Source organism: Stenotrophomonas humi (assembly GCF_001431415.1).
In the GTDB taxonomy this organism is placed as follows: domain Bacteria; phylum Pseudomonadota; class Gammaproteobacteria; order Xanthomonadales; family Xanthomonadaceae; genus Stenotrophomonas; species Stenotrophomonas humi.
The window spans coordinates 169554-227224 of record NZ_LDJI01000004.1 but is presented as its reverse complement, the minus strand read 5'-3'; the positions used below and the strand labels follow the sequence as shown (position 1 = coordinate 227224).

Below are 57671 nucleotides of genomic sequence, written 5' to 3'. Positions count from 1 at the left end.
TGCTGCACGCCCTTTGTCGGCGATACCTGCATTGCGCGCCACGCGGCCTTCGCCATAGTGATGACCGGCTTCGGCATCGGCCCCCGGATCGAGTTCCAGAAACAGGATTTCCTCGCGACGTGCGCGGAACAATGCCAGCAGACGGTGCGACGGAATCTTCGCCAGCGATTCGGCATGGTCGAAGTAGTCGCGATACTTGGCCCCTTCGTTCTCCTTGCCTTCGGCGACGCGGGCACGGATGACGCCTACCTCGTTCAGCCACCGGCGAAGCTCGCCGACCAGCGCGGCATCTTCACCCCAGCGCTCCATCAGGATGGCGCGTGCGCCTTCGAGTGCCCCCTTGCTGTCGGCCACGCCTTTCTCCGCATCCACGAAGCCTGCGGCAAAGGACTGTGGATCAAGGGTCGGGGCAGCCAGCAGACCATCGGCCAAAGGCTCCAGACCTGCTTCGCGAGCAATCTGCGCCTTGGTGCGGCGTTTCGGCTTGTACGGCAGATACAGATCTTCAAGACGGCTCTTGGTATCGGCACCAAGAATCTCGCTACGTAACACGTCAGTGAGCTTGCCCTGCTCTTCAATGCTCGCCAGCACCGAGCTGCGGCGATCCTCAAGCTCGCGCAGATAGGTCAAGCGCGTTTCGAGATTACGCAGCTGCGTGTCGTCCAGTCCGCCGGTGACTTCCTTGCGGTAGCGTGCAATGAACGGGACGCTGGCACCTTCATCCAACAATGCGATCGCAGCGTTGGCCTGGGCAGTCTGGGCGCCGATTTCGGCGGCGATGGTCTGCGCAATCTGCTGCGCGAGCTTGGTGTCTTGCATTGCCTGCTGCGGAACCCACGGGGACGGTAGTCTGCATTCTGGCAACGCAGCGCCGTGGGCGAAAGCCATTGACAGCACGCGCCGGACCTGTCGCCCGGCGCGCCGGGGCCATTACCCCAGATGCTGGCTCAAGCGTTGGGAGGCGATGTCGTCGCGCAGATCTTCCAGCACCATGACACGCATGCGGGCGCGGCCACTGATTTCCATCATCCGCTCCACATAGAACTCCGGACCATTCTCCGTGTCCGCGCGGGTCTTGCTGAAGCCATAGGGCACGACGCCCTTGTCACCATCCTTGCTGCCACCGATGTAAAGAACGATTGCCATGGTGGTAAGTACTCCTGTCAGTTCTGCAACGCCGCCACCATACGTGGCGGGGTGTTACCAGGATGTACAAAAAAAGTTTGCGGCCCATGACCGCAGCATTTCCATATGACGACAACGCATGAATGCTGGTTCAGTTCCACCACGGCCACCAACCACGGCCGTGCATTGCATAGCGATCCGCCGCACGCTCGAACGGGTTGCGCACACTCACGCCACCACACAAAAGATAGAGCGGCAGAAACAACGGGCCAAGCAGCAGGTACTGGAATACATGCGCGCGCTCGTGATCGCCAAGCCGCACGCGCGGATGCTGGCAACGTCCGGCGCGGTGCTCATAGGTAAGGCACAGCCCATCCATATCATCGCCGGTGTGCAGGATCACCGTTCCCAACGTGATCGCACCACCCGGACCCCATGGCCAACGCCGGAACACCAACGCGCATTCGCGGCGGCTCCAGTACACGCGTGCGCCCGCAGTCATGCCGACAAGGCCCGCAAGCAGGCCGATCACTGTATTGGGCAATGTCCAGAGCACACCCAGCCCCTGCAGCACACGCAGGCACGCCCGGTGGAGCGAACCATCTGCCGCCGGAGGCAGCGGATCAGCCACGCGCGCTCACGATACTCACGCGCCAGCCCGGCGCAGGCGCTGCAACTGCTGCTGGAACCAGGTTGCTGCATCCTGCTCCGCCGCTCCCGGGCATGCCACACGGTACGGCTTGCCACTGATGCTGCTGCGGCTGGCGGCACGGTCGATGAACTGCTCGGCGGTATCGGTCAGATTGCGCTTGAGCAGGTAGTCGTACTTGCGCTGCAGGTGGCTGCGCGCCTCGGCCGATTCGTGCCAGCTTCCGTTGCGCTGGAAGCGGCAGCCCGACGTTTCCAACGCCTGCATCAAACCGGTGATCTCGCGTTGCGCGGTGGCGCTTGGCGCGGCACTGCCGACGGATGCAAAGGCAGCAAGCACGATGCCGGCGGAAAATCTGAGACGATGACTCATATGCGTTTACTCAACCAATCATGGATGGCGCCCGGCACTTCCCGCTGCGCACGTCCGGAAACATAGATGCCGATATGGCCGCCACGGAAACCCACTTCCGTATAGTCATCAGCGCCGATCTGCGCCTGCATGGCCTTGGAGGCCGAAGGCGGCACCAGGTGATCCTGCTCGGCGTAGATGTTGAGCACTGGCATGGTCAGTGCCTTCAGGTCGACCGGCTCTTCACCGATGACGATGCTGCCGTTCATCAGCCCATTGGCTTGGTAGAACTGTTTGACGAACTGACGGAAGGTCTCGCCGGCAAGATCAGGGGAATCGAAGATCCACTTCTCCATGCGCAGGAAATCTTCCAGCGCCTGCTTGTCGTCCAGGATGTCCATCAGGCCTACGTACTTCTGCACGTTCAAGCGGAATGGCTTGAGCATCAGGTAACTGGCGTTCATCAGATCGGCAGGGATGTTTCCCAGCGTATCCACGAACAGATCCACATCCACCTGCCGTGCCCAATGCGACAGCATGTTGTCCGAAGTATGGAAGTCAACCGGCGTCACCATCGTGATCAGGTTACGCACCTTGTGCGGGCGCAAGGCGGCGTAGCACAGTGAAAACACGCCGCCCTGGCAGATGCCAAGCAGGTTTACCGGCTCGCCATCGCGCTGCGCACGCAGGTGATCCACCGCGCCGTCGATGTAACGCAGCAGGTAGTCCTCCAGCGTGAGGTAGCGCTCGGAGCGATCGGGGTAGCCCCAATCCAGCACATACACGTCCTGCCCCAGCGCCAGCAGTTTCTGTACCAGCGAACGGCCGTCCTGCAGGTCCACCATGTAAGGCCGGTTGACCAGTGCATAGACAATCAACAACGGTGGCTGCCCGTTGCCGGGCTGGTTGCCGATGAAGCGGTAGAGCTTGACCTTGCCGTCGCTCCGCACCTCTTCACGCTCGGTGACGCCGTAGCCCACGTCTTCGACACCGGGCAGCAGCTTCAGGCCATCCAGCAGTTTGCGCTGCCATTGCAGCGTTTCCTGCAGCAGGTCATCACCCCCGAAACCAAGCGGACCTTTCATGCCTTAGCCCTGCCGGAGGTGATCTTGCCGCCGGTCGATCTGGTGGCCGCTTTTTTCGGCTTTTCCTTCGCTTGTGGCTTTGCCTTTGCTTGTGGCTTTGGCTTTGCCTTCGTTTCCGGCTTGGCCTTCGGCTTCGCGGACGACTTCGTTCTCGACTCCGCCTTCGGCTTCGCCGCAGCAGCCGCGCGCCTGCTGGAAGCCGGCGCAGCATGCTCCGGGGCTTGCTGGAAAGAAGGCGCGGAAGCAACCGCAATCAAACGTCGAACCTGACGCTCCAACTCGGTGATGCGCCGATGCGCAGCATCCATCTCGGTGCGGGTGGGCATCCCCATCGTCTCGCAGGCACGCTCCAACTCCTGTTGCGAGGCTGCGCGCAGGCGCATCTGCGCATTGGCCAGGTCGGCATAGATGCGCTGGAAATCTTCGGACATCGCGACCTTGGCGTATGCCTCTTCAGCAGCATCAATCCACAGATCAAACATGGCGCGGGCGCTGGTGAGTTGACTGCCCGGCACTTCATGTTCGGCCAGTTTTGCCTCGAAGCGCTTGAAGGCGTCGTCCAGAACGTTGCGAATGGTTTCGACATAGACGTCAGCGCGCCCTTGATACTCGCGCTGCATCTTCAACAATGCCTGCCACCGTGCCTGATGCTCACGCGCAGGGCCGAATGCGGGTGCCTGCAACCATTCGCCACCACCAAAGCCAGCTTGCACGGTGCGCGCAAATTCACGCATCCAGGGCTGGTCGTTGAGCGCGTTGCCGCCACGCGCTGCGCCCAGCATCCAACGCAACAAACCTTCGCCCTGCCCTTGCACCGCTTCGCGCCACGCGCCGGCCACTTCGGCCGCACTGGTGTCCTGTCCGGCGAAACGGGCCGCCACCTGTTGCATCAAGCTGAACCAGTCGCCCGCCTGATGCTGGAAACGCGCCCCCAGGTCCTGCACGTCCGCCGGTGCGTCGGTGGTGACCAATCGGGTCCACTGCTCGATGCTCTCACGCCAGGGGAATTCACCCGCCGCAGCCTCGGCATGCGTCTGTGAGGCCTGCGCCCACGCCTGCCAATGACGGCGCATGTCCGCTTCAAAGCCCTCGTTTCCGTTGTTGCCTGACCCACTCATTGCATGATTTCCTGATTGCCTGGCGATGATAGCAATGACACTGGGAACCCGATTCAGGGTTTGGGAATACGCAACGTCTTGCTGATCATCAACGAGCCAGACAGTGCGAACAGCAGCACCAACGGGTGCAGCTGCCATGGCCCCAGCTGCCAACTACCGCCCCACAGCGCCGATCCAATGGCGTTGAAGTGCGCCGCCAGTGCCAACACGATCACCAAGGCCAAGCTGGTCGGGATGGGGGTGCCTTCAAAGTAAGGCACCTTGTCCGAATCACCGGAGATCGCCTCGGCGGTGACGTTGTAGCGCGCCAGGCGGCTGACGCCACAGCAGACGAAGTAACTCAGCACCAGCCAGTCCCAGCCGCCCTGCATGCCGCAGGCATAGGCCAGTGCGGCCGGGGCGACGCCAAAGGAAATGATGTCGGCCAGCGAGTCCAGCTCGCGCCCGAGCGTGGACGAAGACTGCCGCCAACGCGCCACCCGGCCGTCCAACGCGTCGAAAATGAAGGCCAGGGGGATCAGCGCCATGCCGAACATCAGGTAGCCGCGCTGGCCGTCCTGCAGGAAGCGCATCGCGGCAAACACCGCTCCGGTACCGCAGAAGGCATTGCCGAGCGTGAACCAGTCCGCAAGCTGAAACTCGCGAAGCATCGAGAAGTGACGTTTCATGGGGACTCACAAGGCATGGACGCCCACAGATTACCGCGAGCGCCGGTGTAGGTAACAGCACGCCGTGGCGCCGGTTCAGCCGCCCTGCGCGGCGGCGCTGTCCTGCCTGCAAAGCACTCCTGCCGGCAAACTGCGCCACGCAGCCGCGCTGTCACAGCCGGGTGAAACCCCAGGACTGCATCCGGCCGTCTCGATAAGGCATCACGCCGTGAAACGGCCGGGGGTCGGCGTCGAACACCAGCGGCAGGAAATGGCGATCCCCCTCCCACAGCGGCAGCGACTCCAGCTGATCCACCGCCACCCACTCCAACGTACCTTCCGGGTTGGATTCCAACGGCGTGCCGGTGTAATCGTCAATGACGAAGATGAAGGCAAACCAGTCCTCGCCGTTCTTGCCGAAGCCAGGCCAGCTGATGGTGCCGCGCATGCGGGTGGTGCCGCATTCGATGCCGGCTTCCTCGCGGATTTCCCGATGCATGCAGGCCAGGATGTCCTCGTCCGGCTCCATCTTGCCGCCGAGCCCGTTGTACTTGCCCAGGTGGATATCGCCGGGGCGGGTATTGCGATGGATCATCAAGGCCTGCGTACCGTCGGCAGAAAGCACGTAACCAAGCGTGGCCAGAATCGGGGTGTACGGCATCTGCGGCAACCACAAAACAAGGGGCCCGCATTATGGCCGATTGAGGCTGCGCCTCAGTGTTCCAGCGCGGAAGAACGTCGACGTACCACCGCGGCATCGGTGTCGATGCGACGCAGCGTGGCCACGCCATGGCCGCGCTCGGCCAGGTATTCCAGCCACTTGCCGAGGAACGTGTTCATGCGCATGCGGTGGCTGATCAATTCATCCGCCGGGGGGTACATCCCGACCACGTCCTGCCAGCGCCGCCCCACATAACAGTGGGTGGCTTCAGCCTGCCGCGCATCTCCGTACAGGCGCACATAGGCGGAGGGATCCGGCTCACCCGTGACGGGATCACAGAGGTCATAGGTCATGCGCAATTCGACCGTGTAGCGATGGCATTCGATGACATCCAAACGCAGGTCCAGACCATCGCCAATGCGGGAAGAATAGGTGCCCGCCTGCAGTTCCTGCGGCGCGAACAATCGCACCAAATGCCCGTAGTTCTCCGCATACAAGCCCATCAACCAGCTGAGGCGGCTCAGCCGGGGGATGCGATCAATGCGGGAAAGTGCCTGTGACATGGGCTGATCGTACACGCCACGTCGTGTCTGGTGCAGCCTTGTAGATCAGCCGAATACAGGCGCAGACTGGGTAGCGCCGAGCCATCCCCGGTAGCTGCATCCCGGGAATCTTCGCAAAGCATGGCTCCGCGCTACCGCGGCCGGGACTACACCGTCGCGCACTGTCGGCGCTTCTGCGCCAGCCAACTTGACCAGACTGCGCCGCCGAGAGCCCCCCCTTGCCGCGACAAGGGGGCAGAGTGTGGCCTCAGTACATTTCGCGCTGCAGTCCCAGCGTCCCCAGCACCTTGCTGGAAATTTCCTCGATCGAGGTATGCGTGGTGCTCAGGGTCGGGATGCGCTCCATGCGGAACATGGTCTCGGCTGCCGAAACCTCGCGCCTGCACACCTCGGCGCTGGCGTAACGGGAGTTCGGCCGACGTTCCTGGCGGATCTGCTGCAGGCGTTCCGGGTCGATGGTCAGCCCGAACAACTTGTTGCGATAAGGGCGCAGGCGCGGCGGCAGACGATCATGCTCCAGGTCTTCCTCGGTCAACGGATAGTTGGCCGCGCGGATGCCGTAATGCATCGCCAGATAGATGCAGGTCGGGGTCTTGCCGGCCCGCGATACCGCCACCAGCACCACGTCGGCCTCGTCGTAGTTCACTGCGATGCCGTCGTCATGACTGAGTGCGAAGTTCATCGCATTGATGCGCCGATGGTAGGTATCGAAATCGACCATGCCGTGGGCCTGGCCCACCTTGGAGTGCCGGGCCGCGTTCAGTTCACTTTCCAACGGCCCGATGAACGGCGCAAACACGTCCAGCACCAGCGCCCCGCTTTCCTCCAGGATCCCGCCAAGGCTCGAATCCACGCAGGAGCTGATGACGATCGGCCGCACCTGGTAGCGCTCACCGGCAGCCCGAATGCGCGCCGCCGCCTCCTGGGCTTTGTCGACATCATCCACGAACGACATGCGATCAGTAACGAAACTGAAGCCATTGAACTGGGTCAACAAACTGTGGCCGATGGTTTCGGCAGTGATGCCGGTACCGTCGGAGACGTAGAAAACCGGCCGAATTGCCGTCATGCGCGCTCCCTTGAAGTGATGATCCTGACGCGGGTCAGGGTGTCTGGCCGTACCCTGTCCCGGGAAAGACAAGCACAAGACAAAGTATTGTCACAAGCTTGTGCCGCTTGGGTGTGCACTGCATCATATTGGCTTCTTCCTACGGACGTGGCCATCCCAAGCCCGCCTCGGGCGATGGCCAAACGGAGCATCGCGCTTGAACGAGAATATCCTGTGGTTGCATGAGCTGCGCTTGGCCGATCTGGCCCGCGTAGGTGGCAAGAATTCCTCGCTCGGCGAGATGATCGGCAATCTTGCCGGCTTGGGTGTGTCGGTGCCTGGCGGCTATGCCACCACCTCCGAGGCATTCAAGGACTTCATTGCCCATAACGACCTGTCCAAGCGCATCTTCGACAAGCTGGCCACGCTGGACGTGGAAGATGTCGCGGCCCTGACCGTCGCCGGCAAGGAAATCCGCAACTGGGTCATCGATGCCCCGCTGCAGCCGGAGCTGGACCAGCACATCCGCGAGGCCTACGCCAAGCTCAGCGCCGACAACGGCGGCGGCGACGTAGCCGTTGCGGTGCGCTCCTCGGCCACCGCCGAAGATCTGCCCGATGCGTCCTTCGCCGGTCAGCAGGAAACCTTCCTCAACGTGACCGGCGCCGACGATGTCGTGCACAAGGTCAAGGAAGTGTTCGCCTCGCTGTACAACGACCGCGCCATCGCCTACCGCGTGCACCACGGCTTCAAGCACGAGGACGTGTTCCTGTCCGCCGGCGTGCAGCTGATGGTCCGCTCGGGCGTGGGCTCGTCCGGCGTGCTGTTCACCCTGGACACCGAATCCGGCTTCCGCGACGTGGTGTTCGTCACTTCGTCGTTCGGCCTGGGCGAAATGGTCGTGCAGGGTGCGGTCAACCCGGACGAATTCTACGTCTACAAGCCCACCTTGAACGCTGGCAAGCCGGCGATCCTGCGCCGCTCGCTGGGTTCCAAGGCGATCCGCATGGTCTATTCGGATGTGCCGGGTGAGCGCGTCAAGATCGAGGACACCCCGGTCGAGATCCGCAACACCTTCTCCATCAGCGACGAGGACGTGCAGGAACTGTCCAAGCAGGCGCTGGTCATCGAAAAGCATTACGGCCGCCCGATGGACATCGAGTGGGCCAAGGACGGCGTCAGCGGCAAGCTGTTCATCGTGCAGGCCCGCCCGGAAACCGTGAAGTCGCGCGCCAAGGCCACCCAGATGGAGCGCTACGCGCTGCAGGGCAAGGGTGAAGTGATTGCCGAAGGCCGCGCGGTCGGCGCCAAGATCGGTGCCGGTACCGCACGCGTGGTGAAGTCGCTGGAAGACATGGCCCGCGTGCAGCCCGGCGACGTGCTGATCGCCGACATGACCGACCCCGATTGGGAGCCGGTGATGAAGCGCGCTTCGGCCATCGTCACCAACCGTGGCGGCCGCACCTGCCACGCCGCGATCATCGCGCGCGAGCTGGGCGTGCCGGCCGTGGTCGGCTCGGGCAACGCCACCCAGCTGATCAAGGATGGCCAGGAAGTGACCGTCAGCTGCGCTGAAGGCGACACCGGCTTCATCTACGACGGCAAGCTGGCGTTCGAGCGCACCACCACCGACCTTGAGAACATGCCGCCGGCACCGCTCAAGATCATGATGAACGTGGCCAACCCGGAACGTGCCTTCGACTTCGGCCAGCTGCCGAACGCCGGCATTGGCCTGGCCCGCCTGGAAATGATCATCGCCAGCCACATCGGCATCCACCCGAATGCGCTGCTGGAATACGACCGCCAGGATGCGGCCACCAAGAAGAAGATCGACGAGAAGATTGCCGGCTACAAGGATCCGGTCAGCTTCTACGTGGATCGTCTGGCTGAAGGCATCGCCACCCTGACCGCCTCGGTCGCGCCGAACCCGGTGATCGTGCGCCTGTCGGACTTCAAGTCCAACGAGTACGCCAACCTGATCGGCGGCAGCAACTACGAGCCGCACGAAGAGAACCCGATGATCGGCTTCCGCGGCGCCAGCCGTTACGTCGACCCGTCCTTCTCCAAGGCGTTTGCACTGGAATGCCAGGCCGTATTGCGCGTGCGCAATGAAATGGGCCTGGAGAACCTGTGGGTGATGATCCCGTTCGTGCGCACCCTGGAAGAAGGCCGCAAGGTCGTCGAGGTGCTGGCTGCCAACGGCCTGAAGCAGGGCGAGAACGGCCTGAAGATCATCATGATGTGCGAAGTGCCGTCCAACGCACTGCTGGCCGATGAGTTCCTGGAGATCTTCGACGGCTTCTCGATCGGCTCCAACGACCTGACCCAGCTCACCCTGGGCCTGGACCGCGATTCCTCGATCGTCGCGCACCTGTTCGACGAGCGGAACCCAGCGGTGAAGAAGCTGCTGTCGATGGCGATCAAGTCCGCACGCGCCAAGGGCAAGTACGTCGGCATCTGCGGCCAGGGCCCGTCCGACCATCCGGATCTGGCCGAATGGCTGATGCAGGAAGGCATCGAGTCGGTGTCGCTGAACCCGGATACCGTGGTCGACACCTGGCTGCGCCTGGCCAAGCTCAAGGCCAACAGCTGATCACGCTTGTGTAAATCAAAAACCCCGCTTCGGCGGGGTTTTTGTTTGCGCGTGTTGTGGGCCCTGCCCCATTCGCATCGCCGAACGCGCTGCGATTGCCTGGGTTGTGCCGCTACGAAATGCGTCCGGCCAGACTGCCGTAGACCAAGCGCACCGGTTCGAAGCCGTACTTGCGCTCCAGTCGCTTGACGATGAAATGCCCGCGCGCCATGTCCTGGTAGTAGCCGATGAAAATCGTGTTCAACGTGGCCCCTGCCACCGCACCAATCACCGGCACCGCCTGCGCGGCAAACTTCTCCGACACCACCACCCCGAAGCGCACCGCGACTTTCTCGACGATTTTGGCCAACCACTGGCCAGCCTCTTTCGGCCCCAGCCCCAACAACATGCCAGGACCACCGGTCGCAACGCCGCCGGCCAGCTCGGCCGACAGGTGGCGCATCACTTCGGTGGTGAAGCCGCGTGCGAGGTAATAACCGGTTTCGCTGGCGTCATCCTTGCCGCTGTTGCCGCCAAGTGCAAAAACCTCCAGGCAGGCCTGGCGGGTGGCCAGGTCATTCAGGTCGAAACCTTCACTGCGGGCGATGTCGGCCACCGCGCGCATGATGATGGTGGTGGACAGCGGCAGCTCGATGGCCAGCGCCGGCAATCCACCCGCACCGCCCAGCGCGCCCGAGGCAGCAGCAGCGAGCTTGTGCAGGCGCGGCGACGCCGACTTGCCCTGCTGCTTGCCATCCATGCTCCATAGCGCTGTCTGCGCCGCCTTGTAGAGCGCAGCCTCGGTAACGCTCTGGATGCGCGAGGAAACCGCACTGGGCAGCTTGCGCACCACGAATTCCAGCGGCGAACCGATCAGGTTGGCCATCTTCGCGGTAAGCGTGGGCGCTTCCAGCAGCGCCACCGCACGCTGCAGATCGGCCATGTCCTGATCATGGCTACGGATATCGCTCGGCGTCACGATCAGATCATTCATGCTGCCGATCATAGCGACCGAGGGTTGAATGGAAAGTAGTGGCAGTGGCGCGTGGTTGTGGGCTGCTGGCCCGGCCTGAAGGGAGCTGCCGAGCGTGGCTCGGCGCTACCCATCGCATGCCTTATGCCTGGGCCAGCCCGGCAAGCGCACCCATGAACTGCCGGTAGTGGCGCAGTTCGGCGATGGAGTCCTGCACGTCGCTCAACGCGGTATGGCTGGAGGTCTTGGACACCCCGGCTGCAACGGCCGGTGCCCAGCGCTTGGCCAGCTCCTTGACCGTGGATACGTCCAGGTTGCGATAGTGGAAATACTTCTCCAGGCGCGGCATTTCGCGGTGCAGGAAACGACGGTCCTGGCAGATCGAGTTGCCGCACATCGGTGAGGCGCCGGCCTTGATCCACTCCTGCAGGAACACGATGGTCTGCGCTTCGGCCTGGCCCAGGGTGACGGTACTGTCGAGCACGCGCTGCCACAGGCCCGAACGCTGGTGCTGGTTGCGGTTCCATTCGTCCATCGCTTCCAGCGTGGCCAATGGATGGGAGATGGCGAACTCCGGTCCTTCCGCCAGCACATTGAGCTGTGCATCGGTAACGATCGTGGCGATCTCGATGATCGAATCGTTGTCCGTATCGAGCCCGGTCATCTCCAGGTCGATCCAGATCAACCGGTCATTGCCTGCCTTGTTCTCCGCCATGTCCTGCCTCGTGCTGTGGGCTGGCGGAACAACACCGCCAGCCGGAATATCGAAGCGCGCATGATACGCCGGCCCTATGGATAGAGCGCGTCAAAGATCGCCGGGCGTCAGCAGTGGCCGGCCACGCTTGGCACGGAAGTAGTTGGTCAACCGCAGGCTGGCATCCTGCGCCAGCAGCCCGCCGAGCACCTCGACACGATGGTTGTGCCGCGGGTCGCCGACAAGATCGAACACACTGCCACAGGCCCCGGTCTTGGGATCGGCCGCCGCAAATACCAGCCGCGCGATACGTGCATGCACCAGTGCCATCGCGCACATCGCACACGGCTCCAGGGTCACGTACAAGGTGGCGCCGATCAACCGGTGGTTGCCCAGCCGCTTGCCCGCCTCGCGCATTGCCACGATCTCGGCATGCGCACTGGGATCATGGTTGGCGATGTTGAGGTTCCAGCCCTCTCCCAACAGTTCGCCATCGGCCCCCACCAGCACCGCCCCGACCGGGATTTCGTCGAACTCATGCTGTGCACGGTCGGCAAGCGCCAACGCATGGCGCATCCAATGCAGATCGGTGTCGCTGCCTGCGCCCAGCGGCGCTTCATCGCCCACGGCAATCCCCCTTCGGCCGCGCACAGGCCAACGCACGAACGGAAGGCGCGCGGGTGGACAGCTGCGGAAATCTGGAGGAACGGGCAACCATGCGGCGGGCTCCGGCAACAACGCATCGCATCAATGCGCCTGCATTCTAGGGAACAACGCGGCGGGATTCAGCAACAGCACTACCATCAGCCGGTCAAACTGCGCCCACATGTTCAACGATCAACTGGATCGCCTCGCCGCCACGATAGTCATCACTGACCAGGCGATAGGCGACATGGACCTGCTGAGCCGGTGCACTGCCCTTCCAGCCGCTGAAATGGATCGCGTTGAGGCGCGCGCTACCGCCGGACTGGCGCAGCACCAGCTTCAGGTGGCGCTCTTTGAGCACGCGCCATTCCAGCACTTCGAACATCCCATCGAACAACGGTTCGGCGAACCCCTGCCCCCACGGACCGGCCAGACGCAGCGCCTCGGCATGCTGGAAATCCAGTTCGGCGCTGGAAAGCTCACCGTCACTGAGCAGTTGCTGCTGCAGCAGCGCCGGCTCCATCGTTGCCAGCACCTGCGCCTGGAAAGCCGACTTGAATGCTTCAAGCTGTTGCAGCGGCAGGCTCAATCCCGCCGCCATGGCATGGCCGCCGAATTTCTCCATCAACCCAGGATGGCTGGCGTGGACCGCAGCCAGCGCATCACGAATATGAAAACCTGAAATCGAACGTGCCGAGCCGCGCAGCGACGTACCGCCCGGCTCTGCGGGCGCAAAAGCGATCACTGGCCGATGCAGGCGATCCTTCATTTTCGAAGCGACCAGCCCGACCACACCCGGATGCCATTGTTCGTCGAAGAGGCAGGCCGCGACCGGGCGTTGCCCGTCGTCGTTGATCAGTACCCGCGAGACCGCCAACTCCGCATCGTCGGTCATGATCTGCTGCACCGCGCGGCGCTCGCTGTTGATCTCCTCCAGCAGCGCGGCGATCTCGCGCGCCTGCGTGGCATCTTCAGTGAGCAGCAACTCGATACCGAGCGCCATGTCCTCCAGCCGCCCTGCCGCGTTCAAGCGCGGCCCCAGCGCGAAGCCGATGTCACTGGCACTCAGGCGACGCACATCACGGCCGCTGGCTTCGATCAGGGCGCGCAGACCGACGCATCCCTTGCCCGAACGCAGCCGACGCAATCCTGCCGACACGAGCGCGCGGTTGTTCTCGTCCAACGCCACCAGGTCGGCCACCGTACCTACGGCCACCAGATCCAGCAGGGTCAACAGATCCGGCTCCGGCTGGCTGGCAAAAGCACCCTGCTCGCGAAGATGGCGACGCAGGGCCATCAGCACGTAGAAGATCACACCCACGCCCGCGAGCGCCTTGCTCGGAAACGCATCACCCGCCACGTTCGGATCAACGATGGCATCGGCCGGCGGCAGTCGTTCGCCAGGGAGATGGTGGTCGGTGATCAACACCTGCCAACCCAGCGCCTTGGCTGCGTTGACACCGGCATGGCAGGCGATGCCATGGTCAACGGTCACCAGCAGATCCGGTTTCAGCGCAGCCAGCTCTTCAACCAGTGCGGGTGACAGACCATAGCCGTGCACCATGCGGTTCGGCACCGCGTGCACCACGTCGCGCGCACCCAGCATGCGCAGCCCGCGCACGCCAACCGCACACGCAGTAGCGCCGTCGCAGTCAAAATCACCGACGATCAGAATCCGCTTGTCCGCAGCGATGGCGGCAGCCAACAACGCGACAGCCGACGGCATGCCGCCGAGCAGCTCCGGCGCATGCAGTTGGGCCAGCCGTGGTTGCGCCTGCCCAGGTGACAACGCCCCCCGCGCCGCATAGATACGCTGCAGCAACGGCAAGGTCCCGTCATCCCATTGCCCGCCATCGACGCTGTCGCGGCGGACGATCTTCAACGACTCAACCATCAGTGAGCGTCGGTAGCGGTTTCTTCCAGAACCGCCAGCGTTGCCCCCGGTGAATGCGGTAATGCACGCCATCCTCGAAATCCAAGCGCAGCTCTTCCAGTTCACCACGCGCAATCGCATCGAGCAGCGGCGTGATCGCATCCCGTGTGAGCTGGTCCAGCGAGCGCAGCTGACGCAGGTCCACCAAGGCATCCACGGTCTGCTCACCGCCTATGCGCACGCCGGCCATTTTTGCCAGCCCCTGCAACAAGGCATCACGGCTGCGTACCTGTGCATGCACGGTGCGCACCGATGCCGGCAGCGTGCCTGCTCCCCAGAACCACAACGAATTGACCGCGCGCTTGCCGTCGGCAACACGACGTTCATTCCACGGATGCTGGTGCAGCACCACCTGCGCCTCGGTCAACAAGGCGCGCCACTGGCGGCCGTTGTCACCATCGGGAAGATGCTCGAACAGGTCATCGCCCAGCACCACCTCAGGCTCGACGAACACCGGCAACGGCGTTGCTTCGGGCAGGCGCAGGTACCAGCGCGAAGGTGTCGGGGCGTCCAGTTGATAACCGAAGCCGGCGAACAGGGACTGCAGCTCGGGCACCAGCGCGTCGACGTCGGCCTGTTCCAGGCGCAACGTCTCGGCCGAAGCCATCAGCCGGGCACCCTGCATGTCAGGCACCACATTGGCCGGATCGGCGCGCAACCAAAGGCTGCCATCGGCATCACCGGCATCGGCATGGCGGCTGAGGGCAGCCGCCGACCAACTTACCGGTTCAATGGTGAAATGCCGGCGCAACTGCGCCGACTCACCAGCTTCGGCGAGCCCATGTTCGGCCCGCCCCAGCGCGGCGGCCACCTGTGCCGGCAGTGCGCCCGCCGGGAAACGGCTGCGCGCAGGCAGCAGCAGCGTGGCCTTGGCCATCGTCAGTCGAGGTATTCGACGCTGATGATTTCGTATTCGCGCTGGCCGGCCGGCGCGTCGATGACGATGGAATCGCCTTCGTTCTTGCCGATCATTGCGCGCGCCACCGGCGAGGAAATGGCGATCAAGCCCAGCTTGATGTCCGCTTCCAGGTCACCGACGATCTGGTAACGCTTCTCTTCGTCGCTTTCCACATCCGCCAGCGTAACCGTTGCGCCGAACACCACCTTGCTGCCGGCGTTGAGCTTGCTGATGTCGATGACTTCGGCGTGCGAAAGCTCACCTTCCAGCTGCTTGATGCGGCCTTCGATGAAGCCCTGTTCCTCGCGCGCGGCGTGATACTCGGCGTTCTCCTTCAGGTCGCCGTGCTCGCGTGCTTCTGCGATGGCGGCGATGACCTTCGGGCGCTTTTCCGACTTCAGGTGGTCAAGTTCCTCACGCAGGCGCTTTGCGCCCTTCATCGTGATGGGAGCTCTCATGCATTCAACTCCTTGTGCAGTTCCTGCAGCGACAGTACAGGGCCGGTGCCACGGAATTCCAGCGACTGCACCAGCGCCTTGGCGCCGGCGACCGTGGTCGAGTACGTGACGCGGTGCTGCAGCGCTTCACGACGGATCGAGAACGAATCGTTGATCGCTGCGCGACCTTCGGTCGTGTTGACGATGTAGACGATCTCGCCATTCTTGATGCGGTCCACGATGTGCGGACGGCCTTCCACCACCTTGTTGACCACTTCACAGGTGTAACCCTGCTGCTGCAGCCAGGCGGCGGTGCCGCGGGTGGCGACCAGCGAGTAGCCGCGCTCGACCAGACCCTGTACCGCCGGCATCACGCGCTGCTTGTCGGCATCGCGCACCGAGATGAACGCCTTGCCCAGTGGCGGGGTCTTGATGCTGCCCGCTTCCTGCGCACGTGCGAAGGCGGCGCTGAAGCTGCGGCCGACGCCCATGACTTCGCCGGTGGAACGCATTTCCGGCCCGAGGATCGGGTCGACGCCCTGGAACTTGGCGAACGGGAAGATCGCTTCCTTCACCGAGTAGTAGCCCGGCACCACTTCCTCGGTGACGCCCTGCTCGGCCAGGGTCATGCCAGCCATGCAGCGCGCAGCGATCTTGGCCAGCGGTACGCCGGTGGCCTTGGACACGAACGGCACGGTACGCGAGGCACGCGGGTTCACTTCCAGCAGGAAGATCACATCGTTGCCGTCGGCATCGGGCTGGATGGCGAACTGGGTGTTCATCAGGCCAACCACGTTCAGCCCCTTGGCCAACTCGCGCACCTGGCGACGCAGTTCATCCTGCGTGGCCTGCGACAGCGAATACGGCGGCAGCGAGCAGGACGAATCGCCCGAATGCACGCCGGCTTCTTCGATGTGCTCCATCACGCCGCCGATCAGCACGTTGCCGTCCTTGTCGCAGATGATGTCCACGTCGGCTTCGACAGCAGCGTCCAGGAAGTGGTCCAGCAGCACCGGCGAATCGTTGGACACCTTGACCGCATCGCGCACATAGCGCGCCAGGTCGGACTCGCCGTAGACGATTTCCATCGCACGGCCGCCCAGCACGTAGCTCGGGCGCACCACCAGCGGGTAACCGATCTCGCGGGCCAGCAGCAGCGCTTCCTGGTCATTGCGGGCAATGCGGTTCGGCGGCTGCTTCAGGCCCAGCTTGTCGACCAGCTGCTGGAAACGCTCGCGGTCTTCGGCCAGGTCGATCGAGTCCGGCGAGGTACCGATCACCGGCACGCCGTTGGCTTCCAGCGCACGCGCCAGCTTCAGCGGGGTCTGGCCGCCGTACTGCACGATCACGCCCTTGGGCTGTTCCAGCTCGACGATTTCCAGCACGTCTTCCAGCGTCAGCGGCTCGAAGTACAGACGGTCGGAGGTGTCGTAATCGGTCGAAACGGTTTCCGGGTTGCAGTTGACCATGATGGTTTCATAGCCATCCTCGCGCAGGGCGAGTGCCGCATGCACGCAGCAGTAGTCGAACTCGATGCCCTGACCGATGCGGTTCGGGCCACCGCCCAGAATCATGATCTTGTCGCGGTTGGTCGGGTTGGCTTCGCACTCGTCCTCATAGGTCGAGTACAGGTACGCGGTGCTGGTGGCGAATTCGGCAGCGCAGGAATCCACGCGCTTGTACACCGGGCGCACCTTGTGGGCACGACGCAGCGCACGGATGGCCGCTTCGTTGGTGCCGGTCAGCTGTGCCAGGCGCGCATCGGAGAAACCGGCACGCTTGAGCTTGCGCAGGCGTGCGGCGTCGAGCGCGTCGATGCCCTCGGCATGCACCTGGGTTTCGTCGGCGATGATTTCCTCGATCTGATCGAGGAACCACGGGTCGATATGCGACAGACCGAAGATGTCTTCGACACTCAGGCCAGCGCGGAAGGCATCACCCACGAAGAACAGACGCTCCGGGCCCGGGGCCTTGAGCTCGCGCTTCATCGTGGCGATGTCGTCTTCGTTGCCCAGGTCCAGGCCGGTCGGATCGAGGCCGATCTTGCCGGTTTCCAGGCCACGCAGCGCCTTCTGCAACGATTCCTTGAAGGTACGGCCCATGGCCATCACTTCGCCCACCGACTTCATCTGGGTGGTCAGGCGTGCATCGGCCGCCGGGAACTTCTCGAACGCAAAGCGCGGAATCTTGGTGACGACGTAGTCGATGGACGGCTCGAACGATGCCGGGGTCAGGCCGCCGGTGATTTCGTTCTTCAATTCGTCCAGCGTGTAGCCCACGGCCAGCTTGGCGGCGACCTTTGCGATCGGGAAGCCGGTGGCCTTGGAGGCCAGCGCCGAGGAACGCGACACGCGCGGGTTCATTTCGATCACGACCACGCGGCCGGTGGTCGGGCTGATGCCGAACTGCACGTTCGAGCCGCCGGTATCCACGCCGATCTTGCGCAGCACGGCGATGGAGGCATCGCGCAGGCGCTGGTATTCCTTGTCGGTCAGGGTCTGTGCCGGGGCCACGGTGATCGAGTCACCGGTATGCACACCCATCGGGTCCAGATTCTCGATCGAGCAGACGATGATGCAGTTGTCCGCGGTGTCGCGAACCACTTCCATCTCGAATTCCTTCCAGCCCAGCACCGACTCTTCCACCAGCACTTCGCTGGTCGGCGACAGCTCCAGGCCACGACCGACAATTTCGATCAGCTCTTCGCGGTTGTAAGCGATGCCGCCGCCACTGCCGCCCAGGGTGAAGGACGGACGGATGATGGTCGGGTAGCCAACGCGGGTCTGGATTTCCAGCGCCTCTTCCAGCGTGTGCGCCACGGCTGCGGTCGGGCATTCCAGACCGATCTCGCCCATTGCCACGCGGAACAGCTCGCGGTCTTCGGCCATGCGGATGGCTTCGCGCTTGGCGCCGATCAGTTCGACGTTGTACTTCTCCAGCACACCGTTGTCGGCCAGGTCCAGCGCGCAGTTCAGCGCGGTCTGGCCGCCCATGGTCGGCAGCAGCGCATCCGGGCGCTCCTTGGCGATGATCTTCTCGACGGTCTGCCAGTTGATCGGCTCGATGTAGACGGCGTCGGCCATCTCCGGGTCGGTCATGATCGTGGCCGGGTTCGAGTTGACCAGCACCACGCGGTAGCCTTCGTCACGCAGCGCCTTGCATGCCTGCGCGCCGGAGTAATCGAACTCACAGGCCTGGCCGATGACGATCGGGCCAGCGCCGATGATCAGGATGGTCTTTAGGTCGGAACGCTTTGGCATTGTCTTCTCTAAGTCAGTACAGCGTGTCTGGGGGAAGTGATCGCACGCTGTCGATCAGGAAATCTGTTCCGGGTCCAGCGCGATGCGGCATTCGCGCTGCAGTACATCCACCAGACGCTGGCCGATGTCCGCAGGCAACTGGCTCTCGCTGCCAAACCCGTCAATGAATCGCTGGAACGCCGGGGTCGCCATGAAGCGCGATATCTCGGCCTTCCGGTCTTCGTCCAGCCCGGCATCGAAATCGGCATCGCCGCTGGCGATGGCCGCTGCCGTGGCCTGGAACGTACGCGCCATGTCGCTGCCCGAGTCCGTGGCAAGGAAGGTCTTCCATTCCTTGACCAGTGAGGTGCCATCGGCCCCCATGCTGTCCACGATGCCCTGCTGGACCTGCACGTCCAGCATCGCTGAAACCTGCTGCGTCGCACAGGCCTTGCCTGCCGCATCCTGCATCTGCAACGCCGGGAAATTCTCGATCAGACCCGTGGCCGAATCCGCCCCCAGCCTACCCATGCCCAACTGCTGCATGATCTGGCCGATATCGGCACGGTCGGCCGGGGCTGCCGATGCACCTCCGGCCATCAACAAACCCGTCAGCAGCGCGATGGCGCGCATCAGGCCTTGGCCCCTTCCATCATCGTGATGAAGCGGTCGAACAGCGGTGCCACGTCGTGCGGGCCGGGCGACGCTTCCGGGTGTCCCTGGAAGGAGAACGCCGGTGCATCGGTCAGCTCGACGCCCTGGATGGTCTGGTCGAACAGCGAACGGTGGGTGACGCGGATGTTGGCCGGCAGCGAGCTTTCGTCGATGGCGAAGCCGTGGTTCTGCGAGGTGATCATCACCCGGCCACTGTCGATGTCCTGCACCGGGTGATTGGCGCCATGGTGGCCATGGCCCATCTTCATGGTGCGCGCGCCAGAGGCCAGGCCCAGCAGCTGGTGGCCCAGGCAGATACCGAAGGTCGGCACCTTCTTTGCCACGAATTCCTTGATGGCGGCGATGGCGTAGTCGCACGGCTCCGGATCACCCGGGCCGTTGGACAGGAACACACCGTCCGGATTCATCGCCAACACCTCGGCGGCGGGGGTCTGTGCCGGCACCACGGTCAGCTCACAACCGCGTTCAGCGAGCATGCGCAGGATGTTGGTCTTCACGCCGAAATCGTATGCCACCACCTTGAACTTCGGCTCGGCGCGCACGAATGCGTTGCTGTCCAGGTCCAGCTGGCCGTCGGCCCAACCGTAGGACTTGTCCGTGCTGACCACCTTGGCCAGGTCCATGCCCTTCAGGCCCGGGAACTTGCGGGCAGCTTCCAATGCCTTTTCAACATCGATGTCGCCCGCCATCAGCGCACCGTTCTGGGCGCCGCGCTCACGCAGGATGCGGGTCAACTTGCGGGTATCGATGCCGGAGATGGCCACCACGCCGCGCTGGATCAACCAATCCTGCAGCGACACCTGGTTGCGCCAGCTGCTGGGGCGGCGCGGCACATCGCGCACGATCAGGCCCGCAGCCCACACCTTGGCAGCCTCGTCATCCTGGTCGTTCATACCGGTGTTGCCGATATGCGGATACGTCAGGGTGATCATCTGCCGGGCGTAGGAGGGATCGGTCAGCATCTCCTGATAACCGGTCATGGCGGTGTTGAACACCACCTCACCCACGGACAGGCCGGGCGCGCCTACGGATTCGCCCTCGAATACGGTGCCGTCTTCGAGCACGAGAATTGCGGCTTGGGTCACGGGAATCTCACTTTGGCTACCGGGGGACTCCGAAGCCACGCCTGCGTCCACGGCAAAAACCGGTTGCAAAAAAGCGCGGACGGCGGTCTGGGAACCGGTCCGGCTGACGTGTTTCGGCGAGCGAGAATTGTACTGGCATGGGGGGCGCCAGCGCTAGCGCCCCGTGAGCCTTGAATTACGCTTTCATGGCAACGTGCCGGCACCAGGCTGGCAAACACCACCCTCGCATTCAGCTTCGGCCTGTATCAGCGCGGCCTGCCGACCAGATCACGCACCCGGTACTGGCCCGGTGCCCGCGCCCTGAGCTGGCTGGCCACATGCAGCGCGCCGCGGGCGAAAATATCGCGATTGGTGGCCCGATGCACCAGCTCGACCCGCTCACCCAACCCGGTGAACTGAACGAAGTGCTCGCCGATGATGTCGCCGGCACGCAGGCTGGCAAAGCGCGGCGCCGCCCCGCCCTGCTCGGCCGCTTCGCCCAGGGTGATGGCGGTGCCCGAGGGCGCATCTTTCTTGTGCACATGGTGCGATTCGACAATGTCGCAATCCCAGCCCGGCAAAGCGGCAGCGGCACGTTCCACCAGTTCGGCCAGAACCGCGACACCCAGGCTGAAGTTGGTCGCCCAGACCAGCGGAATGCGTTGCGCCGCCGCCGACAATGCCGCCTGCTGAATCTCGCTGATGCCGGTGGTGCCGGAGACGAAACCAACGCCGCGCTCCAGACACAGCGCCAGGATCGGGTCAAAACCTTCCGGCAGGCTGAAGTCGATGGCGACATCGAATGGTGGCGCGCCAGCCAACTCACTGGCGGCGAAATGTGGAATGCCATCCACCACGCGCTGTGCCGGCGGCTTGCGCACCACCGCGGCCACCACCTGCAATGAAGAGTCTTCCGCTGCCAGACGCAGCAAGGCCTGGCCCATGCGACCGGAAGCACCATGGATCAGCAAACGAATCGGAGTGTTGTTCATGCCGCGCAAGCTACGTTCAAGCACGACTGGACACAAGAGGTGTTTCAGGGAAAACGACCCAGCATTGCCGATGCACGCATCGCTGCTAGGCTTGCCGGTCACCTCTCACACTCTGGATGTTCGCAATGCAGCTCTCCGACCAGCTTGTCCTGATCACCGGTGCCGGGCGCGGCCTGGGCGCCGCATTGGCACGCGCATTCGTGCGTGAGGGAGCGAGCGTGATCGTCAATTTCTGCAGCAGCCGCGACGCGGCCAATGCACTGGCCAGCGAGCTGGGCTCCCGCGCGCTGGCACTGCAGGCCGACGTGCGTGATCGCCAGCAGGTGGATGCCATGATCGCCACCGCAGAGGCGCACTTCGGCAGGCCGCTGAGTACCGTGGTCAACAACGCGTTGGTCGGGTTCTCGTTCAACGGTGATGGTCGCGCCAAGGCCGACAGCATCCGCTGGCAGGACTTCAATCAACAGTTCGAGGGCAGCGTGCAGGCGGCACTGAACACCGTGCAGGCCGCATTGCCAAGCATGCGTACGCAGAAGTTCGGCCGCATCATCAATGTCGGCACCAACCTGTTCCAGAACCCGGTGGTGCCGTACCACGACTACACCGCAGCCAAGGCCGCCCTGCTGGCATTGACCCGCACGATGGCCGGCGACCTCGGGCCGGACGGCATCACCGTGAACATGCTCTCCGGCGGCCTGCTGCGCACCACCGATGCCAGTGCCGCGACGCCCGACGCCGTGTTCGACTACATCGCGGCCAACACCCCATTGCGCGAGGTGACCACGCCGGAGCAATTCGCCGATAGCGCGCTGTTCTTCGCCTCGCCATGGTCGCGCGCGGTGACCGGGCAGAATCTGGTGGTCGATGGCGGCCTGGTCCGCGACTGAGCACAAACCGGGCGCCCCGAAAGAAAACGCCGGCAGTGCCGGCGTTTTCGCTATCAGTGCTGCTTGGGCGCTTTCGGCCCGCAGCTGTCACAGCCCCCACAGGCACCACCGCCACTGGAAGGCGCCGGTGCCAGCTTGCGGCCCCAGGCCTGCAGGCGCGGGGAATGCTGCGGCTTCACCAGCCACAGCGCCAACGCCCCCCGCATCCGCCGCACGAAGCCCGGGAATTGTTTCTTCAACACCACCCACACGCTGACCAGGACGGCCAGCGCGATCAGCAGGTACTGAAGCAGCAGGCCGGTGTCCATCAGCCCGCCCCCAACGCCACGGCCAGCTGATAGGTGACCAGTGCAGCCAGATACGCCGCGCCGAACAGGTACACCGTGGCGAAGGCCATCTGCTTCCACGAATTGGTCTCGCGCTTGATGGTCGCCAGCGTCGAAATGCACATCGGTGCGTAGATGAACCACACCATCAGTGACAGACCCGTCGCCAGTGTCCAGCCATCGCTGATCACCGGGGTCAGCGCCTGGATGGCAGCGTCATCATCGGCAGCGGAGAGCGCATAGATGGTGGCCAGCGAGGACACCGCCACTTCGCGTGCGCCCATGCCGGGAATCAGCGCGATGCAGATCTGCCAGTTGAAGCCCAGCGGCGCGAAGATCACCGCCATCCAGTGGCCCAGCTGACCGGCATAGCTGTAATCGATGGCGGGCATCGTCGCGTTCTCGGGAGCCCCCGGGAACGACAGCAGGAACCACAGCAGGATGGTCAGCGCCAGGATGATGCCGCCGACGCGCTTGAGGAAGATCATCGCGCGCTCGTACAGCCCCACCAGCAGGTCACGCGGATGCGGTACGCGGTACGAGGGCAGCTCCAGCATCAGCGGATGCTCACTCTTGTCGCGACGGAACTTCTTCATCGTCCACGACATCACCAGTGCACTCAGGATGCCGGCCAGGTACAGGCCAAACAGCACCAGACCCTGCTGATTGAACATGCCCCACACGGTCTTGGCCGGGATGAAGGCGCCGATCAGCAGCGCATACACCGGCAGGCGTGCCGAACAGGTCATCAACGGCGCCACCAGAATCGTGGCGAGACGATCACGCGGGTCCTGGATGGAGCGCGTGGACATGATGCCCGGCACCGCGCAGGCGAAGCTGGACAGCAGCGGGATGAACGAACGCCCGGACAAACCGGCGGCGGCCATCATGCGATCCAGCAGGAACGCCGCGCGCGGCAGATAGCCCGATTCCTCCAGGGCCAGAATGAAGGCGAACAGGATCAGGATCTGCGGCAGGAACACCAGCACGCCACCGATACCAGCAATGATGCCGTCCACCAGCAGGCTGCTCAGCGGGCCTTCCGGCAAAGCGGCAGCAACCACTGGCCCGAGCCAGGCGAAGGCGGCTTCGATGCCGTCCATCAACGGCGTAGCCCAGGCATAGACCGCCTGGAAGATCAGGAACATCACCACCGCCAGGGTCAGCAGCCCGAATACCGGGTGCAGCAACCAGCGATCCAGTGCGTCGTCGATCTTGGCGGTGCGCGCCGGCATCCGCACGGCGTTGGCGAGGATGTCACGCACCTGGGCATGCAGGTCCTCATCGGCGACCGGCGCCTGCACCGGCAGCGATGCCAGCTGCGGCACCAGCGCATCGATGCGCTCCACCAGCGCCTTGGCACCATTGCGGCGCACGGCGATGGTTTCCACCACCGGCACGCCCAGCGCCTTCTCCAGCGCCGGCACGTCGATTTCAATGCCACGGCGACGCGCCGCGTCCACCATGTTCAACGCCACGATCATCGGCTTGCCCAGCTCGCGCACTTCCAGCGCAAACCGCAGGTGCAGACGCAGGTTGGTGGCATCGACCACGCACACCAGCGCATCCGGCGCGGCTTCGCCCGGGTAGAACCCCCGGCACAGGTCGCGGGTGATCGCTTCATCCAGGCTGGCCGGCTGCAGGCTGTAAGCACCCGGCAGATCCAGCACGGCGTACTCGCGCCCGGACGGCCCGCGCATGCGGCCTTCCTTGCGCTCGACAGTCACGCCGGTGTAGTTGGCCACCTTCTGGCGGCTGCCGGTCAGCTGATTGAACAACGCAGTCTTGCCGCTGTTGGGATTGCCAACCAACGCCAGCCGGGCAATCGACTCACTCATGGCGCAACTCCTTCACGCTGTATCCGCACGCGCGCGGCTTCACTGCGGCGCAGCGCGAAACGGGTGAAACCCACCTGGATCAGCAATGGCTCACCGCCCACCGGCCCACGGGCCACCAGACGAACCTCTTCACCGCTTACGAATCCCAGCTCCCGCAACCTGCGGGCGATGGCGTCATTGGGGTGCATATCCTGCACGTCCTCCACCCGAGCGGGGGCATGCAGCGGCAAATCTGACAACGTCACTGAATGGGCGCCTATGTAGAAAGTGATGAATAAGAATGGTTATCAATTCTAGCATCGCCGCGCCGCATCATGGCGTCCCACCCGTGCACCGCTATGATTCGGCGGATTTCCTCGATACACAGGCTTTCCCAGATGAGCGATGCACTGCTCGTGCAGCATGAGGGCGCGATAGCGACCCTGCACTTGAACCGGCCGGAACTGCACAACGCATTCGATGCCGCCCTTATTCAATCATTGACCGTGGCCCTGCAGGCGCTGGGCGCCGACCCGACGGTCCGCGCCGTGGTGCTGGCTGGCAGCGGCCCGTCCTTCTCCGCAGGTGCCGACCTGCAGTGGATGCGGGCCATGGCCACCGCCACCCAGGAAGAGAACCGCACCGACTCACTGGCGCTGGCATTGTTGATGCGCACCCTCGACGAACTTCCCAAGCCGACCATTGCCCGCGTCCACGGCGCCGCATTCGGCGGTGGCGTTGGCCTGGTGGCCTGCTGCGATATCGCCATCGCCGCCGAAGGCGCACGGTTCGGTCTTACGGAAAGCCGCCTCGGCCTGCTCCCGGCGGTCATTTCACCCTATGTGATCGCCGCCATCGGCCCGCGCCAGGCACGCCGTTGGTTCGCGACCGGCGAACATTTCGACGCTGCCACCGCCGAGCGCATCGGGCTGGTCCACCAGGTGGTCGCCGCCGAGGCACTGGATGCAGCGGTGCGCACGCAACTGGATCTATTGACCAAGGCCGCACCAATCGCTGCGGGTTCGGCCAAGGTGCTGGTGCGTGAAGTCTGCGCTGCCGTGGGCGACCGTGATGGTCTCGACCGCGCCAACGCCGGCCTGATTGCCGCCCTGCGCGCCTCCGATGAAGGCCGCGAGGGCCTGTCGGCCTTCCTGGAAAAACGCCCCCCTGCCTGGGCCGCGAAATAACCCGTCGCCCTCACCTGCCTTGCCCTGGAACACCATGAACGACTTCGTCCGTATCGTTGAAGTAGGCCCGCGCGATGGCCTGCAGAATGAAAAACAACTGGTCAGCACCGCCGACAAGATCGAACTGATCGACCGGCTCTCGGCCACCGGCCTGCGCAGCATCGAAGCCACCAGTTTCGTCAGCCCGAAATGGGTGCCGCAGCTGGCCGACGCCGCCGAAGTGTTCGCCGGCATCCAGCGTCGCGCCGGCGTCAGTTATCCGGTGCTGGTACCCAACGAACAGGGCTACGAGCGTGCCCTGGCGGTAGGCGCCGAAGAAGTGGCGGTGTTCACTGCCGCGTCGGAGCAGTTCAACCGCACCAATACCAATGCCGGCATTGAGGAGTCGCTGTTGCGCTTCGAGCCGATCCTGGCTCGCGCCAAAGCCGATGGCATCAAGGTCCGCGGCTACGTCTCGACCGTGCTCGGCTGCCCGTATCAGGGCGCCGTGCCGCTGGCCGACGTGGTGCGCGTGGCCGTACGCCTGCATGGCATGGGCTGCTACGAGGTTTCGCTGGGCGACACCATTGGCGTCGGCACGCCACTCAAGGCCCGCGCCATGCTGGAAGCGGTGGCGGCGGAGATTCCCATGGAAGCACTGGCCGTCCATTTCCATGACACTTACGGTCAGGCGCTGGCCAATATCGCGGCCTGCCTGGAGCTCGGCGTGCGCGTGGTGGACGCCGCCGTGGCCGGCACCGGCGGCTGCCCCTACGCGCGCGGTGCAAGTGGTAATGTCGCCAGCGAGGACGTCGTTTACATGTTGCAGGGGATGGGGTTGGCCACCGGCATCGACCTGCCGGCACTGGCCGCCACGGGGAACTGGCTCGCCGATCGGCTGGGCCGGCCAACAGGCAGCAAGACAGGAAAGGCTTTGGCAGTGTCATGACCGGTACCGGCCAGCGCATAGTCCATGACCCAGGCGAGCATCCCGCCGCCCATGTCGATGCGCTGGCCGAACTGGAGCTGGCCCTCCGTCAACCCTTGCCGCACAAACTGCAAGGCGTGCTGCAGGCCGCCGCCGATGCACTGCGCGAAGCCATGAGCGAGCGCCAGGCCGCTCAGCGGCGCTATGAAGCCTTGTTCGATGCCGTCCCCGACCCGGTCAGCATCCTCAGCGCCACCGGCGTGGTGCTGGACGTCAACACCTCCGGCGTGAACGCTTACGGCCGCAGCCGCGAAGAGATCGTCGGCCAGCCCATCGAGCTGCTCAATCCCGACCTGCCAGCCAATCACCTGGAACCGGTCTGGGAAACGCTCAAGCGCGGCCAGACCTACGTGGTCGAAGTCACCAACATGCGTGGCGACGGCAGCCGCTTTCCCGTGGAGGTGCATTCGGCCGCGTTCGAACATGACGGCCAGCCCTGCATCGTCGCCGTCGCCCGCGATCTGAGCCGGCGCTGGCAGGCCGAAACCCGCTATCGCCTGCTGCTGGAATCCATCGACAAGGGCGTGATGCTGTTTGACCGCAACCTGGGCATCGTCTCGGCCAATCCCGCCGCACACCGCATCTTCAACATGAGCGGCATGGCACCCGGGCGGTTGCCACTGAACAGCGATGAATGGATCACGGTTGATGAGCACGGCCGCCGCCTTGGACTGGACCAGTGGCCGGTGGCCAAGGCGTTCCGCAACGGCCGCATCATTCCCAGCACCATCATTGGCCTGTACCACCGCCCGCACGGCCGCATGATCTGGATTTCGATCACCACCGTGCCGGTGTTCTCGTCGGACTGTGATCTTCCCGACCATGTGTTTTCGCTGTTCAGCGACATCACCGAACTCAAGCGCGACCATGCGCTGTTCGACCGCGCGCAATCGCTGGCGCATATCGGCGGCTGGGAATGGGACCGCGGCCAGCAGTGCCTTTACCTCACCGGCGAGGCGCAGCGCATCCTCGGCCAGGAGCAGCCACCCGGTGACCTTGAGCAGCTGCTGTCGTGCCTGAATTCCAGCTCACGGCAGCTGCTGCGCGACGCCATGGAGCATGAAGCCGAACACCGTGGCGGCTTTGAGCTGGAACTGCAGGGCCAACGTGCCAATGGCCACAGCTTCTGGATCCGCATGATCGGCGAAGTGGAACCGGGTGATCTTGCTTCCACCCGCATCGCCGGCACTTTCCAGGACATCACCGAACCCAAGCACGCCGAAGAGACGCTGAAGAACCAGGCACGCACCGACCCGCTCACCGGCATCATGAACCGCGATGCGGCGCTGACCGATCTCGAAATGCGCCTGAGCAACCCGTCGCATGCCGGCGTGGCAGTGCTGTACATCGACCTGGACCGCTTCAAGACCGTCAACGACGTGCTCGGCCACAACGCCGGTGACCAGCTGTTGATCGAAGCCAGCCGACGCATCCGCGATGCGGTCGGCACCGAGGGCCTGCTGGCCCGCTTTGGCGGCGACGAGTTCGTGGTCACCTGCGATGCGCGCGATCTGCCGGGGCGTCCGGAACAGTTGGCCGAAGCCATCACCCTTGCCTTCGCGCCATCCTTCCTGTTCGGCAAGGATGAGTTCTCGGTGACCACCAGCATCGGCATCGCCCGCGCGCCACAGCACGGGTTGCGCCCCCAGCAGCTGATCCAGAGCGCGGACCTTGCCATGTACGAATGCAAGCGCCGTGGCCGCAACGGCTGGCTGGAATTCTGCGAGGAGATGGAGCGACGCCAGAACGACCGCCTGCAGATCGAACGGCGCCTGCGCAAGGCGCTGGAGCGCAATGAGTTCCGGCTGGTGTACCAACCCCAGGTAGACCTGCAAAGCGGCAGGATCATCGCCTGCGAAGCACTGATCCGCTGGCGCAACCGGCAACTGGGCGAGCTGCGCCCTGACATCTTCATCAGCCATGCCGAGAACACCGGTGACATCGTGCGCATCGGCGAATGGGTACTGCACGAAGCCTGCCGGCAGATCCGCCAGTGGCAGGACAAGGGGCTGGGGCTGATCCGTGTCGCGATCAACGTGTCCTACCGCCAGTTCAGCGGCGACCGGCTGGCCCGGCAGGTCCGCGATGTGCTCGACGAATATGGCCTGCCCGGCGCTGCGCTGGAGCTGGAATTCACCGAGCGGGTATTGATCGAAGATGCGCCCTCCACCCTGCGCACGTTCGCCGAACTGCGGCAGATGGGCGTGATGCTGACCATCGACGATTTCGGCGAGGGGTACAGCGCCTTGAACTACCTGCGCACCCTGCCCATCCATGGGCTCAAGCTCAGCCAGCTGTTCATCAGCGGCGTACCGAAGAACCGCTCAGACGTGGCCGTCTGCGAGGCCGTCAGCGGCATCGCCCGCAGCCTGGGCCTGGGCCTGGTCGCCGAAGGCATCGAATCGGAGGCACAGCGCCAGTACCTGCTGCAGCTGGGGGTACCGGTGGGCCAGGGCTTTCTGTTCGCGCCCGGCCTGTCGCCGGTGGAGTTCGCGCACAAGCTGCGCTGACCGTGCGGGCCTGCCCGGGCAGGTCTTATCGGCACGTCTGCCGCAGGCGGGCATCAGCTAGAATCGGCGGCTCTTTCACGCAGGGTTGATCCAATGCAGCTGTCCTCCGTCCGCGCCGTCATCACCGGTGGTGTCTCCGGCCTCGGCCTCGGCGTCGCCCAGTTCCTCGTCGCCAATGGCGGCAAGGTCGCCCTGTTCGATCTGAACGACGACAAGGGCGCCGCTGCGGTGGCTGAACTCGGCGCCGACAACGCCCGCTACTTCACCACCAACGTCACCGACGAAGCCGGCGTGGCCGCCAATCTGGCGGCAGCCAAGGAATTCCTCGGCGGCCTGAACGTGGTGATGAACTGCGCCGGCATCCTTGGCGCCGGCCGCGTGCTGGGCCGCGAAGCACCGATGCCGCTGGCCAACTTCCAGGGCACGGTGATGGTCAACCTGGTCGGCAGCTTCAACGTGGCCAAGGCCGCCGCCGATCTGATGCAACACAACGAAGCCAGCGCTGACGGCGAGCGCGGCGTGATCATCAACACCGCCTCGGTGGCCGCCTACGAGGGCCAGATCGGCCAGGCCGCCTACTCCGCCTCCAAGGGCGGCGTGGTCGGCATGACCCTGCCGATGGCGCGCGAGCTGTCCCGCTTCGGCATCCGCGTGCTGACCATCGCCCCGGGCGTGTTCTGGACGCCGATGGTCGATGGCATGCCCGCGAACGTGCAGGAGTCGCTGGCCGCCTCCATCCCGTTCCCCTCGCGGCTGGGCCAGCCGTCGGACTTCGCCAGCCTGGTCGGCCATATCATTGGCAATACCTACCTCAACGGTGAGACTATTCGCCTTGACGGTGCCGTGCGTCTGGCACCGAAGTGATCCAGCTGCGGGCGCCCCAGGGCGCCCGCCTCCGTTTACCCCAACAGACTTTCCAAGCATGAAAGCCAACGACATCAAGAAAGGCAACGTCGTCGAGTACAACAACGGCGTTTATCAGATCCGCGACATCGAGCGCAGCTCGCCGCAGGGCCGTGGCGGCAATGTCCGCTTCCGTTTCATCATGTACAGCGTGCCGGGCGGCAACAAGCTCGATGCCAGCTTCGACGCCGATGACAACCTGCCGGAAGTCGAACTGCTGCGCCGCCAGTCCACCTATTCGTACATGGACGGCGACGCCTTCGTGTTCATGGACGACGAGGACTACACACCGTACACGCTGGATGCGGAAGTGATCGGCGACGACGCCGGTTACATCACCGAGGGCCTGACCGGCATCTTCGTGCAGGTGATCGACGAGCAGCCGGTAGCCATCCAGCTGCCGCAGCACGTCACGCTGGAAGTAGTCGAGACGCCGCCGGAACTGAAAGGTGGCACCGCCACCAAGCGTCCGAAGCCGGCCAAGCTCAACACCGGCATCGAAATCATGGTGCCGGAGTACATCGTCAATGGTGAGCGCATCCTGGTGAACACCACCACGGGCGAATTCGGCGGCCGCGCCGACTGAGGACCGTGGACAGAGCCCCTCCTGCCTCAACAGGGCCGGAGGGGCTTTTTTCATGCGCCGACCGAGCCACGCCTGCGCAACTCAGACCACCGCAGGCAGGTAGATCGACACCGCAGCCCCTCCCAGCGGGGAGGTACCGATGGTCGCCACACCACCGGACTGCGCGGCAAAGCCATGCACCTGGCTCAGCCCCAGGCCACTGCCATCGCCGACCGCCTTGGTGGTGAAAAACGGCTCGAACACGTTGTCACGGATATCCCCGTCGATGCCCGGGCCGCTGTCACCCACGGTGATGCACACGAACGGGCGATCGGCCCCCTTCATCGCCGGCAAGGCCATCATTTCCGTCCTCGCCTCCACCAGCACGCGGCCGACGCCTTTCATTGCATCGCGACTGTTGCTCAGCAGGTTGAGCAGTGCCGCCTCGAACTGGGCGACATCCACCGTGATGGGCGGCAAGCCGGCATCGGCACGGATTTCCAGCGCGACGCCTTCACCACATACGCGCTCATACAACTCCTGTGATGTTTGCAGCAGGCCGTCCACCTGGCTGAACTGTGGCACCAGCGCATGCCCGCCACCGAAAGCCAGCATCTGCCGGGTCAAGCGGGTGCCCCGCTCCACTGCGCGCAACGCAATGTCCAGGATGCGCCGTGCGGCTTCATCGCCGGTGCGGCGCGCGGCCAGCATGTCCAGGCTGTTGCCGATCACCGACAGCAGATTGTTGAAATCGTGCGACAGCCCCAGCGTGAGCTTGCCCACCGCATCCAGCCGTTGCCCACGCAAGGTGAGTTCCTGCGCTTCGCGTACCCGCTTCTGGGTATTGAAGAACCCGGTGATGTCACGGATGACCATCATCACGCTCACCGCATCATCGCTGGACATGTCTTCCAGCATCAAACTGGCGCGGAAGCGGCTGTCATCCTTGCGCACCATGGCAAGTCCGATCTGCTCGAAGTCGCCTGCCAAAGCCTGCACAAACGCCTGCTGATCAACTCCGCGCGCAATGTCCGATTCACTGAAAAGGCAGGAGAAATGCCGGCCGTTCAATTCATCGGGCGCATAGCCGAAGATCGCCTCCACACCGGCATTGCAGCCGAGCACACGGCCATCACCGTCCAGCCGCACAATCGCGTAGGACCGCAGCTTCCGGATGTCCTGCAGCCATGCATCGTCAGTGCGATCTGAAACCATTTTCCTCATCCTCAATCACGTTCTCCAGATCATCCGCAGCCGACCGTGCCGGCGTTGCGGAATCAGCACCGTAGCGCGAACGCAAACGCTGCCGCAGATAGTCAAGGTTCGCCTGGATGCCCTCCATCTGCAGGCGCTGCCCGCCCGGCAACAAAGCCAATGCCTGCTGCCGCAGTGCTTGCCACTGTACTTCCGCTTCAGCGGCACCCTCCTCGGCTTCCGACTGCAAGGTGACGCGCTCCGGCGCGGTGGGGATTCCATACCCCGGCGCCGCCAGGTTGCCGGGTGCCAGCAACACACCGGCACGCGCCATCAGTCCATTGAACTGTTCAAGCGCGTTGCCCAGATCCTTGCCCGACAGCAGCTGCCGCTTCAGGACATCACGCGCCAACAACTCCTGCCGCCGCCAGGCCGCCTGTTCCAGCAACAGCATTGCCGCCAGCACTTCGTGGTCTGCCTGTTCCATCCAGTGCCGACGCTGTGCGGCCGGCAACTGCAGCCACGCTTCGACGTCCGCGGCCGGCAGTGGCAACGCCTTGCGCGCGACATCGAACACCAGCGTGTAATGGCGCGCGGCCGATTCAAAGTAATAACCCTTGGCGATGGCCTGCTGCCGGTCCTCAGGTGCCGGCGAAGCGATCGCCTGTTCGCGCAGCCGCTGCAGCAGACCGGTTGGCGTGATCGACGACAACGCTGCGGCATCCAGGCGCGGCACACCTTCGTGCAGCAGCTTCCAGGTCTCCACCGCACAGTTGTTGCTGACGAAGAAGTAGCGACCGTCGTAGCTCCAGTGCAGCTGTGCGGCCTGCTCCAGCAGCTGCTCGATTTCCCGGGGTGACAGCGCCAGCGGTGTGGATGACAGCCCGCGCAGTTCGACCCGCGTGTACTCCTCCACCACGCGATTGAGTGGCAGCACGAACAATCGGGAAGGATAGGAGCCGGTAAGTCCACGCCAGCTGGATATCTGCACATCGCCGACGAACGCGCGGAACGACAGCACCAGGTGATGCTGCAGGTCCATCCGGCAGGCCGGTCCGGGCGCACGGCCCGGCGCACAGATGACCAGGCGCAACATGCTGTGGCCCCAACGGCTCATCAGCTGCGCATTGCCTTCGGCCAGCAGGAAATCAACCTCGTAGATGCGCGCCGGGTCGAGTTCGAGCAGATCAGCCAGCCCGTCCTGTTCGCCGGCCTGCATGAACGGCAAGGTCGCGTTGCAGGCTGCCCTGGACGGTACCGATGCCTGCCCCAGCTGCTGGGCGAACCAGGCATGCAGCGCCGGTCGCCGGCAACGGTAATCACCATCCAGCAGATAGTGTTCCAGGTTGACCGCGAAGAATTCCGCTGGACTGTGCAGCTCGTAGCGATCCGGGCTGCGCAGCGCGAAGTGGTTGCGGCCACGTCCAGGCCACAACGGGCGTTGCTGCCAGCCGGCGAGATCGAGAAAGCGCGCCTGCCGTGACCAACGACCGCGCGGCGAGCGGTCCAGCGCATGCGCCAGCTCGTGGATCAGTGCTGCATGTGCTGCCCGCCAGTCAGCATCGATAGGCGTTGCGTCACTGGCCGCCAGCAGCGGCGGCAACAAGCCGCGGTCCAGGCCCAGTTCGTTCCCGCGCGCCCTGCCCTGCACATGCGCGGGCAAATCGTCGCGCCAGCGCAGGCGCAACTGCAGATCGTGCTGGTCGCGCAGGGTTGCCGGCAGCTGGTTGAGCACCTCGGCCACCAGCTGTTCGCTGGCGCTCTGCTCCGCTGGCGTGAGCCCATCCACCGCCACATCGATATGGAGTGCGGCATGCAGCGGAGCTGTCACCGACAGCGCCAACAGCAATGCCAGCCACCGCACGGGCGGCAGCCGGCAAACCACGGTCACAGTGCCAGAATCTTCCGGGCCAGTTCCATGTCGCTGGCGTCACGTGCGGCCGCATCTTTCTCACGCAGGTGCATCAGCGCCGCTTCCAGCCAGGCACCGCGGATGGCGCCATTGCTGGCGACAAATCCGGCTGCATCTTCACGGGCTTCCAGCACCACCTTGTCATCGCCGGACGAGCTGCCCGAGCTGTTGGACGACGCACCCGACGCCGAACCGGCCGAGGTCCCGGCAAAACTGGACGCGAACACCGACATCGGCAGGGCAAACAAGGCGCAGAACAGGATCGGACGAATCTTCATCGGGAGGACGCGCTGCAGGGAAAGATGGCAAAGAATAACGGGGCCTGACGTGCAGGTCGAACCCGCCACAAACGCGCAGGCGAGCAGTGTTCAGCTAAATACGCTCTTCCGCATCCACCGCCCTGCCGGGGCGAGCTCGCTTCAGGCGATCTTGAAGCCAATGGCTTGCCCGCTGCACGACCACGTAGAACACCGGCACGAAGAACACAGCCAGCAGGGTCGCCGTCACCATGCCGCCGAACACGCCGGTGCCAATGGCCTGCTGGGTTTCCTTCGACGCGCCCTGGGCCAGCATCAACGGCACCACACCCAGCGCGAACGCCAGCGAGGTCATCACGATGGGACGCAGGCGCAGCCGTGCCGCTTCCCGTGCGGCCTCCATCACGCCCAGCCCCTGCTGCTGCAGCTGCCGCGCGAATTCGACGATCAGAATCGCGTTCTTGGCCGACAGGCCGATCACCGTGATCATGCCCACCTTGAAGAACACATCGTTCGGCATCCCCCGCAGCAGCACCGCTGCCACCGCACCGAGCAGCCCCAACGGCACCACCAGCATCACCGCCAGCGGCACCGACCAGCTTTCGTACAGTGCCGCCAACACCAGGAACACCACCAGCATCGACAGCAGCAACAACCACGGTGCCTGTGCGCCGGACTGGCGCTCCTGCAACGATTGGCTGGTCCATTGCACGGCAAAGCCCGGGGGCAGCTGCGCAGCGAGGCGCTCCATTTCAGCCATCGCCTGGCCGGTGGAACTGCCCGCCGCCGGCGAACCGGACAGGTTCATCGCCGGGAAGCCCAGGTAGCGCTGCAGCTGCAACGGCGCCTGTATCCATTCAGGACGGACCAGTTCCGACAACGCCACCATGCCGCCATCGGCATTGCGCACATGCAGCCGCAGTACGTCGTCGATCTCCATGCGGTGCACGGCATCCGCCTGCAGGATCACCTGCTGCAGCCGCCCGGCATTGGGGAAGTCGTTGACATACTGCGAGCCCATCGCCGCGGACAGCGTGGTGCTGATGTCGGTGAAGGCCACGCCCATCGCCTCGGCCTTTGCCCGGTCGATTTCCAGGCGCACGCTGCTGCCGGAAGGCAGGCCATCGGCATGTACTTCAGACAACAATGGACTGGCCCTGGCCAGCGCCAGCAACTGCTGCTGGGCCGCAGCAAGCTGCGCATGGCTCTGCCCGGTACGCGCCTGCAGTACCAGGCTGAAGCCGGAGGATGTACCGAGGCTGTCGATGGCCGGCGGCATCACGCTCATCACCTCGCCTTCGACCACGCTCGCCATTGCCTTCTGCGCTGCTGCCACTTCCTCGACAAGCGTGCTTCCGGTGCGCTCGCCCCAGTCCTTGAGCATGGTGAAGGCCAATGCCGCGCTGGGGCCGGAGCCGGCAAAGCTGTAGCCCATGATCGACTGGTTGGAGGCGATGTCCGGCCGCGAGGCGACATGCGCTTCATAGGTTTCAACCACCGCCAGCGTGCGTTCGGCAGTGGCTTCGGCCGGGAGCTGGATCGAGGTCATGAAGTAGCCCTGGTCCTCCTCCGGCAGAAAGGCACCCGGCAGCCAATGCAGGCCGAACAGCAAGGCCAGCACCAGCGCGGCGAACACGCCCATCACCCGCCCGGTGCGTCGCAGCAGCCTTGCCACGCCACGCTGGTACCGGCCGGTCATGCGTTCAAAGCCTCGGTTGAACATGCCGAACAACCCTCCACGGTCATGATGACCGCGCGTACTCGGACGCAGCAGGCTGGCGCACAGTGCCGGTGTCAGGCTCAACGCCAGCAACGCGGAGAACAGGATCGACACCGCCATCGACACGGTGAACTGACGGTAGATGGCGCCCACCGAGCCGCTGGCGAATGCCATCGGGATGAACACGGCGGTCAGCACCAAGGTGATGCCGATCACCGCGCCGGTCAACTCGCGCATCGCCTTGATCGTGGCATCGCGCGGCGACAGGCCTTCCTCGGCCATGATCCGCTCCACGCCCTCCACCACCACGATGGCATCGTCGACGATGATGCCGATCGCCAGCACCATGCCGAACATCGTCAGCACGTTGATCGAGAACCCCGCCGCCAGCATCACCGCGAATGTACCGAGCAACGCGATCGGCGCCACCAGCGCTGGAATCAGCGTATAGCGCCAGTTCTGCAGGAACAGGAACATCACCGCGAACACCAGCGCCATTGCTTCCAGCAGCGTCTGCAACACCTTCTGGATGGAAATCTTGACGAACGGTGCCGTGTCGAACGGGATACTGGACTGCACCCCGCGCGGCAACAGCGGCTGCAACTCCGCCATGCGCTCGCGCACCGCAGCAGCGGTCCGGACCGCATTGGCGCCCGGGCGCAGCTGCACACCGGCAGCAGTTGCAGGATGGCCGTCCTCGCGCGTACCCCATGCGTAGCTTTGTGCGCCCAGCTCCACGCGGGCGACATCACCGAGCAGCACCCGCGAGCCGTCGACACCGGCACGCAGCACGATGTTGCGGAACTGTTCGGGCGTGGACAACTGGCCATCCGCACTCAGCGGCACGGTCATGCGCTGCCCGGGCACACCAGGCGAGTCGCCGATGCGGCCAGGCGCAATCTCCAGGTTCTGCTGTTCGATGGCACTGGCAATGTCGCTCACGGTCAGGCCGTAGCCGTTCAACTGCGCCGGATCCAACCAGACGCGCATCGCCTGCTCGGCACCGAACAACTGCACGCGCCCCACACCGTCGATGCGCCGCAGCTCCTCGATGATGTTGCGGGCCATGAAGTCGCTGAGGCCGGCTTCATCGACGCTGCCATCCGGGGATTTCAGGCCGACCAGCAGCAGGAAACCGGAATCGGCCGCTTCGACGAACAAACCGTTCTGGCGCACGCTGCGCGGCAAACGCGGCTCGATCGCCTTGATCCGGTTCTGCACGTCTACCTGCGCCATCTCCGGATCGGTGCCGGGGACGAAGGTGGCCGTGATCGACGCCTCGCCCGAGGTATCCACCGACGATTCGAAGTACAGCAGGTGCTTGACGCTGGACAGCTCGCGCTCGATCAGCCCCACCACCGAATCATTGAGCGTCTGCGGACTCGCACCCGGGTAGCTGGCGTAGATGCTGACACTGGGCGGCGCCACCGCGGGGTAGCGCTCCACGGCCAGGCGCGGAATGGCCAGCACGCCGGCCAGAACAATGAAGATCGCCAGCACCCAGGCGAACACCGGGCGGTCGATGAAGAAACGTGCCATGTTGATGGTTTCCGAAGGAAATTACTTGCCAGCGCTGCCTGAAACAGCGATTGCCGCGGGTTGCTGCCAGCCCTGTGTCTGCACGACTGCGCCCTCCTGCAGACGCTCCTGGCCTTCCACCACCAGCCGGTCGCCGGTGTTCAAACCGGCACTGACCAACCACTGCCTGTTGACGCTGCCATCGAGCTGCAGCGTGCGGATCACCGCCTTGCCGTCATCACCCACCACCCAGCCATACGCCTGCCCACCGGCACTGCGCATCACCGCCTGCTGCGGAACCATGACCGCACGGATCGGCGCACCGCGTGGCACCACGGCACGTACGAACATGCCCGGCAGCAGGCGTCGCTGCGGGTTGTCGACCAGCACGCGGAGAATCACATCGCCGGTCCGCTGGTCCACGTTGATCCCGGAGAACAACAACTGTCCCCGCTGTTCATGCGGTTTGCCGCCCGGACCCAGGATGGTGACGGCCATCGCCTGTCCATCGGCAGCACTGCGCTGCAATGCATCCAGCTGCGAAGCGGGTTGACGCACGTCCACATAGACCTGGTCAATCTGCTGCACCACCGCCATCGGCGCATCATCGGCCGCGCCCACCAACGCTCCTTCGCTGACCAGCGCCTGGTCGATACGACCTGAAATCGGTGCGCTCACGGTGGCATGCCGCAGGTCGAGCTGGCGCCGGGCCAGAATCGCGCGCGCTTCGGCCACGGCCGCCCGTGCCTGCCCATACTCGGCATCCGCATCATCGCGATGCTGGCGACTCACCACCTGCGCGTCAGCCAATGCGCGCAGGCGCTGATACTGGACCCGGCCATGGGCCTGTGCTGCCTCGCTGCGCTGGAGCGCCGCCGCTGCCGACTCGACCTCCGCACGGAACGCCGCAGGATCAATCTGGAACAAGGCCTGCCCGGCCACCACTTCAGCACCCTGCTCGAAGTGGCGCTTGAGTACGATGCCACCGACCTGGGCACGGATCTGCGCGGTACGCAGTGCAGTGACGCGGCCCTGCAACTCATCATCCCGCTGCACCACCTGCGTACCCACGGTGACGATGCTGACCTTGGGTATTGCCGCTGGCGCCGGCTCGGGTTCGGAACAGGCCGTCATGGCCAACACCAGGGCCACGATCAGCGTGGCCGGTTTCCAGAAGGTTCTCATTGCTGTACTTGAGCCGTAGACCGGCATGGTTCGTGAAGCGCGCAGTCTGCGCGCCGTTGATGGGGTTTCGATGGAGGAAGTGTGGAGATACGATGGAGGCAAGCACCTTCCGGCACTCTGCCCTGCATGCCCGCATTTGACTCTGCCGCCACTGCGGCTCCCTGGGATCGCACCCACGACGCGCTCGTCCTGATCGTCGAGGACGAAGCCGAAATCACCGACATCATCGCTGCCTACCTGGAACGCGAGCAGCTGCGTACCCTGCGTGCGCTCGACGGCCCTACCGCGCTGGAGCTGCACCGCAGCGCTCGCCCGGACCTGGTACTGCTGGACGTGCAACTGCCCGGCCTGGATGGATGGAGCGTGCTCCGTCAACTGCGGCAACGCGGCGACACACCGATCATCATGCTCACGGCCCTGGACCAGGACCTGGACAAGCTCACCGCGTTGCGCATGGGGGCCGACGACTACGTGGTTAAACCGTTCAACCCTGCCGAGGTCGCCGCACGGGTACGTGCGGTGTTGCGGCGCACGCTGCGGGCGCCGCGCCAGGATGCACCTTCGGCATTGCGGGTCGGGCCATTGATGATCGACACACTGGCGCACACCGTGCACGTCGAGGGAGAAGGCTACAGCCACGAACTGCTGCTCACCCTCACCGAGTTCAAGCTGCTGCACCGCATGGCGCTCGCGCCGCTGCGCATCTTCAGCCGCAGTGAGTTGATGCACGAATGCCTGCCCGAAAGCGAGGCGATGGAGCGCACCGTCGACAGCCACGTCAGCAAGCTGCGGCGCAAGCTCGACGAGGTCGGGCTGGGCAACGTCCCGGCCAGCGTGCGTGGTGTCGGCTACCGGCTGATGGCAGACCGCTGATGCGTCGTACCGGTCTCAGTCGTCACATCATCGTCTCGATGTCGATGATGGTCCTCAGCGTCATCGTGATGATGATCCTGTCTTCCTACCTGCTCTATGCCATCCTGATGGAGTTCTACCCGGCCAGCACCACGCTGGAACCGGAGGGCTGGATGCCCACCGGCCCGGAGCTGGCCTGGATGCTGGGGGTGACGCTGCTCGGATTGACCCTGGCCATCGCAGCCTCGATCCGCCTTGCCCATCGGATCCTGTCGCCATTGAGTTCGCTGCTGGACAGCATCCGCGCGCTGGCCGATGGCGATCTGGGCGTACGTGCCAGCGTCAGCGACGACTCGCCCGACGAAGTCGCGCTGCTGGCTGAAGACTTCAACGCCATGGCCGCACGGCTGCAGCATATGGAGACCGAACGCAGCATGTGGCATGCGGCCATTGCCCATGAGCTGCGCACGCCCATGACCATTCTGCGTGGGCGTCTGCAAGGCCTGGCCGAAGGCGTGTTCCAACCGGACGAAGCACAGTTCCACAGCCTCCTGTCCCAGGTGGAGGGGCTATCACGCCTGATTGAAGACCTGCGCGTACTGAGTTTGGCCGACAACAGCCGCCTGGAAGTGCATCGCGCCCGCAACGATGTCGTGCAGGAAGTCCATTCGGTGATGACCCTGGTGGACCCGGGCTTCCGCAGCGCCGGGTTCGTGCTGGAAATGGAAACCAGCCGCGAGGAACACCCGGCCTACTGTGATCCCACACGTCTGCGCCAGGCGCTGCTTGCGCTGCTGGAGAACGCACGGCGTTACGCAAGCCCTGGTCGTGTGCGCATTGCCATCCACGATGCTGCCGAGCATGTGCAGGTGGTGATCGAAGACGAAGGCCCCGGCATCGAGCCGTCCCTGCAGGCGCACATCTTCAACCCGTTCATGCGCGGTGACAGCTCACGCTCGCGCCAGGGCGGTGGCAGCGGCCTGGGCCTCGCCGTCGTCAAGGCCATTGTGGACGCGCATGGCGGCACCATCGGCTGCATGCCGAGCAGCATCGGCGGAACCCGTTTCGTTATCGAGCTGCCGCGGCAGTAGGCCGGCCCGATAGAGTGCCCTCCATTCCACACAGGCCGGAAGATCATTCCGGTCTGCGCGATGTGGCCTCAGTTCAGAGGTCGAACAGCTTGCCCGGGTTCATCAATCCATTCGGATCAAAGACACGCTTGACCCCGCGCATCAGCGCGATCTCGGCCGCACCACGCGTGCTGTCCAGGTAGGCCTTCTTGACCAGGCCGATGCCGTGTTCCGCCGAGATGCTGCCGTGGAAACGATGCAACACCTGCGCCAGCAGCTTGGTGACCTGTTCGCACTGCGTCAGGAACTCCGCATCGGACGTGTCGTCCGGTTTGAGCACATTGATGTGCAGGTTGCCGTCACCGATGTGGCCAAACCAGACCACCTCGAAGTGCGGATAGGCACCATTGATCAGTGCCTGCGACTCGGCCAGGAACGCCGGCATCGCCGAGATCCTGACCGACACGTCGTTCTTGTATGGCTTGTACCGTGCCACCGATTCGGTGATGCCTTCGCGCAGGCGCCACAGCTGCTGCGCCTGCGCCTCGCTGGTGCTGATCACGCCATCCAGTACCCAGCCCTGTTCCATGCAGTACTCGAACGCCGCCATCGCCGCGGCTTCTCCGGCTTCATCTGCCGAGGCGTATTCGGTGACCACGTAGTACGGGTGGATTTCCTCGAACGGGTACTGGGCACCGTGCGCGGTGACGTGATGGACGGCGCGGTCGGTGAAAAACTCGAATGCCTCCAGCTGCAGCTTCTCGCGGAACGCCGAGAACACCTGCATCAATACTTCGAATGACGGCAGCGCCAGCAGCATCACGTTGCTGGTCGGCGGCGGATCGGTCAGCTTCAGCGTTGCCTCGACCACGATGCCCAGGGTGCCTTCCGAGCCGATCATCAGCTGGCGGAAGTCGTAACCGCTGGAGTTCTTGATCAGCCCCTTGTTGAGCTCAAGCAGTTCGCCATTGCCGGCCACCACCTTCAGCCCGGCGATCCATTCACGGGTATTGCCATAACGGATAACGCGAATCCCGCCGGCATTGGTGGCGATGTTGCCGCCGATGGAGCAGGAGCCGCGTGCGGCAAAGTCCACCGGGTAGATCAAACCGTGTTCGCGCGCAGCGTTGTGCACGGCCTCCAGCGGCATGCCGGCCTGCACCGTCAGTGTGCGGTCAACCGCATCGAAGCCCAGTGCCTTGTTCATGCGCTCCAGGCTGAGCACCAGCTCGCCATTGGCCGCCACCGCACCACCGGACAAACCGGTGCGACCGCCCGAAGGCACCACCGCCACCGATTCCACGTTCGCCCAGCGCACCACCGCCTGCACTTCCTCGACCGTGGCGGGCAAGGCGATGGCCAGCGGCGCCGGCGTCCAGCGCCGGGTCCAGTCGCGACCGTAATGCTCAAGGTCGGACGGATCGGTCTTCAAACGCAGGCTGGGGCAGGCTTGCTGCAGGGAGTGCAGGCGCGGGTCGGTCATGGCGAGTGTTTCTGGGGCATGAAAGCCAACAAGCGTGCCAGTCACACCGCATGCCGTCCAGCTGCCAGAGCCTCGGTCGGCAGGCCGGCAACTGAGTTCAGATGAAACCTTTTCCCATCAATGCCTTGCTGCGTTGCGCAGCGCACCAAAGTGCCCGATGTTCTGGCATAGTGACCGGCCCACCCATCTGTGCCGTCGATCCCGACATGTCGCCCAAGAAGACCTCGTTTCCGAAGCAGGACATCCGCGTTTTGTTGCTCGAAGGGGTCAGCCAGACCGCCGTGGACACCTTCCGCGCTGCCGGTTACTCGCAGATCGAGCTGTACAGCAAGTCGTTGCCGGACGAAGAACTGAAGGCACGCATCGCCGAAGCCCACATTGTCGGCATCCGCTCACGCACCCAGCTCAGCGCCGACGTGCTGGTCCATGCAAAGCGCCTGATCGCAGTGGGCTGCTTCTGCATCGGCACCAACCAGGTGGACCTGGAAGCGGCCGAGCTGGCCGGCATCCCGGTATTCAACGCGCCCTATTCCAACACCCGTTCGGTGGCCGAGCTGGTCGTGGCCGAGGCGATCCTGTTGACCCGCGGCGTGCCGCAGAAGAACGCCGAATGCCACCGCGGCGGCTGGTCCAAGTCGGCGTCGGGCAGCCACGAGGTACGTGGCAAGACCCTGGGCATCATCGGCTACGGCCATATCGGCACGCAGGTCGGCGTGCTCGCCGAAGCCTTCGGCATGAAGGTGATCTTCCACGACATCGAAACCAAGCTGTCGCTGGGCAACGCGCAGCCGGCCATCAGCCTGGATGACCTGCTGCAGCGCTCGGACGTCGTCACCCTGCATGTGCCGGAAACCCCGTCCACGCAGTGGATGATCGGCGCCGACCAGCTGGCACGCATGAAGCCCGGCGCACATCTGATCAACGCCGCCCGTGGCACCGTGGTCGATATCGATGCCTTGGACGCGGCATTGCGTTCGGGTCATATCGGCGGTGCGGCGGTCGACGTGTTCCCGGTCGAGCCCAAGGGCAATGGCGACAAGTTCGAGTCGCCCCTGACCGCGCACGACAACGTCATCCTGACCCCGCACGTTGGCGGCTCCACGCTGGAAGCGCAGGACAACATCGGCATCGAAGTCGCCGCCAAGCTGGTGCGCTACAGCGACAACGGTTCGACCCTGTCGGCAGTCAACTTCCCCGAAGTCACCCTGCCCGAACACGCGCAGAGCACCCGCCTGCTGCACATCCACAGCAACGTGCCGGGCGTGCTGTCGAAGATCAACGAGATCTTCTCCCGCCACAACCTCAACATCGACGGTCAGTTCCTGCGCACCGATCCCAAGGTCGGCTACGTGGTCATCGACATCGCCGCTACCGAAGAGCAGGCCGGCGCCATCCGCGACGAGTTGGCCGCCATTCCGGGCACACTGCGCACCCGCGTCCTGTACTGATCATCGCAACATCCAACGGCGCGGATCGCACGGGAGCAGCAAGCCCGATGTGGCCCGCGCCGTTGTTGCATTGGAGGGTCAGTCGGCGCCTACCGGCTTCCACGATGCACTGTACAGCCGCCACTGGCCATCTTCTTCGCGCCAGCCGCTGACAAGCTCCTGCATGTCGCCGCGCTCCGGCACAAAGCGCCCGCTGCCGCCGGCCAGCAGGACACTGAAGCGCACCGTTGCGGTGGTCGCATCACCCGCCCCCATCTCCACCGACAACGGGCCGGTCTGCACCGTGACATTCGGGCTGAGCAGCAGCTGCCCCTTGAGCAGCCGCTCCAGCCCCTCGCGGTCCAGCCCGCCATTGCCGACGAAATCCTCCGCCACCGATTCCATGAAGTCCTTCGGCCGGCCCTTCTCCACCGCCTCCTGCATTGCAGCAACGGTCAACCGCAGACGTTGCTCCGGCGGCTCCCGCCCGCAGGCGGCCATGGAAAGCACAATCACCGCACAAAGCATGCAGTTGATGACTGTTCGGATCATCTAATCCCTTCGCCTTTTCAATTCGGAACGGTATGCTGCGGCAATGACCCGGCATCTGAACGCCGGCATCACCAACTAGATCACATCCATTTCCTGGAGGGGAAGATGAATCAGGAACGTCCCTGGCTGCAGAGCTACCCGGCTGGCGTGCCGGCTGAAATCGACGTCAACGAGTTCCGTTCCGTCGCGGCCGTGTTCGACACGTCCGTAGCCAAGTTCCGTGATCGTCCCGCCTACTCGAACTTCGGCAAGGTGCTCACCTACGGTGAGGCCGATGTGCTGGTCACCCAGTTCGCCGCCTACCTGCTGGGCGAGCTGCAGCTCAAGAAGGGCGACCGTGTTGCGGTGATGATGCCCAACTGCCTGCAGTACCCGATCGCGATTTTCGGCATCCTGCGCGCCGGCCTGACGGTGGTCAACGTCAATCCGCTCTACACCGCCCGTGAACTCAAGCACCAGCTGGTCGATGCCGATGTCGCCGTCCTGGTGGTCGTCGACAACTTCGGCGAGACCGTGCAGCAGGTGATTGCCGACACGCCGGTCAAGCAGGTCATCACCACCGGTCTGGGCGACATGCTCGGCTTCCCGAAGGGCCCCATCGTCAACTTCGTGCTGAAGTACGTGAAGAAGATGGTGCCGGACTATCGCCTGCCCAGCGCGACCCGCTTCAAGGAAGCGTTGAACATCGGCAAGCGTCACACCCTGCCGGTGGTGGAAATCGACCACGACGACATCGCCTTCCTGCAGTACACCGGTGGCACCACCGGCGTGGCCAAGGGCGCGATGCTCACCCATCGCAACCTGATCGCCAACATGCAGCAGGCCTCGGCTTGGATTGGTGCATCGGGCGTGAAGGCCGGCGAGGAAGTGATCATCACCGCGCTGCCGCTGTATCACATCTTCGCGTTGACGGCGAACGGTCTGGTCTTCATGAAGCTCGGCGGTTTGAACTACCTGATCACCAATCCGCGCGACATGAAGGGCTTCGTCAAGGAGCTGAAGAACAACCGCTTCACCGCCATCACCGGCGTCAACACGCTGTTCAATGGCCTGCTCAATACCGACGGCTTTGCCGACGTGGATTTCTCCTCGCTCAAGTTCGCACTGGGCGGCGGCATGGCGGTGCAGCGCGCCGTGGCCGAGAAGTGGAAGAAGGTCACCGGCGTCACCCTGGTGGAAGCCTACGGCCTGACCGAAACCTCGCCGGCAGCCTGCATCAATCCGCTCGATCTGAAGGATTACAACGGCGCCATCGGCCTACCGATCCCCTCCACCGATGCCTGTGTCAAGAACGACGATGGGCAGATGGTGCCGATGGGCGAAGTCGGCGAACTGTGCATCCGCGGCCCGCAGGTGATGAAGGGCTACTGGCATCGCCAGGATGAAACCGACAAGGTGCTCGATGCCGAAGGCTGGCTGCATACCGGCGACATGGCGCGCATGGATGAGCAGGGCTTCTTCTATATCGTCGACCGCAAGAAGGACATGATTCTGGTATCCGGCTTCAACGTCTACCCGAACGAAATCGAAGACGTGCTGGCGATGATGCCCGGCATCCTGGAAGTGGCGGCCGTTGGCGCACCGAACGAAAAGTCCGGCGAAGTGGTGAAGGTGGTCATCGTCAAGAAGGACCCGAACCTGACCGAAGAACAGGTCAAGGAATTCGCCCGTGCCAACCTGACCGGCTACAAGCACCCGCGCATCGTCGAGTTCCGCAAGGAACTGCCGAAGACCAACGTCGGCAAGATTCTTCGCCGCGAGCTGCGCGACAGCAAGCCGGAAGCCTGATCAGGCATTGGACTCGCTGATTGAATGATAGAAGCCCTCCCCTCACCAGGAGGGCTTTTTTTTGGGGAGCAGGTTCTGCGGTCGGCGTGGGTGGTTGCTGCTCCTGACCGTTACAGCACGCCCCCATGTCGTCATTCCCGCGAAGGAGGGAGTGACGATCTGTCGGAGCAAAAGGAAAGCGCCCAGGAAAGCCGCCAGACGAAATCCAACAAAAAAGCCTCCGTGGAAACACGGAGGCTTTCTGCATGACATTGCACCGAAATCAGTTTTCCGGACGCATGTACGGGAACAGCAACACGTCACGGATCGAAGCGCGGCCGGTCAACATCATCACCAGGCGATCGATACCGATGCCCAGACCACCGGTCGGCGCCAGGCCGTATTCCAAGGCGCGGATGTAGTCGGCGTCATAGTGCATGGCCTCGTCGTCACCGCCTTCCTTCGCCGTTACCTGTGCCTGGAAACGCGCAGCCTGGTCTTCCGGATCGTTGAGCTCGGAGAAGCCGTTGGCCAGTTCCTTGCCGTTGACGAACAACTCGAAGCGGTCGGTATAACCCGGCTCGCTGTCGCTGGCGCGGGCCAGCGGCGACACTTCCACCGGGTGATCGGTGATGAAGGTCGGCTGGATCAGGGTGTGTTCGACCGTGGCCTCGAAAATCTCCAGCAGCAGCTTGCCCCAGCCGTAGGACGGCTTGACGCGGATCTTCAGGCGCTCGCAATGACGCAGCAACGCATCACGGTCGGTACAGTCGGCCACGGAGATTTCCGGGTTGTGATGACGCACCGCCTCGTCCATGCGCCAGCGACGGAACGCCGGGCCCAGGTTGATCTGCACGCCGTCCCACTCCACCGTGGTGGTTCCCAGCACCTGCTGGGCGACATCGCGGATCACGCCCTCGGTCAGGTCCATCACTTCGTTGTACGTGGCGTAGGCCTCGTATAGCTCCATCATGGTGAATTCCGGATTGTGCCGGGTACTGACGCCTTCGTTGCGGAAATTTCGGTTGATTTCGTACACCCGCTCCAGCCCGCCCACGACCAGACGCTTGAGATACAACTCCGGCGCCACGCGCAGGTAGAGATCCAGGTCCAGCGCATTGTGGTGGGTGGTGAACGGCTTGGCTGTGGCGCCACCGGGGATGTAATGCATCATCGGCGTTTCGACTTCCAGGAAGTCGCGGTTGTCCAGCCACGCACGCATGGCGCGGATGATCTTGGATCGCTTGATGAACACCTCGCGCGACTCGGGCGTCACGATCAGGTCCACGTAACGCTGACGGTAACGTTGCTCGACGTCGGCCAGACCATGCCACTTGTCCGGCAGCGGACGCAGTGACTTGACCAGCAGGCGGATGGAGTCGGCACGCACCGACAGCTCGCCGGTCTTGGTGCGGGTCAGCCCGCCTTCGACGGCAATGATGTCGCCCACGTCCCAGCCCTTGAAGGCGGCGTAGACATCGCCCAGCGCGGTGGCCTGCAGGAACAACTGGATGCGCCCGGATTCGTCCTGGATGGTGGCGAAGCTCGCCTTGCCCATCACCCGCTTGGCCATCAGACGGCCGGCCATCTTCACCTTGCGACCGGTGGCCTCCAGGGCTTCGGCGGTCCAGGCGTCGGCATCGGCGAACTCGTCCTGCAACTTGCCGGCGAAGTCTTCGCGACGGAAATCATTCGGGTAGGCGATGCCCTGCCCGCGCAGCGCCGTGAGTTTCGCGCGGCGCTCGGCGATGAGGCTGTTCTCGTCGACGGGGGGCTGCGGCGTTACCGGGGTCTGTTCGTTCATGGCATTGGGTTTCGATTGGGGGAGAAAAACAAAGTGCGGCAGCTCAAACGCCTCGCCGCACCGTACAACAAAGGGGTGGCCCTTGCCGGGCCACCCGGGATCACGCGTCGCTGCGCTTGGCGCCCGCTTCCAGGCCGGACTTCAGGCTGGCCTCGATGAATTCATCCAGGTCGCCGTCCAGCACCTTCTGGGTGTCGGTGCGCTCGACGCCGGTGCGCAGATCCTTGATACGGCTCTGGTCGAGCACGTAATTGCGGATCTGGCTGCCCCAGCCGATGTCGGACTTGGTGGCTTCCAGCGCGTCACGCTCGGTGTTGCGCTTCTGCACTTCCAGCTCATAGAGCTTGGCGGCCAGCATCTTCATCGCGGTATCGCGGTTCTGGTGCTGGCTGCGGCCGGTCTGGCAGGCAACCACGGTGTTGGTCGGGATGTGCGTGATACGCACCGCCGACTCGGTCTTGTTGACGTGCTGACCACCGGCACCGGACGAGCGGTACACGTCGGTGCGCAGGTCGGCCGGGTTGATGTCGATTTCGATGTTGTCATCGACTTCCGGGGACACGAACACCGAGGTGAAGCTGGTGTGGCGACGGTTGTCCGAATCGAACGGCGACTTGCGCACCAGACGGTGCACGCCGATCTCGGTCTTCAGCCAGCCGTAGGCGAACTCGCCCTCGACCCGGAACGTGGCCGACTTGATGCCGGCAACGTCGCCACCGGACACTTCCATCAGCTCGGTCTTCCAGCCGCGCGATTCGCACCAGCGCAGGTACATGCGCAGCATGATCTCGGCCCAATCCTGGGCTTCGGTACCACCGGCACCGGCCTGGATGTCGACGAACGCGTTGCAGCTGTCCATTTCGCCCGAGAACATGCGCTGGAATTCCAGCTTCTCGATATGCGCCTGGTGCTTGTCCAGGTCGGCGATCACCGACAGGGCGGTGTCCTCGTCCTGCTCGCTCTCGGCCAGTTCCAGCAGCTCGGTGGCGTCGTCCATGCCGTCCAGCACGGCGGCAATGCCGCTGACGGTCTTGTCCAGCATCGAACGTTCCCGGCCCAGTGACTGGGCGTACTCGGGCTTGTTCCAGATGTCGGGGTTTTCCAGTTCGCGGGTTACTTCTTCAAGACGCTCTTTCTTGGCGTCGTAGTCAAAGATACCCCCGGAGCGAAAGGACGCGATCGGTGAGATCGGCGATTCGCTGGCGGATGGGGTTGAGTTCGATCATGGTTGGTCTATCAAAAATGAGGCAGACAAGAGGGTAATTCTAACATCCGCTGACGGCCTGGACCGAGGCCCCGGGCATTCTCACTGAATAGACGCCGGTTACCGTTAGAATCGCGACCGGACCCGCCCATGCGGGGAACGGAAACCCCCTCACCAATCGAAGGACGTCCTGCTTGAATACTCGCCCCGCCCGCCTGTTTGCTGCTGTCTCGATGACACTTGCGCTTGCTGCCTGCCAGAAACTGGGGGGCGTCGCCGGCGGCGACAATTCCCCGAAACTGGCCGTCGGTGACACCGTATCCGGTGAAATCACCTCTTCCAGCAGCCTCAACTACAACGACGGTAGCCGCCACCAGGGTTACAAGATGACCTTGAAGAACGGCGAAGCCGTGTCGCTCGAACTGGGCGGTGCGCTCAGCGGCCAGCTGGCCGTGTTCGACGGCCAGAGCATGCTGGCCAATGCAAGCTCCGGCAGTTCCGGCGAAGGCGACTCCAGCGGCAGCTCGGTCAGCCTCGCCTTCCGTGCCCCGAAGGACGGCACCTACCTGGTCGCAGTGAACAGCGCCGGTGCACAGAGCTTTGGCCCGTTCAAGCTCAAGACCGCCCAGGTGGTGCCGTATGACGGCAAGCCGCTGGGCGCCGACAGCCAGGCCATCGACTGGCTGGTCGGTGACAAGCAGGAATACAAGCTCAAGGTGGACAAGCCGGGCCTGTACTCCATCACCCTGGAATCCAGTGCGTTCGATGCCTTCCTGAAGCTGACCGGCCGCAACGTGGAAGTGGAGGACGACGACAACGGCGGCCAGCTCAACGCCCGCATCCGCACCTTCCTGGAACCCGGCGAGTACACCATCGGCGCCTCGTCGGTGAACAGCAACACCGGCTCGTTCAAGCTCAGCGTCGCACTCACCCCGACCCCCAATGGACTAGTCACCCGCGACGGCACCGCCCTGACCATCGGCCAGCCGGCACAGTCGATGATGGATTCGCGCGGTCGCCGCACCTTCGTGCTCAACGTGGACAGCCCGCGCCAGGTGCAGTTCGACGCCATCGCCGATGGTTTCGACTCGGTGCTCAAGATCACCGGCCCCGGCGTGGACGCCGAGGACGATGACGGTGGCAACGGCACCAACGCCCAGCTGATCCTGGACCTGCGCCCGGGCCGCTACATCGTCGCGGTCACCAGCCTCGGCAGCCAGCAGGGCGTGTTCGAGCTGGAAACCACCGACCTGGGCTCCGACGTTACCGCCCCGAACAGCAACCGCAAGGACGCCGCCGCCGATGCTGCAGCGGAAGCCACCGCAACGGCCGATGCCGCTGCCGAAGCTCCGGTCATCCACTAAGGTTGCCTGATGCGCTCCGGCCGGTCCCCCGACCGCCGGAGCCTGTACCCAAGCAGTGCCAACTCCTGCCGCCGGCAACGGCGACAGGGTTGCCTGCACAACACCCCCGTTCCATCCACTAAGGAAGATCGAAGTGAAGCGATTTGCAGCAGGACTGCTGTCCCTGGCCATCGCCGCCGCCGTGAACGTCCCCGCTCACGCCGCCCCGGCTGCCCGCCCCCTGGCTCTCAACGCCGACGTTTCCGGTGAAATCACCTCCGCCACCCCGGTCAACTATGCCGACGGCACCCGCAGCCAGCTGTTCACGCTGCAGCTGGCCGCCGGCCAGGCGGTTTCGCTGAAGCTGGAAGGCGCCCTCAACGGCACGCTGGCGGTGTTCCACCGTGACGCGCTGGTAGGCCGCTCCGAAGCCAGTGAAAAGGGCGACAGCACGCTGAGCGTGCGCGCCGACAAGGCTGGTTCGTACATGGTGGCTGTCAGCGGCGCAGATGCCCGCGCCTTTGGCCCGTTCCAGCTGTCGGTCGAACCGATCGTCGCCTATGACGGCAAGCCGCTCGCCGCAGGCCAGCGCATCACCGATTGGCTGCGCGGTGGCGACAAGAGCTACACCCTGCAGGTCAGCAAGCCGGGCCTGTACACCATCGACATGGAGTCCAGCGAGTTCGATTCGCGCCTGGAACTGAGCGGCAACGGCGTCAACATGGAAGACGACGACGGCGGCAACCAGTTGAACGCGCGCCTGAAGGCTCCGCTGCAGCCGGGCACCTACACCCTCAAGGCTGCCGGCTTCAGCGATGCCGCTGGCGCCTTCTACCTGAGCGTGGAACAGGCCGATCTGCCGGAAGGCCTGGTGTTTGAAGACGGCACCGCGCTGCCGGTGGACGGCTCGGTCAACGGCTTCGTTGCAGCCGACGCGACCCGCAGCTTCGTGCTCACCCTGCCCGAGCGCCGCCGCGTGCAGTTCGATGCCAGCAGCAACGACATCGACACCCTGCTGACCATGCAGGGCGGCGACATCACCCTGAGCGACGACGATGGCGCCGGCAACGGCACCAACTCGCGCCTGACCCAGGTGCTGGAAGCCGGCGAGTACAACATCTCGGTGCGTTCGGTGAACGGCCGCGGTGGTGTGTTCCAGCTGGCTACCGTGACCTCGCCGGCCGGCGCAAGCGCGGCCCGCCCGGAACTGAAGATCGGCCGCGAAGTCCAGGGCCAGCTGCGCCCGGGCAATCGCGACCTGTACACGCTGGAGATCCCGCGCAAGGGTACCTACGTGATCAGCATGGTCGGCAGCGGCGGCCTGGATGGCATGGTCACGCTGATGCGCGACGGTGAGGAAGTCGCCAAGCAGGATGACAGCGACAGCAGCCTGGACCCGTCGCTGGAAGTGGAACTGGACGCCGGCCGCTACGTGCTGCTGGCACACAGCTTCGACTCCAATGCCACCGGCGGCTACCGCCTGCTGGCACGCCGCAAGTAAGCAGCTCGCGGTAACCGGGGGCCGGCACCTCGCCGGCTCCCTCCCGTGCAGGCATCCCCCTGCACGGCAGTGCCGGGGAACCTTCGGCAGACGCTTTTCCGGGTAGCCGCCAGCGGCACATGGCCCCGCGCTGCGACGCAGCCTCACACTCAGATTCAGCCAGGCAACGCCGCGCGCTGCCCATCGCTCAACTGCTGCCGCACCTGTGGCAGGTAGCGGCGACTACACGGCACCTGCTGGCCATCGGCCATCTGCAACCGCGCCTCGCCCCCGTCCAATGGCTCGATCGAGACCAGATGGGCGATGTGGATGATCCAACTACGGTGCACGCGTACAAAGCTGGCCGGGTCCAGTTTCGTCTCCAGTGCCGCCATGGTGATGCGCAGGGGATAGTCATGCCCACGCACATGCAGGTTCACATAGTTGCCGGATGCCTGCGCCCATTCGATGTCCTGCGTGGCGACCAGGAAGTCACGCCCCAGTTTGCGCACCAGCAACCGCTCCGGTCTCTCGACCGGCTCCAGCGGTGGCCCTTCATCGGGTGCAGCCAGCAACTGCACTTCGCCGCGCAAGCGTCGCAACAGAAAGCGGTAGCCGTGAATGAGCGCGACGATGAAAGCGTAGGTGCGTGCATCCTTGAGGTACTCGTAGAGCAACTCATGCGGCAATGAGTCGATCACGTAGTGATCGCCCAGCAACCGGTAGGCAAGTGTGCGCAGCCCGAACATGGCCAGCACATGCACCAATGACACCGGCACACTCGCCAATACGTACCACGGCAGACGATGGCGCCAGTTGTCCAGATGCAGCGGCGCCCGCCGGGTGAACCAGACGACAGCGGGAACCACGATCAGCAGCCACACCAGCCCGCTGGAGAACTCCCACACCCAAGGCTCCCACGGCTGCAGTGCAGCACTGCCACCACGGCTTGCGTCCATCCAACTGGTCAATGCGTTGCCACTGCAGTTGATGCCCACAAGCAACAACCAGAACAGCACCTCGGTGCTGCGCTGCCAGGGCCTGTAGCGCTCCAGCGCATCGCATACGGGGGTTGTTTCCATGTCCGCATTCTAGGCCAGCAGCCCACACAGGCCGTGGCATTACGTCACCGCTTTGCCACCATTCGTCCCTTGAACGCCACGGCCGATCACATCCGCCTCGCCGCATCCGCTGCGATCACGCTCAATCACTGCTCCATCAAGGCAACAGTGAGACGAAGCGATGCAACGACGTCATGACCTGGACTGGCTGCGCGTGATCGCGTTCGGACTGCTGGTGATCTACCACGTGGGCATGTACTACGTGAGCTGGGGTTGGCATGTCAAAAGCCCGTATGCCGGTGAAGGCCCGGAGCCGTTCATGCTGCTCACCAGCCCCTGGCGGATGTCGCTGCTGTTCCTGATATCCGGGGTGGCGACCGCCTACCTGCTCCGCAAACTTCCCAATGGCTTCCTGCGCCAACGCTCGCGCCAGCTGTTGCTGCCGTTGCTGTTCGGCATGTTGATCATCGTGCCGCCACAGGCGTATCTGCAGGTGGTCGAGCAACTGCCCGGCGGCTATGGCGAGTCGTATCTGGCGTTCTACGCGAAGTACCTCAGCGCCTACCGTGGCTTCTGCGGCGAAGACGGTGATTGCCTGCTGCTGCCCACCTGGAACCACCTGTGGTTCCTTCCGTATCTGTGGAGTTACACCTTGCTGGCGTGGGCGCTGTGGCGGCTGCTACCGACCGCGGCGTTTGAACGCCTGCGCCACTGGGCCAGCCTCGGCCTGGGCGGCTGGCGTGCGCTGTTGGTGCCGGTGGCGATATTGGCACTGGCCCGCATGCTGCTGGTCGAGCGCTTCGAGCAGACCCACGCGCTGATCGATGACTGGTACAGCCATGCCGAGTACGCCACGGTGTTCTTCATCGGCTTTCTGGCCGCCTTCGACAGCCGTTTCTGGGAATCCCTGCAGCGCTTGCGCTGGATTGCGCTGGGCTTGGCCGCCGGCAGCTATGCGCTGATCGTCCACTTGTGGTGTTTCGCCGGTTACACCGACGCACAACCGCTGCCTGATGCATTGCGCTACAGCCTGCGGATCGTCTGGGCGCTGGACCAGTGGTGCGCCATCGCTGCCCTGCTCGGCTTTGCCTACCGCTGGCGTCACGCCGACTGCGCCGCTCTGCGCTACCTCACCGTGGCGGTATTCCCACTCTACATCCTCCACCAGACCGTGATCGTGGTACTTGCCCATTCGCTCAAGCCAGCCCGCATCGCACCGGCTGCCGAGGCGCTGTTGCTGGTCATAAGTACCTTCGCGCTGTGCCTGGGGGCGTATGAACTGATCCGCCGCAGCTCCCTGCTCCGGCCGTGGTTCGGGCTCAAGCGCGCGCCCGCCGCCGGGGACGTCACGGAAGCACCGACAGCCCTGCGCGGTGATGCCTAGCCAGCGGCATACAGACACGCCGGAATGCCTCCCTGAATGCCTTCCGCCGGCACCGGCGCACCCGCTTTCGGGTGAACAACTCCACCACATGCGCCCTGCTATCTTCCGCCGAAATGGAACCTGTCGGCGGCCAGCGTCCCGTCTCTCCCTTGTCGCACGCACTGCGCAGCGTGCCACTGCGCACCATCGCCCCGATCACCACCTTGGCTTTGCTGTTCTTTGCCGGCTGGTTGCTGCTGGAGAGCCGCCACGGGCTCGCCGCAGGCAGCTTCGCCCTGGCGCTATTGGCAGGTGTGGCAGCGGTGTTCGCACACCGCAACCGGCAACGACTGCTGATGGCCGGCGTACTGCTTTGCCTGGCCAATGCCTGCGGCAGCGTGCTGGCGGCCTGGGTGCTGGGTCAGAGCGCCCTGCCCTGGGTGTGCCTGGCACTGATGTCCAATGCTTTCATCGTGCACAACCAGATCGCCACGCCGATCAACCTGCTGTTGATCGCCGCGCTGCTGGCAATGCCGGGCTTGCTGCTCGGGGCGCAGGCGCATCTGCAGGCATTGGTTGCCATCACTCTGACCTTCGGCTTCGGCTATCACTTCTCCCGACGCATGCAGGGCGACCGCATGCAGTTGGAAGAGCTGGCCTGGCAGGACGCGCTCACCGGCCTACCCAACCGCCGTGCCCTCGAGAAGGCACTGCTCCGGCAACTGTCCGGCAGCCGCGAAAGCCGCACCCGGCAGGCGCTGCTGGTGCTGGACATCGACTACTTCAAGGCGATCAACGACCGGCATGGGCATGCCGCCGGTGATGTCGCGCTGTCCGACCTTGCCGCGATCCTGCGGTTCGAGCTGCGCGAGAACGACAAGGTGTTCCGCTTCGGCGGCGAGGAATTCGTGATCCTTGCCGAAACCGGCTCACGCGAGGCGCTGGAGTGTTTTGCCGAACGCATCCGCAAAGCGGTGTATCAGGCACTGCGTGGCCCCGACGGGCGCATCACGGTGTCGCTGGGTGCGGCAATGTATGCCGGCGAGCAGCGCTGGCAGGACTGGTTCGCGCGTGCGGATGCGGCGCTGTATCAAGCCAAACATCAGGGCCGCAACAGCATCGCGGTGGCGCCGTAGCACTTTCCGGATCTCACGCAGCCCATAAAGAAAGGGCCGCTTTCGCGGCCCTTTCTGCTGACACATGCGGCGGCGTCGATCACGAACGCAACGGGATCACACGGATTTCGACGCGGCGGTTCTGCGCACGGCCGGCATCGGTGCTGTTGTCGGCGATCGGATAGGACTTGCCCGCACCCAGCGTTTCGATACGCGCGCGCTGCACGCCCTGCGCGGCCAGGTAGGCAGCCACGGCATCGGCACGTTCCTTGGAGATGCGGTTGTTGACCGCGTCGGTACCGATGCTGTCGGTGTGGCCGACCACTTCAATCATGGTCTGGTTGTATTCGTTCAGGGTGCTGGCAACGCCGTTGAGCGCGCTGTAGAACTGCGGCTTGAGCGTGGTCTTGTTGAAATCGAAGGTAATGCCATCAGGCAGGTTCAAGGTGATGTTGTCGCCGTCGCGCTGCACGTCGATGCCGGTGTTGGCGGTGCGCTCACGCAGGGCACGCTCCTGGCGGTCCTGGTAGTTGCCGACCGCTGCGCCGCCCAGCGCGCCGATACCGGCGCCGACCATCGCACGCTGGCGACGTTCGGTGGCATCGCCACCGCTGAGCAGGCCCGCAGCCACACCAATGGCGGTGCCGATCAGCGCGCCCTTGCCGGTCTTGTTCTGCTGCTGCGGGGTATTGCCGTACTGGTCCTGCTGCACATACGAACCACCGGTAGCGCAGCCCGAAAGAATGGCAGCGGCCACCAGGCCGATGGAAATATTGCGAATCACGTTGCGGGTGGTCATATGAAACTCCTTCGGGGGCCGGTCGGCCTTGTGGGTGCCGGGCAAGGATAAACACAGCAATGCGATGTCGGCATGATGGAAACCGGGCAGCACAAGGCTCCATTCATCTTTCTGTCTGAACCGTTCAAACTCTCATCGGCGACGGTGGTAAGCGTCCAATGCGGCCGCCCGGCCTTCGGCAAGATCCACCAGCGGCTGCGTTGGATACAACGGTGCCGCCTGCGCCAGCAGGGTTGGTGACAGCCAAGGGGCAAACCGGGATTTCAGCGGCAAAGCAGCCAATTCCGGCACCCATCGGGTGATGTAGCGCGCCTGCGGATCAAACTTCTGCGCCTGCGTCACCGGGTTGAACACGCGGAAATACGGCGCCGCATCGGCGCCGGTCCCGGCCACCCATTGCCAGCCCATGCTGTTGTTGGCCAGGTCGGCATCGACCAGCGTGTCCCAGAACCAACGCGCGCCCTCCCTCCAATGCATGCGCAGGTGCTTGCACAGAAAGCTGCCCACCAGCATCCGTACCCGGTTATGCATGGTTCCGGTGGCCCACAACTCACGCATGCCGGCATCGATGATCGGAATACCGGTGCGGCCGTGCTGCCAGGCTTCCAGCAACCCGGGTTGCACCGGCGCCCACGCAAAACCATCGAAACCCGGGTTGAGATTGGCATCGGAGGTCTGCGGGAAGTGATGCAGCAGGTGCCACGAGAATTCACGCCAGCCCAGCTGCCGCAGGAAGCCGTCGATATCAGCATCGCGACCGGCGCTGCGCTGTGATTCCAGCGCATGCGCGATATGCCAGGGCGCGATCTCGCCGAAGTGCAGATGCGGCGACAGCCGCGAGGTGCCGACACGATCCGGCAGATCACGCTGCTCCCGATACCCGTTGAGCGCGCCGTCGATGAACACCTCCAGCGCTTCCTGTGCACCGCTCTCGCCGGGCTGCCAATGCGCCCAGAAACCTGCATCCCAGCCAAGCTGCGGCTGCAGGCCCAAGTCGTTCAGCGCGAGGCTGTCGACCTTTGGCGACACCAGCACGGACGGCGCCGCCGACAATGCCGGCAGGCGCCAGTGGCTCAACGCGTTGCGCCAGAACGGGGTGAACACCTTGTACGGCCCGCCCTGCAGCGTCGCCAGTTCCCACGGCTCGAACAGCAGATAGCCGTTATGGCTTTCCACATGCAGACCCTGTTCGCGCAGGCCACGCTTGATCGCCGCATCGCGCGGCTGTGTGGCAGGCTCGTATTTGCGGTTCCAGTAAACCGCTTCCGCACCGCTCTGTGCGATCAACGCCTGCAGCTGCGCCATGCTGTCGCCACGGCGCAGCACCAGCGATGAACCGGTGCGGCGCAGGTCGGCATCAAGCTGCTGCAATGAACGGTGCAGCCACGCATTGGACGCAGCACCCGGCGCCCACGCACCCTCTTCTTCCGGCGCGTGGATGTAGACCGGCAGCACCGTGTGGCCGGCCTCGATCGCCGCCTGCAGCGCGGGGTTGTCGCGCAGGCGCAGGTCACGCCTGAACCAGACTATGGCTACTGACATGCGCTTGTCCCCCGCTTACTCGAACGAACCCACCGAATCATGGCTGAGGTTGTCGAATCGGGTGTACTCACCGAAGAATTTCAGCTTGCACGAGCCGGTCGGGCCACCACGGTGCTTGCCGATGATGATCTCGGCCAGGCCCTTGTCCGGCGACGTTTCCTTGTTGTAGTAATCGTCGCGGTAGATGAAGACGATCATGTCCGCATCCTGCTCGATAGCGCCGGATTCGCGAAGGTCAGCCATCACCGGACGCTTGTCGGTACGCGTTTCCAACGAGCGGTTGAGCTGTGACAGCGCGATCACCGGCACGTTCAGTTCCTTGGCCAGGCCCTTCAGGCCACGCGAGATTTCCGAGATCTCGGTAGCGCGGTTCTCGCTGTTGCCCGGCACGCTCATCAGCTGCAGGTAGTCGATGACGATCAGGCCCAGGTCGTGTTCGCGTTTGAGACGCCGGCACTTGGAACGCAGGATCTCCGGCGACACGCCGGGCGT

51 protein-coding genes (2 of these 51 cut by a window edge) are annotated in these 57671 nt (G+C 64.3%); 15 read left to right on the top strand and 36 right to left on the bottom strand.

All coding sequences use genetic code 11. The features are described 5' to 3' along the window. The 10 genes from ABB26_RS02395 to ppsR form a co-directional block, all read right to left on the bottom strand. Positions 1-819, bottom strand: partial view of a Tex family protein gene (locus tag ABB26_RS02395; RefSeq protein WP_057631968.1) — the beginning only. It extends 1560 nt beyond the left edge of the window; only the first 819 of its 2379 coding nucleotides appear in the window; its start codon is at positions 817-819; the stop codon falls past the left edge of the window. 111 nt (positions 820-930) lie between these two features. Next, entirely contained in the window at positions 931-1146 is a 216-nt protein-coding gene (locus ABB26_RS02390; protein WP_057631967.1) for a hypothetical protein, read from the bottom strand. A gap of 130 nt (positions 1147-1276) precedes the next feature. Continuing rightward, positions 1277-1756: a hypothetical protein gene (locus ABB26_RS02385; RefSeq protein ID WP_425477230.1), complete on the bottom strand. Its 480-nt coding sequence runs from the start codon at positions 1754-1756 to the stop codon at positions 1277-1279. Between the two features lie 15 nt (positions 1757-1771). After that, positions 1772-2146, bottom strand: coding sequence for a YfeK family protein (locus ABB26_RS02380; RefSeq protein ID WP_057631966.1), 375 nt, complete (start codon positions 2144-2146; stop codon positions 1772-1774). After that, positions 2143-3210: a class III poly(R)-hydroxyalkanoic acid synthase subunit PhaC gene (phaC, locus tag ABB26_RS02375; RefSeq protein WP_057631965.1), complete on the bottom strand. Its 1068-nt coding sequence runs from the start codon at positions 3208-3210 to the stop codon at positions 2143-2145. The genes ABB26_RS02380 and phaC overlap by 4 nt, the downstream gene beginning before the upstream one ends. Beyond that, complete coding sequence (phaE, locus tag ABB26_RS02370) at positions 3207-4466, bottom strand: class III poly(R)-hydroxyalkanoic acid synthase subunit PhaE (RefSeq protein ID WP_245626113.1); 1260 nt, start codon at positions 4464-4466, stop codon at positions 3207-3209. Before phaE ends, phaC begins: the two co-directional genes overlap by 4 nt. Beyond that, complete coding sequence (locus tag ABB26_RS02365; protein WP_057631963.1) at positions 4382-4996, bottom strand: CDP-alcohol phosphatidyltransferase family protein; 615 nt, start codon at positions 4994-4996, stop codon at positions 4382-4384. The genes phaE and ABB26_RS02365 overlap by 85 nt, the downstream gene beginning before the upstream one ends. A gap of 151 nt (positions 4997-5147) precedes the next feature. After that, positions 5148-5636, bottom strand: a complete 489-nt coding sequence (locus tag ABB26_RS02360) for an NUDIX hydrolase (RefSeq protein WP_057632023.1) — start codon at positions 5634-5636, stop codon at positions 5148-5150. Positions 5637-5689: 53 nt separating this feature from the next. Further along, on the bottom strand, positions 5690-6199 hold the full coding sequence (locus tag ABB26_RS02355) for a DUF1249 domain-containing protein (protein WP_057631962.1): 510 nt from the start codon (positions 6197-6199) through the stop codon (positions 5690-5692). Between the two features lie 247 nt (positions 6200-6446). After that, positions 6447-7268 (bottom strand): posphoenolpyruvate synthetase regulatory kinase/phosphorylase PpsR, encoded by an 822-nt coding sequence (ppsR, locus tag ABB26_RS02350; RefSeq protein ID WP_057631961.1) that lies wholly within the window; start codon positions 7266-7268, stop codon positions 6447-6449. Between the two features lie 196 nt (positions 7269-7464). On the opposite strand from ppsR, the gene ppsA reads away from it, so the two are divergent. Beyond that, positions 7465-9840, top strand: a complete 2376-nt coding sequence (ppsA, locus tag ABB26_RS02345) for a phosphoenolpyruvate synthase (RefSeq protein ID WP_057631960.1) — start codon at positions 7465-7467, stop codon at positions 9838-9840. 112 nt (positions 9841-9952) lie between these two features. Here ppsA and ABB26_RS02340 read toward each other — a convergent pair whose 3' ends face one another. The 10 genes from ABB26_RS02340 to dapB form a co-directional block, all read right to left on the bottom strand. After that, complete coding sequence (locus ABB26_RS02340) at positions 9953-10813, bottom strand: EcsC family protein (RefSeq protein ID WP_057632022.1); 861 nt, start codon at positions 10811-10813, stop codon at positions 9953-9955. A gap of 121 nt (positions 10814-10934) precedes the next feature. Next, on the bottom strand, positions 10935-11507 hold the full coding sequence (gene orn / locus ABB26_RS02335; protein WP_057631959.1) for an oligoribonuclease: 573 nt from the start codon (positions 11505-11507) through the stop codon (positions 10935-10937). A gap of 90 nt (positions 11508-11597) precedes the next feature. Beyond that, complete coding sequence (tadA, locus tag ABB26_RS02330) at positions 11598-12119, bottom strand: tRNA adenosine(34) deaminase TadA (protein WP_057632021.1); 522 nt, start codon at positions 12117-12119, stop codon at positions 11598-11600. A gap of 178 nt (positions 12120-12297) precedes the next feature. Next, a complete protein-coding gene (recJ, locus tag ABB26_RS02325) occupies positions 12298-14025 on the bottom strand; it encodes a single-stranded-DNA-specific exonuclease RecJ (RefSeq protein ID WP_057631958.1) in 1728 nt (575 codons plus the stop codon). Then, entirely contained in the window at positions 14018-14941 is a 924-nt protein-coding gene (locus tag ABB26_RS02320; protein ID WP_057631957.1) for a hypothetical protein, read from the bottom strand. Before ABB26_RS02320 ends, recJ begins: the two co-directional genes overlap by 8 nt. 2 nt (positions 14942-14943) lie before the next feature. Next, on the bottom strand, positions 14944-15408 hold the full coding sequence (greA, locus tag ABB26_RS02315) for a transcription elongation factor GreA (protein WP_484600312.1): 465 nt from the start codon (positions 15406-15408) through the stop codon (positions 14944-14946). 8 nt (positions 15409-15416) lie between these two features. Beyond that, a complete protein-coding gene (gene carB / locus ABB26_RS02310) occupies positions 15417-18659 on the bottom strand; it encodes a carbamoyl-phosphate synthase large subunit (RefSeq protein ID WP_057631955.1) in 3243 nt (1080 codons plus the stop codon). A 54-nt stretch (positions 18660-18713) separates the two neighbouring features. Beyond that, a complete protein-coding gene (locus ABB26_RS02305; RefSeq protein ID WP_057631954.1) occupies positions 18714-19271 on the bottom strand; it encodes a hypothetical protein in 558 nt (185 codons plus the stop codon). Further along, a complete protein-coding gene (gene carA, locus ABB26_RS02300; protein ID WP_057631953.1) occupies positions 19271-20398 on the bottom strand; it encodes a glutamine-hydrolyzing carbamoyl-phosphate synthase small subunit in 1128 nt (375 codons plus the stop codon). Before carA ends, ABB26_RS02305 begins: the two co-directional genes overlap by 1 nt. Positions 20399-20643: 245 nt before the next feature. Then, positions 20644-21369 (bottom strand): 4-hydroxy-tetrahydrodipicolinate reductase, encoded by a 726-nt coding sequence (dapB, locus tag ABB26_RS02295; RefSeq protein ID WP_057631952.1) that lies wholly within the window; start codon positions 21367-21369, stop codon positions 20644-20646. A 125-nt stretch (positions 21370-21494) separates the two neighbouring features. Between dapB and ABB26_RS02290 the strand changes: the two genes are divergently transcribed. After that, positions 21495-22256 carry a 3-oxoacyl-ACP reductase gene (locus ABB26_RS02290; protein WP_057632020.1) on the top strand — a complete coding sequence of 254 codons (762 nt, stop codon included), beginning with the start codon at positions 21495-21497 and terminating at the stop codon, positions 22254-22256. Between the two features lie 53 nt (positions 22257-22309). On the opposite strand, the gene ABB26_RS02285 is transcribed toward ABB26_RS02290, so the two are convergent. Genes ABB26_RS02285 through ABB26_RS02275 form a run of 3 tightly spaced genes read right to left on the bottom strand, consistent with a single transcriptional unit; the run spans position 22310 to position 24665 of the window. Beyond that, a complete protein-coding gene (locus ABB26_RS02285; RefSeq protein WP_057631951.1) occupies positions 22310-22564 on the bottom strand; it encodes a DUF6587 family protein in 255 nt (84 codons plus the stop codon). Continuing rightward, a complete protein-coding gene (gene feoB, locus ABB26_RS02280) occupies positions 22564-24420 on the bottom strand; it encodes a ferrous iron transport protein B (protein WP_057631950.1) in 1857 nt (618 codons plus the stop codon). The genes ABB26_RS02285 and feoB overlap by 1 nt, the downstream gene beginning before the upstream one ends. Continuing rightward, positions 24417-24665, bottom strand: a complete 249-nt coding sequence (locus ABB26_RS02275) for a FeoA family protein (protein ID WP_057631949.1) — start codon at positions 24663-24665, stop codon at positions 24417-24419. Before ABB26_RS02275 ends, feoB begins: the two co-directional genes overlap by 4 nt. Before the next feature lie 132 nt (positions 24666-24797). Between ABB26_RS02275 and ABB26_RS02270 the strand changes: the two genes are divergently transcribed. The 5 genes from ABB26_RS02270 to yeiP all read left to right on the top strand — a co-directional run bounded on the left by ABB26_RS02270 (position 24798) and on the right by yeiP (position 30552). Continuing rightward, a complete protein-coding gene (locus tag ABB26_RS02270; RefSeq protein WP_057631948.1) occupies positions 24798-25586 on the top strand; it encodes an enoyl-CoA hydratase-related protein in 789 nt (262 codons plus the stop codon). Positions 25587-25620: 34 nt separating this feature from the next. Further along, positions 25621-26514, top strand: coding sequence for a hydroxymethylglutaryl-CoA lyase (locus ABB26_RS02265; RefSeq protein WP_057631947.1), 894 nt, complete (start codon positions 25621-25623; stop codon positions 26512-26514). After that, complete coding sequence (locus tag ABB26_RS02260) at positions 26511-29063, top strand: sensor domain-containing protein (protein ID WP_057631946.1); 2553 nt, start codon at positions 26511-26513, stop codon at positions 29061-29063. The genes ABB26_RS02265 and ABB26_RS02260 overlap by 4 nt, the downstream gene beginning before the upstream one ends. A gap of 93 nt (positions 29064-29156) precedes the next feature. Next, positions 29157-29927 carry an SDR family NAD(P)-dependent oxidoreductase gene (locus ABB26_RS02255; protein WP_057631945.1) on the top strand — a complete coding sequence of 257 codons (771 nt, stop codon included), beginning with the start codon at positions 29157-29159 and terminating at the stop codon, positions 29925-29927. 58 nt (positions 29928-29985) lie between these two features. Then, positions 29986-30552 carry an elongation factor P-like protein YeiP gene (yeiP, locus tag ABB26_RS02250; protein WP_057631944.1) on the top strand — a complete coding sequence of 189 codons (567 nt, stop codon included), beginning with the start codon at positions 29986-29988 and terminating at the stop codon, positions 30550-30552. Positions 30553-30633: 81 nt separating this feature from the next. On the opposite strand, the gene ABB26_RS02245 is transcribed toward yeiP, so the two are convergent. The 5 genes from ABB26_RS02245 to ABB26_RS02225 all read right to left on the bottom strand — a co-directional run bounded on the left by ABB26_RS02245 (position 30634) and on the right by ABB26_RS02225 (position 38317). Next, positions 30634-31746: a two-component system sensor histidine kinase NtrB gene (locus tag ABB26_RS02245; protein ID WP_057631943.1), complete on the bottom strand. Its 1113-nt coding sequence runs from the start codon at positions 31744-31746 to the stop codon at positions 30634-30636. Next, complete coding sequence (locus ABB26_RS02240) at positions 31727-33610, bottom strand: DUF7844 domain-containing protein (RefSeq protein WP_484600311.1); 1884 nt, start codon at positions 33608-33610, stop codon at positions 31727-31729. Before ABB26_RS02240 ends, ABB26_RS02245 begins: the two co-directional genes overlap by 20 nt. Before the next feature lie 2 nt (positions 33611-33612). Further along, positions 33613-33915, bottom strand: coding sequence for a DUF2388 domain-containing protein (locus ABB26_RS02235; protein WP_057631942.1), 303 nt, complete (start codon positions 33913-33915; stop codon positions 33613-33615). Positions 33916-34009: 94 nt separating this feature from the next. Next, the gene (locus ABB26_RS02230) at positions 34010-37153 is read right to left on the bottom strand and encodes a multidrug efflux RND transporter permease subunit (protein WP_057631941.1); all 3144 of its coding nucleotides are present in this window, start codon (positions 37151-37153) and stop codon (positions 34010-34012) included. A 21-nt stretch (positions 37154-37174) separates the two neighbouring features. Continuing rightward, positions 37175-38317: an efflux RND transporter periplasmic adaptor subunit gene (locus tag ABB26_RS02225; RefSeq protein ID WP_057631940.1), complete on the bottom strand. Its 1143-nt coding sequence runs from the start codon at positions 38315-38317 to the stop codon at positions 37175-37177. Positions 38318-38443: 126 nt separating this feature from the next. On the opposite strand from ABB26_RS02225, the gene ABB26_RS02220 reads away from it, so the two are divergent. Then, entirely contained in the window at positions 38444-39190 is a 747-nt protein-coding gene (locus tag ABB26_RS02220; protein WP_057631939.1) for a response regulator, read from the top strand. Further along, the gene (locus ABB26_RS02215; RefSeq protein ID WP_057631938.1) at positions 39190-40260 is read left to right on the top strand and encodes an ATP-binding protein; all 1071 of its coding nucleotides are present in this window, start codon (positions 39190-39192) and stop codon (positions 40258-40260) included. Before ABB26_RS02220 ends, ABB26_RS02215 begins: the two co-directional genes overlap by 1 nt. 73 nt (positions 40261-40333) lie before the next feature. Here the strand turns inward: ABB26_RS02215 and ABB26_RS02210 are convergent, their stop codons facing one another. Beyond that, positions 40334-41722 carry an FAD-binding oxidoreductase gene (locus ABB26_RS02210; protein WP_057631937.1) on the bottom strand — a complete coding sequence of 463 codons (1389 nt, stop codon included), beginning with the start codon at positions 41720-41722 and terminating at the stop codon, positions 40334-40336. A gap of 206 nt (positions 41723-41928) precedes the next feature. Between ABB26_RS02210 and serA the strand changes: the two genes are divergently transcribed. Next, positions 41929-43170 carry a phosphoglycerate dehydrogenase gene (serA, locus tag ABB26_RS02205; protein WP_057631936.1) on the top strand — a complete coding sequence of 414 codons (1242 nt, stop codon included), beginning with the start codon at positions 41929-41931 and terminating at the stop codon, positions 43168-43170. Between the two features lie 78 nt (positions 43171-43248). Here serA and ABB26_RS02200 read toward each other — a convergent pair whose 3' ends face one another. Further along, positions 43249-43701 (bottom strand): Cif family virulence factor, encoded by a 453-nt coding sequence (locus ABB26_RS02200; protein ID WP_245626112.1) that lies wholly within the window; start codon positions 43699-43701, stop codon positions 43249-43251. Positions 43702-43806: 105 nt separating this feature from the next. Here ABB26_RS02200 and ABB26_RS02195 point away from each other — a divergent pair, with 105 nt between their 5' ends. Then, the gene (locus tag ABB26_RS02195; RefSeq protein ID WP_057631934.1) at positions 43807-45489 is read left to right on the top strand and encodes a long-chain fatty acid--CoA ligase; all 1683 of its coding nucleotides are present in this window, start codon (positions 43807-43809) and stop codon (positions 45487-45489) included. Positions 45490-45751: 262 nt separating this feature from the next. On the opposite strand, the gene lysS is transcribed toward ABB26_RS02195, so the two are convergent. Together lysS and prfB are read right to left on the bottom strand one after the other, a co-directional pair. Continuing rightward, on the bottom strand, positions 45752-47272 hold the full coding sequence (lysS, locus tag ABB26_RS02190) for a lysine--tRNA ligase (RefSeq protein WP_057631933.1): 1521 nt from the start codon (positions 47270-47272) through the stop codon (positions 45752-45754). Positions 47273-47372: 100 nt separating this feature from the next. Next, a protein-coding gene (gene prfB / locus ABB26_RS02185) for a peptide chain release factor 2 (RefSeq protein ID WP_152982508.1) occupies positions 47373-48498 on the bottom strand; the annotation gives its coding sequence in 2 pieces (ribosomal slippage) (positions 47373-48422 and positions 48424-48498; 1125 coding nt in all). A 172-nt stretch (positions 48499-48670) separates the two neighbouring features. On the opposite strand from prfB, the gene ABB26_RS02180 reads away from it, so the two are divergent. Both ABB26_RS02180 and ABB26_RS02175 read left to right on the top strand, forming a co-directional pair. Then, positions 48671-49840 carry a pre-peptidase C-terminal domain-containing protein gene (locus ABB26_RS02180; RefSeq protein WP_152982507.1) on the top strand — a complete coding sequence of 390 codons (1170 nt, stop codon included), beginning with the start codon at positions 48671-48673 and terminating at the stop codon, positions 49838-49840. 133 nt (positions 49841-49973) lie between these two features. After that, entirely contained in the window at positions 49974-51320 is a 1347-nt protein-coding gene (locus ABB26_RS02175; RefSeq protein WP_083490635.1) for a PPC domain-containing protein, read from the top strand. Between the two features lie 155 nt (positions 51321-51475). On the opposite strand, the gene ABB26_RS02165 is transcribed toward ABB26_RS02175, so the two are convergent. Beyond that, positions 51476-52381 carry a LytTR family DNA-binding domain-containing protein gene (locus tag ABB26_RS02165; protein ID WP_057631930.1) on the bottom strand — a complete coding sequence of 302 codons (906 nt, stop codon included), beginning with the start codon at positions 52379-52381 and terminating at the stop codon, positions 51476-51478. A 160-nt stretch (positions 52382-52541) separates the two neighbouring features. On the opposite strand from ABB26_RS02165, the gene ABB26_RS02160 reads away from it, so the two are divergent. Together ABB26_RS02160 and ABB26_RS02155 are read left to right on the top strand one after the other, a co-directional pair. Further along, positions 52542-53744, top strand: a complete 1203-nt coding sequence (locus ABB26_RS02160) for an acyltransferase family protein (RefSeq protein ID WP_083490634.1) — start codon at positions 52542-52544, stop codon at positions 53742-53744. A gap of 149 nt (positions 53745-53893) precedes the next feature. Then, positions 53894-54859, top strand: coding sequence for a GGDEF domain-containing protein (locus tag ABB26_RS02155; RefSeq protein ID WP_161808999.1), 966 nt, complete (start codon positions 53894-53896; stop codon positions 54857-54859). A 79-nt stretch (positions 54860-54938) separates the two neighbouring features. Here the strand turns inward: ABB26_RS02155 and ABB26_RS02150 are convergent, their stop codons facing one another. The 3 genes from ABB26_RS02150 to ABB26_RS02140 form a co-directional block, all read right to left on the bottom strand. Continuing rightward, positions 54939-55637, bottom strand: coding sequence for a YiaD family glycine zipper/OmpA-like lipoprotein (locus ABB26_RS02150; protein WP_057631929.1), 699 nt, complete (start codon positions 55635-55637; stop codon positions 54939-54941). Positions 55638-55769: 132 nt separating this feature from the next. Then, complete coding sequence (locus ABB26_RS02145) at positions 55770-57179, bottom strand: cryptochrome/photolyase family protein (protein ID WP_057631928.1); 1410 nt, start codon at positions 57177-57179, stop codon at positions 55770-55772. 15 nt (positions 57180-57194) lie between these two features. Continuing rightward, positions 57195-57671 carry the final stretch of a replicative DNA helicase gene (locus tag ABB26_RS02140; RefSeq protein WP_057631927.1) on the bottom strand. 939 nt of this gene lie beyond the right edge of the window, so 477 of the gene's 1416 nt are visible here — the last part of the coding sequence; its start codon lies off the right edge, out of view — the gene reads right to left on this strand; it ends in the stop codon at positions 57195-57197.

Coding starts and splice junctions, on each gene's coding strand:
- ABB26_RS02390 (WP_057631967.1), bottom strand. CDS start 1,146: ATGGCAATCGTTCTTTACATCGGTGGCAGCAAGGATGGTGACAAGGGC.
- ABB26_RS02380 (WP_057631966.1), bottom strand. CDS start 2,146: ATGAGTCATCGTCTCAGATTTTCCGCCGGCATCGTGCTTGCTGCCTTT.
- phaC (WP_057631965.1), bottom strand. CDS start 3,210: ATGAAAGGTCCGCTTGGTTTCGGGGGTGATGACCTGCTGCAGGAAACG.
- phaE (WP_245626113.1), bottom strand. CDS start 4,466: ATGGCAGCTGCACCCGTTGGTGCTGCTGTTCGCACTGTCTGGCTCGTT.
- ABB26_RS02365 (WP_057631963.1), bottom strand. CDS start 4,996: ATGAAACGTCACTTCTCGATGCTTCGCGAGTTTCAGCTTGCGGACTGG.
- ABB26_RS02360 (WP_057632023.1), bottom strand. CDS start 5,636: ATGCCGTACACCCCGATTCTGGCCACGCTTGGTTACGTGCTTTCTGCC.
- ABB26_RS02355 (WP_057631962.1), bottom strand. CDS start 6,199: ATGTCACAGGCACTTTCCCGCATTGATCGCATCCCCCGGCTGAGCCGC.
- ppsR (WP_057631961.1), bottom strand. CDS start 7,268: ATGACGGCAATTCGGCCGGTTTTCTACGTCTCCGACGGTACCGGCATC.
- ABB26_RS02340 (WP_057632022.1), bottom strand. CDS start 10,813: ATGAATGATCTGATCGTGACGCCGAGCGATATCCGTAGCCATGATCAG.
- orn (WP_057631959.1), bottom strand. CDS start 11,507: ATGGCGGAGAACAAGGCAGGCAATGACCGGTTGATCTGGATCGACCTG.
- recJ (WP_057631958.1), bottom strand. CDS start 14,025: ATGGTTGAGTCGTTGAAGATCGTCCGCCGCGACAGCGTCGATGGCGGG.
- ABB26_RS02320 (WP_057631957.1), bottom strand. CDS start 14,941: ATGGCCAAGGCCACGCTGCTGCTGCCTGCGCGCAGCCGTTTCCCGGCG.
- carB (WP_057631955.1), bottom strand. CDS start 18,659: ATGCCAAAGCGTTCCGACCTAAAGACCATCCTGATCATCGGCGCTGGC.
- ABB26_RS02305 (WP_057631954.1), bottom strand. CDS start 19,271: ATGCGCGCCATCGCGCTGCTGACGGGTTTGTTGATGGCCGGAGGTGCA.
- dapB (WP_057631952.1), bottom strand. CDS start 21,369: ATGAACAACACTCCGATTCGTTTGCTGATCCATGGTGCTTCCGGTCGC.
- ABB26_RS02290 (WP_057632020.1), top strand. CDS start 21,495: ATGCAGCTCTCCGACCAGCTTGTCCTGATCACCGGTGCCGGGCGCGGC.
- ABB26_RS02285 (WP_057631951.1), bottom strand. CDS start 22,564: ATGGACACCGGCCTGCTGCTTCAGTACCTGCTGATCGCGCTGGCCGTC.
- feoB (WP_057631950.1), bottom strand. CDS start 24,420: ATGAGTGAGTCGATTGCCCGGCTGGCGTTGGTTGGCAATCCCAACAGC.
- ABB26_RS02270 (WP_057631948.1), top strand. CDS start 24,798: ATGAGCGATGCACTGCTCGTGCAGCATGAGGGCGCGATAGCGACCCTG.
- ABB26_RS02265 (WP_057631947.1), top strand. CDS start 25,621: ATGAACGACTTCGTCCGTATCGTTGAAGTAGGCCCGCGCGATGGCCTG.
- ABB26_RS02260 (WP_057631946.1), top strand. CDS start 26,511: ATGACCGGTACCGGCCAGCGCATAGTCCATGACCCAGGCGAGCATCCC.
- ABB26_RS02255 (WP_057631945.1), top strand. CDS start 29,157: ATGCAGCTGTCCTCCGTCCGCGCCGTCATCACCGGTGGTGTCTCCGGC.
- yeiP (WP_057631944.1), top strand. CDS start 29,986: ATGAAAGCCAACGACATCAAGAAAGGCAACGTCGTCGAGTACAACAAC.
- ABB26_RS02245 (WP_057631943.1), bottom strand. CDS start 31,746: ATGGTTTCAGATCGCACTGACGATGCATGGCTGCAGGACATCCGGAAG.
- ABB26_RS02235 (WP_057631942.1), bottom strand. CDS start 33,915: ATGAAGATTCGTCCGATCCTGTTCTGCGCCTTGTTTGCCCTGCCGATG.
- ABB26_RS02230 (WP_057631941.1), bottom strand. CDS start 37,153: ATGGCACGTTTCTTCATCGACCGCCCGGTGTTCGCCTGGGTGCTGGCG.
- ABB26_RS02225 (WP_057631940.1), bottom strand. CDS start 38,317: ATGAGAACCTTCTGGAAACCGGCCACGCTGATCGTGGCCCTGGTGTTG.
- ABB26_RS02220 (WP_057631939.1), top strand. CDS start 38,444: ATGCCCGCATTTGACTCTGCCGCCACTGCGGCTCCCTGGGATCGCACC.
- ABB26_RS02215 (WP_057631938.1), top strand. CDS start 39,190: ATGCGTCGTACCGGTCTCAGTCGTCACATCATCGTCTCGATGTCGATG.
- ABB26_RS02210 (WP_057631937.1), bottom strand. CDS start 41,722: ATGACCGACCCGCGCCTGCACTCCCTGCAGCAAGCCTGCCCCAGCCTG.
- serA (WP_057631936.1), top strand. CDS start 41,929: ATGTCGCCCAAGAAGACCTCGTTTCCGAAGCAGGACATCCGCGTTTTG.
- ABB26_RS02200 (WP_245626112.1), bottom strand. CDS start 43,701: ATGATCCGAACAGTCATCAACTGCATGCTTTGTGCGGTGATTGTGCTT.
- ABB26_RS02195 (WP_057631934.1), top strand. CDS start 43,807: ATGAATCAGGAACGTCCCTGGCTGCAGAGCTACCCGGCTGGCGTGCCG.
- lysS (WP_057631933.1), bottom strand. CDS start 47,272: ATGAACGAACAGACCCCGGTAACGCCGCAGCCCCCCGTCGACGAGAAC.
- ABB26_RS02165 (WP_057631930.1), bottom strand. CDS start 52,381: ATGGAAACAACCCCCGTATGCGATGCGCTGGAGCGCTACAGGCCCTGG.
- ABB26_RS02160 (WP_083490634.1), top strand. CDS start 52,542: ATGCAACGACGTCATGACCTGGACTGGCTGCGCGTGATCGCGTTCGGA.
- ABB26_RS02150 (WP_057631929.1), bottom strand. CDS start 55,637: ATGACCACCCGCAACGTGATTCGCAATATTTCCATCGGCCTGGTGGCC.
- ABB26_RS02145 (WP_057631928.1), bottom strand. CDS start 57,179: ATGTCAGTAGCCATAGTCTGGTTCAGGCGTGACCTGCGCCTGCGCGAC.